The 55661-nt window shown below is 58.0% G+C and carries 56 protein-coding genes and 1 tRNA gene (2 of these 57 cut by a window edge); 41 read left to right on the top strand and 16 right to left on the bottom strand.

Annotation, left to right across the window (positions count from 1 at the left end; translation table 11 throughout):
* Nucleotides 1-880, top strand: partial view of a lytic murein transglycosylase B gene (gene mltB / locus SERAS12_RS17905; protein WP_013813961.1) — the 3' portion only. 209 nt of this gene lie to the left of the window's left edge; only the last 880 of its 1089 coding nucleotides appear in the window; its start codon lies off the left edge, out of view; its stop codon occupies nucleotides 878-880.
* A gap of 56 nt (nucleotides 881-936) precedes the next feature.
* Here the strand turns inward: mltB and SERAS12_RS17900 are convergent, their stop codons facing one another.
* Nucleotides 937-2088: a porin gene (locus tag SERAS12_RS17900; protein ID WP_013813960.1), complete on the bottom strand. Its 1152-nt coding sequence runs from the start codon at nucleotides 2086-2088 to the stop codon at nucleotides 937-939.
* Between the two features lie 424 nt (nucleotides 2089-2512).
* Between SERAS12_RS17900 and SERAS12_RS17895 the strand changes: the two genes are divergently transcribed.
* The 3 genes from SERAS12_RS17895 to SERAS12_RS25775 all read left to right on the top strand — a co-directional run bounded on the left by SERAS12_RS17895 (nucleotide 2513) and on the right by SERAS12_RS25775 (nucleotide 4128).
* Nucleotides 2513-2803 (top strand): hypothetical protein, encoded by a 291-nt coding sequence (locus SERAS12_RS17895; RefSeq protein ID WP_013813959.1) that lies wholly within the window; start codon nucleotides 2513-2515, stop codon nucleotides 2801-2803.
* Between the two features lie 95 nt (nucleotides 2804-2898).
* Nucleotides 2899-3822: a DMT family transporter gene (locus SERAS12_RS17890; RefSeq protein ID WP_013813958.1), complete on the top strand. Its 924-nt coding sequence runs from the start codon at nucleotides 2899-2901 to the stop codon at nucleotides 3820-3822.
* Between the two features lie 3 nt (nucleotides 3823-3825).
* The gene (locus tag SERAS12_RS25775; protein WP_071880461.1) at nucleotides 3826-4128 is read left to right on the top strand and encodes a hypothetical protein; all 303 of its coding nucleotides are present in this window, start codon (nucleotides 3826-3828) and stop codon (nucleotides 4126-4128) included.
* A 31-nt stretch (nucleotides 4129-4159) separates the two neighbouring features.
* Here SERAS12_RS25775 and dsdC read toward each other — a convergent pair whose 3' ends face one another.
* The 3 genes from dsdC to SERAS12_RS17875 form a co-directional block, all read right to left on the bottom strand.
* Nucleotides 4160-5089, bottom strand: coding sequence for a DNA-binding transcriptional regulator DsdC (dsdC, locus tag SERAS12_RS17885; protein WP_013813957.1), 930 nt, complete (start codon nucleotides 5087-5089; stop codon nucleotides 4160-4162).
* A 224-nt stretch (nucleotides 5090-5313) separates the two neighbouring features.
* Nucleotides 5314-5388, bottom strand: a tRNA-Arg gene (locus SERAS12_RS17880).
* Between the two features lie 129 nt (nucleotides 5389-5517).
* Nucleotides 5518-6447 (bottom strand): formate/nitrite transporter family protein, encoded by a 930-nt coding sequence (locus tag SERAS12_RS17875; protein ID WP_013813956.1) that lies wholly within the window; start codon nucleotides 6445-6447, stop codon nucleotides 5518-5520.
* A 253-nt stretch (nucleotides 6448-6700) separates the two neighbouring features.
* Here SERAS12_RS17875 and ccmA point away from each other — a divergent pair, with 253 nt between their 5' ends.
* The 10 genes from ccmA to mlaA all read left to right on the top strand — a co-directional run bounded on the left by ccmA (nucleotide 6701) and on the right by mlaA (nucleotide 14547).
* Entirely contained in the window at nucleotides 6701-7321 is a 621-nt protein-coding gene (gene ccmA / locus SERAS12_RS17870) for a cytochrome c biogenesis heme-transporting ATPase CcmA (protein WP_013813955.1), read from the top strand.
* A complete protein-coding gene (ccmB, locus tag SERAS12_RS17865; protein WP_004947525.1) occupies nucleotides 7321-7980 on the top strand; it encodes a heme exporter protein CcmB in 660 nt (219 codons plus the stop codon). Before ccmA ends, ccmB begins: the two co-directional genes overlap by 1 nt.
* A 118-nt stretch (nucleotides 7981-8098) precedes the next feature.
* The gene (locus SERAS12_RS17860) at nucleotides 8099-8836 is read left to right on the top strand and encodes a heme ABC transporter permease (RefSeq protein WP_013813954.1); all 738 of its coding nucleotides are present in this window, start codon (nucleotides 8099-8101) and stop codon (nucleotides 8834-8836) included.
* On the top strand, nucleotides 8833-9069 hold the full coding sequence (gene ccmD, locus SERAS12_RS17855; RefSeq protein ID WP_013813953.1) for a heme exporter protein CcmD: 237 nt from the start codon (nucleotides 8833-8835) through the stop codon (nucleotides 9067-9069). The genes SERAS12_RS17860 and ccmD overlap by 4 nt, the downstream gene beginning before the upstream one ends.
* Nucleotides 9066-9560, top strand: coding sequence for a cytochrome c maturation protein CcmE (gene ccmE / locus SERAS12_RS17850; protein WP_004947520.1), 495 nt, complete (start codon nucleotides 9066-9068; stop codon nucleotides 9558-9560). Before ccmD ends, ccmE begins: the two co-directional genes overlap by 4 nt.
* A complete protein-coding gene (locus tag SERAS12_RS17845; protein ID WP_013813952.1) occupies nucleotides 9557-11527 on the top strand; it encodes a heme lyase CcmF/NrfE family subunit in 1971 nt (656 codons plus the stop codon). The genes ccmE and SERAS12_RS17845 overlap by 4 nt, the downstream gene beginning before the upstream one ends.
* On the top strand, nucleotides 11524-12075 hold the full coding sequence (locus SERAS12_RS17840) for a DsbE family thiol:disulfide interchange protein (protein WP_013813951.1): 552 nt from the start codon (nucleotides 11524-11526) through the stop codon (nucleotides 12073-12075). The genes SERAS12_RS17845 and SERAS12_RS17840 overlap by 4 nt, the downstream gene beginning before the upstream one ends.
* Entirely contained in the window at nucleotides 12072-12539 is a 468-nt protein-coding gene (locus SERAS12_RS17835; protein WP_013813950.1) for a cytochrome c-type biogenesis protein, read from the top strand. Before SERAS12_RS17840 ends, SERAS12_RS17835 begins: the two co-directional genes overlap by 4 nt.
* Nucleotides 12539-13750, top strand: coding sequence for a c-type cytochrome biogenesis protein CcmI (ccmI, locus tag SERAS12_RS17830; protein WP_013813949.1), 1212 nt, complete (start codon nucleotides 12539-12541; stop codon nucleotides 13748-13750). Before SERAS12_RS17835 ends, ccmI begins: the two co-directional genes overlap by 1 nt.
* Before the next feature lie 35 nt (nucleotides 13751-13785).
* On the top strand, nucleotides 13786-14547 hold the full coding sequence (mlaA, locus tag SERAS12_RS17825) for a phospholipid-binding lipoprotein MlaA (protein WP_013813948.1): 762 nt from the start codon (nucleotides 13786-13788) through the stop codon (nucleotides 14545-14547).
* A gap of 106 nt (nucleotides 14548-14653) precedes the next feature.
* Here the strand turns inward: mlaA and fadL are convergent, their stop codons facing one another.
* Nucleotides 14654-15931: a long-chain fatty acid transporter FadL gene (gene fadL / locus SERAS12_RS17820; protein ID WP_004947504.1), complete on the bottom strand. Its 1278-nt coding sequence runs from the start codon at nucleotides 15929-15931 to the stop codon at nucleotides 14654-14656.
* Nucleotides 15932-16336: 405 nt separating this feature from the next.
* On the opposite strand from fadL, the gene SERAS12_RS17815 reads away from it, so the two are divergent.
* The 4 genes from SERAS12_RS17815 (at nucleotide 16337) to sixA (ending at nucleotide 21190) form a co-directional block, all read left to right on the top strand.
* Nucleotides 16337-16633: a YfcZ/YiiS family protein gene (locus SERAS12_RS17815; protein ID WP_013813947.1), complete on the top strand. Its 297-nt coding sequence runs from the start codon at nucleotides 16337-16339 to the stop codon at nucleotides 16631-16633.
* A gap of 190 nt (nucleotides 16634-16823) precedes the next feature.
* Nucleotides 16824-18134 (top strand): acetyl-CoA C-acyltransferase FadI, encoded by a 1311-nt coding sequence (gene fadI / locus SERAS12_RS17810; protein ID WP_013813946.1) that lies wholly within the window; start codon nucleotides 16824-16826, stop codon nucleotides 18132-18134.
* The gene (gene fadJ / locus SERAS12_RS17805) at nucleotides 18134-20299 is read left to right on the top strand and encodes a fatty acid oxidation complex subunit alpha FadJ (protein WP_013813945.1); all 2166 of its coding nucleotides are present in this window, start codon (nucleotides 18134-18136) and stop codon (nucleotides 20297-20299) included. The genes fadI and fadJ overlap by 1 nt, the downstream gene beginning before the upstream one ends.
* Before the next feature lie 408 nt (nucleotides 20300-20707).
* The gene (sixA, locus tag SERAS12_RS17800) at nucleotides 20708-21190 is read left to right on the top strand and encodes a phosphohistidine phosphatase SixA (protein WP_013813944.1); all 483 of its coding nucleotides are present in this window, start codon (nucleotides 20708-20710) and stop codon (nucleotides 21188-21190) included.
* A gap of 67 nt (nucleotides 21191-21257) precedes the next feature.
* On the opposite strand, the gene smrB is transcribed toward sixA, so the two are convergent.
* A complete protein-coding gene (gene smrB / locus SERAS12_RS17795) occupies nucleotides 21258-21788 on the bottom strand; it encodes an endonuclease SmrB (protein WP_013813943.1) in 531 nt (176 codons plus the stop codon).
* A gap of 183 nt (nucleotides 21789-21971) precedes the next feature.
* Between smrB and prmB the strand changes: the two genes are divergently transcribed.
* From prmB to SERAS12_RS17765, 6 genes are all read left to right on the top strand, one after another.
* Nucleotides 21972-22904: a 50S ribosomal protein L3 N(5)-glutamine methyltransferase gene (gene prmB, locus SERAS12_RS17790; protein WP_006326964.1), complete on the top strand. Its 933-nt coding sequence runs from the start codon at nucleotides 21972-21974 to the stop codon at nucleotides 22902-22904.
* Nucleotides 22905-22965: 61 nt separating this feature from the next.
* Nucleotides 22966-24051, top strand: coding sequence for a chorismate synthase (gene aroC, locus SERAS12_RS17785; protein WP_013813941.1), 1086 nt, complete (start codon nucleotides 22966-22968; stop codon nucleotides 24049-24051).
* Between the two features lie 5 nt (nucleotides 24052-24056).
* Entirely contained in the window at nucleotides 24057-24884 is an 828-nt protein-coding gene (mepA, locus tag SERAS12_RS17780) for a penicillin-insensitive murein endopeptidase (protein WP_013813940.1), read from the top strand.
* Nucleotides 24885-24887: 3 nt separating this feature from the next.
* Nucleotides 24888-25688 (top strand): sulfite exporter TauE/SafE family protein, encoded by an 801-nt coding sequence (locus tag SERAS12_RS17775; RefSeq protein ID WP_013813939.1) that lies wholly within the window; start codon nucleotides 24888-24890, stop codon nucleotides 25686-25688.
* Nucleotides 25689-25754: 66 nt separating this feature from the next.
* Nucleotides 25755-26312 (top strand): elongation factor P hydroxylase, encoded by a 558-nt coding sequence (locus SERAS12_RS17770; protein ID WP_013813938.1) that lies wholly within the window; start codon nucleotides 25755-25757, stop codon nucleotides 26310-26312.
* Nucleotides 26313-26344: 32 nt separating this feature from the next.
* Nucleotides 26345-26626, top strand: coding sequence for a YfcL family protein (locus tag SERAS12_RS17765; protein ID WP_013813937.1), 282 nt, complete (start codon nucleotides 26345-26347; stop codon nucleotides 26624-26626).
* Between the two features lie 43 nt (nucleotides 26627-26669).
* Here the strand turns inward: SERAS12_RS17765 and mnmC are convergent, their stop codons facing one another.
* A complete protein-coding gene (gene mnmC, locus SERAS12_RS17760; RefSeq protein WP_013813936.1) occupies nucleotides 26670-28691 on the bottom strand; it encodes a bifunctional tRNA (5-methylaminomethyl-2-thiouridine)(34)-methyltransferase MnmD/FAD-dependent 5-carboxymethylaminomethyl-2-thiouridine(34) oxidoreductase MnmC in 2022 nt (673 codons plus the stop codon).
* A 170-nt stretch (nucleotides 28692-28861) separates the two neighbouring features.
* Here mnmC and fabB point away from each other — a divergent pair, with 170 nt between their 5' ends.
* Together fabB and SERAS12_RS17750 are read left to right on the top strand one after the other, a co-directional pair.
* Nucleotides 28862-30076, top strand: a complete 1215-nt coding sequence (gene fabB, locus SERAS12_RS17755) for a beta-ketoacyl-ACP synthase I (RefSeq protein ID WP_013813935.1) — start codon at nucleotides 28862-28864, stop codon at nucleotides 30074-30076.
* Nucleotides 30077-30281: 205 nt separating this feature from the next.
* A complete protein-coding gene (locus SERAS12_RS17750; RefSeq protein ID WP_004947462.1) occupies nucleotides 30282-30503 on the top strand; it encodes a hypothetical protein in 222 nt (73 codons plus the stop codon).
* Nucleotides 30504-30566: 63 nt separating this feature from the next.
* Here SERAS12_RS17750 and apbE read toward each other — a convergent pair whose 3' ends face one another.
* Nucleotides 30567-31598, bottom strand: a complete 1032-nt coding sequence (gene apbE / locus SERAS12_RS17745) for an FAD:protein FMN transferase ApbE (RefSeq protein WP_013813934.1) — start codon at nucleotides 31596-31598, stop codon at nucleotides 30567-30569.
* A 155-nt stretch (nucleotides 31599-31753) separates the two neighbouring features.
* Between apbE and SERAS12_RS17740 the strand changes: the two genes are divergently transcribed.
* Nucleotides 31754-32866 carry an SLC13 family permease gene (locus SERAS12_RS17740; RefSeq protein WP_013813933.1) on the top strand — a complete coding sequence of 371 codons (1113 nt, stop codon included), beginning with the start codon at nucleotides 31754-31756 and terminating at the stop codon, nucleotides 32864-32866.
* A 35-nt stretch (nucleotides 32867-32901) separates the two neighbouring features.
* On the opposite strand, the gene pepT is transcribed toward SERAS12_RS17740, so the two are convergent.
* Nucleotides 32902-34134 carry a peptidase T gene (pepT, locus tag SERAS12_RS17735; RefSeq protein WP_013813932.1) on the bottom strand — a complete coding sequence of 411 codons (1233 nt, stop codon included), beginning with the start codon at nucleotides 34132-34134 and terminating at the stop codon, nucleotides 32902-32904.
* 216 nt (nucleotides 34135-34350) lie between these two features.
* Here pepT and SERAS12_RS17730 point away from each other — a divergent pair, with 216 nt between their 5' ends.
* Complete coding sequence (locus SERAS12_RS17730) at nucleotides 34351-35247, top strand: endonuclease/exonuclease/phosphatase family protein (protein WP_013813931.1); 897 nt, start codon at nucleotides 34351-34353, stop codon at nucleotides 35245-35247.
* Nucleotides 35248-35446: 199 nt separating this feature from the next.
* Nucleotides 35447-36634, top strand: a complete 1188-nt coding sequence (locus tag SERAS12_RS17725) for an MFS transporter (protein ID WP_013813930.1) — start codon at nucleotides 35447-35449, stop codon at nucleotides 36632-36634.
* On the opposite strand, the gene SERAS12_RS17720 is transcribed toward SERAS12_RS17725, so the two are convergent.
* Entirely contained in the window at nucleotides 36621-38054 is a 1434-nt protein-coding gene (locus tag SERAS12_RS17720; protein WP_371105470.1) for a PLP-dependent aminotransferase family protein, read from the bottom strand. The two genes, SERAS12_RS17725 and SERAS12_RS17720, sit on opposite strands and share 14 nt — an antisense overlap.
* 92 nt (nucleotides 38055-38146) lie before the next feature.
* Here SERAS12_RS17720 and SERAS12_RS17715 point away from each other — a divergent pair, with 92 nt between their 5' ends.
* The gene (locus SERAS12_RS17715; RefSeq protein WP_013813928.1) at nucleotides 38147-38602 is read left to right on the top strand and encodes a rhodanese-like domain-containing protein; all 456 of its coding nucleotides are present in this window, start codon (nucleotides 38147-38149) and stop codon (nucleotides 38600-38602) included.
* 4 nt (nucleotides 38603-38606) lie between these two features.
* Here the strand turns inward: SERAS12_RS17715 and flk are convergent, their stop codons facing one another.
* Complete coding sequence (gene flk, locus SERAS12_RS17710; RefSeq protein ID WP_013813927.1) at nucleotides 38607-39638, bottom strand: flagella biosynthesis regulator Flk; 1032 nt, start codon at nucleotides 39636-39638, stop codon at nucleotides 38607-38609.
* A 182-nt stretch (nucleotides 39639-39820) separates the two neighbouring features.
* Between flk and SERAS12_RS17705 the strand changes: the two genes are divergently transcribed.
* Genes SERAS12_RS17705 through SERAS12_RS17690 form a run of 4 tightly spaced genes read left to right on the top strand, consistent with a single transcriptional unit; the run spans nucleotide 39821 to nucleotide 43478 of the window.
* Complete coding sequence (locus tag SERAS12_RS17705) at nucleotides 39821-40186, top strand: hypothetical protein (protein WP_013813926.1); 366 nt, start codon at nucleotides 39821-39823, stop codon at nucleotides 40184-40186.
* A gap of 49 nt (nucleotides 40187-40235) precedes the next feature.
* Nucleotides 40236-42272 (top strand): protein-disulfide reductase DsbD, encoded by a 2037-nt coding sequence (locus SERAS12_RS17700; protein ID WP_013813925.1) that lies wholly within the window; start codon nucleotides 40236-40238, stop codon nucleotides 42270-42272.
* On the top strand, nucleotides 42269-42985 hold the full coding sequence (locus tag SERAS12_RS17695) for a DsbA family protein (protein WP_013813924.1): 717 nt from the start codon (nucleotides 42269-42271) through the stop codon (nucleotides 42983-42985). Before SERAS12_RS17700 ends, SERAS12_RS17695 begins: the two co-directional genes overlap by 4 nt.
* The gene (locus SERAS12_RS17690; protein ID WP_004947398.1) at nucleotides 42978-43478 is read left to right on the top strand and encodes a protein disulfide oxidoreductase; all 501 of its coding nucleotides are present in this window, start codon (nucleotides 42978-42980) and stop codon (nucleotides 43476-43478) included. Before SERAS12_RS17695 ends, SERAS12_RS17690 begins: the two co-directional genes overlap by 8 nt.
* Before the next feature lie 8 nt (nucleotides 43479-43486).
* Here SERAS12_RS17690 and SERAS12_RS17685 read toward each other — a convergent pair whose 3' ends face one another.
* The gene (locus SERAS12_RS17685; RefSeq protein WP_013813923.1) at nucleotides 43487-44944 is read right to left on the bottom strand and encodes a PLP-dependent aminotransferase family protein; all 1458 of its coding nucleotides are present in this window, start codon (nucleotides 44942-44944) and stop codon (nucleotides 43487-43489) included.
* 169 nt (nucleotides 44945-45113) lie between these two features.
* On the opposite strand from SERAS12_RS17685, the gene SERAS12_RS17680 reads away from it, so the two are divergent.
* The gene (locus tag SERAS12_RS17680) at nucleotides 45114-46109 is read left to right on the top strand and encodes a DMT family transporter (protein ID WP_013813922.1); all 996 of its coding nucleotides are present in this window, start codon (nucleotides 45114-45116) and stop codon (nucleotides 46107-46109) included.
* Between the two features lie 156 nt (nucleotides 46110-46265).
* Nucleotides 46266-46895: a CatB-related O-acetyltransferase gene (locus SERAS12_RS17675; RefSeq protein WP_013813921.1), complete on the top strand. Its 630-nt coding sequence runs from the start codon at nucleotides 46266-46268 to the stop codon at nucleotides 46893-46895.
* Between the two features lie 38 nt (nucleotides 46896-46933).
* Here SERAS12_RS17675 and SERAS12_RS17670 read toward each other — a convergent pair whose 3' ends face one another.
* Genes SERAS12_RS17670 through SERAS12_RS17660 form a run of 3 tightly spaced genes read right to left on the bottom strand, consistent with a single transcriptional unit; the run spans nucleotide 46934 to nucleotide 49889 of the window.
* On the bottom strand, nucleotides 46934-48451 hold the full coding sequence (locus SERAS12_RS17670) for a tripartite tricarboxylate transporter permease (RefSeq protein WP_041416268.1): 1518 nt from the start codon (nucleotides 48449-48451) through the stop codon (nucleotides 46934-46936).
* Between the two features lie 11 nt (nucleotides 48452-48462).
* A complete protein-coding gene (locus SERAS12_RS17665) occupies nucleotides 48463-48894 on the bottom strand; it encodes a tripartite tricarboxylate transporter TctB family protein (protein WP_004947383.1) in 432 nt (143 codons plus the stop codon).
* 14 nt (nucleotides 48895-48908) lie between these two features.
* Nucleotides 48909-49889 carry a tripartite tricarboxylate transporter substrate binding protein gene (locus SERAS12_RS17660; protein ID WP_013813919.1) on the bottom strand — a complete coding sequence of 327 codons (981 nt, stop codon included), beginning with the start codon at nucleotides 49887-49889 and terminating at the stop codon, nucleotides 48909-48911.
* Nucleotides 49890-50165: 276 nt separating this feature from the next.
* Here SERAS12_RS17660 and SERAS12_RS17655 point away from each other — a divergent pair, with 276 nt between their 5' ends.
* The 3 genes from SERAS12_RS17655 (at nucleotide 50166) to SERAS12_RS17645 (ending at nucleotide 52775) form a co-directional block, all read left to right on the top strand.
* The gene (locus tag SERAS12_RS17655) at nucleotides 50166-50492 is read left to right on the top strand and encodes a hypothetical protein (RefSeq protein ID WP_013813918.1); all 327 of its coding nucleotides are present in this window, start codon (nucleotides 50166-50168) and stop codon (nucleotides 50490-50492) included.
* A 203-nt stretch (nucleotides 50493-50695) separates the two neighbouring features.
* Complete coding sequence (tctD, locus tag SERAS12_RS17650) at nucleotides 50696-51370, top strand: transcriptional regulator TctD (RefSeq protein ID WP_013813917.1); 675 nt, start codon at nucleotides 50696-50698, stop codon at nucleotides 51368-51370.
* Nucleotides 51357-52775, top strand: coding sequence for a sensor histidine kinase (locus SERAS12_RS17645; protein ID WP_013813916.1), 1419 nt, complete (start codon nucleotides 51357-51359; stop codon nucleotides 52773-52775). Before tctD ends, SERAS12_RS17645 begins: the two co-directional genes overlap by 14 nt.
* On the opposite strand, the gene SERAS12_RS17640 is transcribed toward SERAS12_RS17645, so the two are convergent.
* Complete coding sequence (locus SERAS12_RS17640) at nucleotides 52772-53671, bottom strand: DMT family transporter (protein WP_013813915.1); 900 nt, start codon at nucleotides 53669-53671, stop codon at nucleotides 52772-52774. The two genes, SERAS12_RS17645 and SERAS12_RS17640, sit on opposite strands and share 4 nt — an antisense overlap.
* 123 nt (nucleotides 53672-53794) lie before the next feature.
* Here SERAS12_RS17640 and SERAS12_RS17635 point away from each other — a divergent pair, with 123 nt between their 5' ends.
* On the top strand, nucleotides 53795-54568 hold the full coding sequence (locus SERAS12_RS17635; RefSeq protein ID WP_013813914.1) for a helix-turn-helix domain-containing protein: 774 nt from the start codon (nucleotides 53795-53797) through the stop codon (nucleotides 54566-54568).
* A gap of 178 nt (nucleotides 54569-54746) precedes the next feature.
* Nucleotides 54747-55661, top strand: partial view of a 4-phosphoerythronate dehydrogenase PdxB gene (gene pdxB, locus SERAS12_RS17630; RefSeq protein ID WP_013813913.1) — the 5' portion only. Its footprint extends 207 nt past the window's final position; only the first 915 of its 1122 coding nucleotides appear in the window; the start codon lies at nucleotides 54747-54749; the stop codon falls past the right edge of the window.

The following is a 55661-nucleotide window of genomic DNA, read 5'->3' as shown; positions in this document are numbered from 1 at the left end:
ATTCGATCGTCAGCAATTGCATGACGTGCTGGCCCAGGCAAAACGGCTGGATTCGGTGCTGCGGTTGATGGATCGTCAGGCGCCGACCCCCACCACCACTCAGGCGCCGTCCGTGCCGAACGGATCCTGGTTGCGCTATCGCAACAAGTTCATTACGCCGGATAACGTGCAAAACGGCGTGCAGTTCTGGAATCAGTATCAGGAAGCCCTGCAGCGCGCCCAGCAGGTATACGGCGTGCCGCCGGAGATCATTGTCGGCATTATCGGCGTTGAGACCCGCTGGGGCCGCGTGATGGGGAAAACCCGCATTATCGATGCCTTGTCCACGCTGGCCTTCGACTATCCGCGCCGCGCCGATTACTTTGCCGGCGAGCTGGAAACCTTCCTGTTGATGTCGCGTGCCGAAGGGGATGACCCGCTGGATCTGCGCGGCTCCTTTGCCGGCGCCATGGGCTACGGCCAATTTATGCCTTCTTCGTTCAAGAGCTACGCGGTTGATTTCAACGGTGACGGCCACATCAACCTGTGGGATCCAGTGGATGCGATCGGCAGCGTCGCCAATTACTTTAAAGAACATGGCTGGATCAGTGGCGAGGCCGTGGCGGTACCGGCCAGCGGCCAGGCGCCGGGGTTGGATAACGGTTTTAAAACTCGCTACTCGCTTGACACTCTCGCGGCGGCCGGGCTGACCCCGCAAGGCTCGCTCGGCACTGAGCAGGAAGCCAGCTTGCTGCGGCTGGATATGGGGACCAGCTACCAATACTGGTACGGGTTGCCGAACTTCTACGCCATTACCCGTTACAACCACAGCACCCATTACGCCATGGCGGTGTGGCAGTTGGGCGAAGCGGTGGGGCGCTCGGCGCGCGGCGGGTTCTGATGCGCTGATAACAATGAAAAAGGCCGTGAAAACGGCCTTTTTTACGTCTATACCGATCAGAAATCGTAGCGCAGACGCACCAGCGTCATATCACCGAGATTATCGGTGCTTGAAGTCAGCACGTGTTCCACATCGACGCGGAAACCGTAATCAAACTGCACCGTAACGCCCAGGCCGTTATCGATATGCTGATAGTTGCGGCCGCTCACGTACTCCAGACGATCGCCCATAAAGTACGGCATCACGGATTTCACCGCATATTGGCCCACCGGTACGGTATAACCGGCCAGATACTCAATGCCCCAGGCGTCGCCGGCGAAGTAGTTGTCAACGTCGGCTTTTTTGGTGGTCAGGAAGTTGTTGTACCAGCCGCCGCCAAAGGTCAGGGTCCAGCTGTCCGGCTTCCAGCTCAGCGCGGTGCCCACAATGTTCTGATCATAGTCTTTCGAGCCGCTGGTGGAAGGGTTACGCATTTCGGCGCGGGTATAGTTCCACGCGGTGCCCCAGGTCAGATCCGGCGTCAGGTGGTAATCCACGCCCAGCGAGCCGCCGCCTTTGCGCTTGTAGCGCAGGCCGTTGCCCGGCAGATAGTCGTTATCGCTGAACAGGTAAGAGGCGTAAACGTCCGCATCGCCAAAGGTATTTTTGTACTTCAGCATTTTGCGCGAACGGTAAGAGCCGTCGTAGTCGCCGTTGATGCCGTTGCCCGGTGCCTGGGCCAGCATGTCGTAATCCCAGATATCGGTTTTTGCGCCCACGACGTCGTAATACACGCTGTTTTGCTGGCCAAAGGTCAGTTGCCCCCAGGTTTTGCTTTTCAGGCCAGTGTACAGCATGCGGCGGCTGGTGTTATTGGCGCCGTCGGCATAGTGGTGATCCCAGTCGAACAGCGCAGGGATATTCACCCCCAGCTCGTAGTAGCTGATCCAACTGATGTCGTCGAACAGGTAGTAGTCCGCGGCAAAGCGGAAACGGGTGCCACCGTCGAAGCCGTTGCGTTTATAGGAGCCTTTATCGCCATCGCCGGTCATGTTGTTGAACTGCGGGCGGATGCTGCCGCCGACGGTAAAATTGAGACGGCTCAGCGGATCGCCCGCCTGAGGATCCTGCTTGAGAAGGGTGATTTCAGCCTGGGCAGCGAAAGAGGCGGTGCCCATCACCAGCCCCAAAGCGACCGCCTGAGTCAATGCGCGCAATGTGAAAGTCATGTGTTTTTATCCCTGTTATTGATTGCCAACATCACCGACGCACCGGGATCGGTGATTTGCTCAGGTTTTTTCTGAGCGTTTTCATTGTTTTTTGGCGTGGTTGAAGCGAAGCGCATATGTAACACGATGTGCATCACAAAAAGTTACTTTTCTTGCTAATTATTTGATTGAATATTAATCATTGACGGGAAAGAGGGCGGCGGGGCCTGACGCGGGGTCATGCTCAGCGTAGTGGCTAAGCCATGACGACAATACTCGGATGAACTCAGCTAACGCATAGCCTTATATTTTTCACTTGTCAGTGAATGGCAGATGCCGTGTAATTTAATCGACATGAGGGCATTAAATAAGCCGACGGCTAGCGTAATTAATTTTGCCGATATCGGTTAGATGGATTGGATTAATAAGGGGTCTGGAGATGACTATGAAAGCTTTGTTAGCGTTATTTATTGGTTTGTTTTCATTGCCGCTGATGGCGGCGGAGTCGCACGTGTGTCAGTCTCAAGCTTATGATTATGCTAGTATTGGTAAGCTCAGGTTGAGTGATGATACGGTATTTACCTGCCGTGATGTTGGCCGCGTCACTATTCCTGATTTGGCGAGGCGGGGTTGGAAGGTTATTCATGTGGCGCAACAAACCGAATATACCGGCGACACAGATAGCGATAATGAAGTAGTTAAGATGTACCAGGAAATAGTGGTTTATAAAGAGTAGCCTTTAGATATTCCTGTGATTTTATTCTCTATCACCGCTATTATTCGCGGCGAGGGAACATTGTATTTTGAGCAGAGCGGTTTGCGGGAGGCATGATGATTTCCAGAAACAGCATAGACAGCAAAGCGGCTACCGCCATGACGCTGATATGCGCCATATGGGGGCTGCAGCAGGTCGCGATCAAGGCGGCCGAGCCGGACATATCCGCCGTACTGCAAATCGCCGTCAGGTCAGGCGTGGCCGCTTTGGCGGTCTACCTTTTGGCGCGTTACAAAAGGGAAAGGTTCGTATTCGATCGCCCCACGTTGTTAGCCGGTTTGGGCGTTGGCTTATTGTTCGCGTTAGAGTTCTTTTTCGTCTCTGAAGGTTTAGGCTATACCAGCGCGTCGCATATGGCGGTCTTCTTGTACACCGCTCCCTTATTCTCCGCCATAGGGCTGCATTTTTTTATCAGGCACGAGCGCTTGTCGGTCGTGCAGTGGGCTGGCATCGCTCTGGCTTTTGGCGGCGTGGTGCTCGCCATCTCGGGGATGGGCGGCAGTTCCGGCGGTGAGGCGCAGCTCCGTGGCGATATTTATGGCCTGTTGGCGGGCATGTCCTGGGGCGGCTCGACGATAGTCATTCGCACCACGCGCCTGGCGAACTGTTCGTCCAAACAGACGCTGTTGTTCCAGCTTACAGGGGCCTGCCTGCTGTTATCTCTGCTGGCGATGACGATGGAGAACCTTCATTTCAACCTGAGTTCTGTGGCCTGGACCAGCCTGATATTCCAAACGATTATCGTCTCTTTCCTCAGCTATCTGATTTGGTTTTCTCTGCTGCGTAATTATCAGGCCTCTTCGTTGGGCATTCTGACCTTTATGACCCCCATTTTTGGCATTTTAGCCGGTGTGGTGATTTTGGGCGAACCGCTGCAAATTGAATTTGTATTGGGTTCTGTACTGATCGTCTTCGGGCTTATTGTCGTAAGCTGTTCTTATTTATTTTATGTCAATAGAGGAGTTGCACCAAAAATATAATCCATGGATGTTAATATTCATAACTATCAAATAAGCTGTGAAAGTCAATTCACCCTCACCGTACAAATATCCAGGTATGCCTGGGGGTATCCTTTGATAACGCTCTACGATAATGGTGATTTTTCCGTGGTGAAAAGCACCAAACGGATGCGATTATCCAACCAGATGCCGGTTGAAGTCATCACCTTTGCTAATAACTATGCTGTGGCCTGGGATAATAGCCGCAGGCATATTTATTATTCAAAGGCCGGAAAGTTATATAACTGCGCACTGGATTTCTCTTATCCCCCAAAGAAATGGCGCTGATTTCAAGAAAACCTGCCAATGCCTCCGGCCATCAGGCCAGAGGCGCTATCTTCATCATCCACTCTTTGAAAGCGATGATCTTCGGCCACTGACGTTCGGAGATGGTTGACATAAAATAGCAGTGTTCGCAAGGCAAGGTCATGTTACTGAACGGGATAATCAGTTCGCCGCTTTTGATCCAGTCTTGCACCAGATTAAGCCGCCCCATGGCGACGCCGAGGTGTTTGGTCGCCGCCAGCACGGCCAGATCCGAGCGATCGAACTCCATGCTTTTGCTTTCTGTATCCAGCGCTAAATCAAAATGTTGCGACCAGGTCAACCATTCGTCTTCGCCGGAGTTGTACCTGTCATGCAGCAGCGTGCAGCGTGCCAGGTTTTCCGGTGCGCCGTAGAGGTTATGTGCCTTGGCGTACTGCGGGGTACAGATCGGGACTATAGATTCCTGCATAAAAGCTTCGTCTATTTGTTTCCCGGATGGCAGCTTGCCAAAGTACATGGCTAAATCAACGCCCCGATTGGCCAGGCTGATGATCTCCTGCCCGGTGACTATGCTCAAATGAATGGTGGGGTGCTGGGCAATAAAATCGCCGATCCGCGGTATCAACAAGCACTGCACGATGGAAGGGTGCGAATAAATAGTCAGGTTGCCCGTCAACTCACGGTTTTTAATATCAAGAATTTCCTGATTCAGCGTATCGAAGGAGCGGCTTAATGCCCATTGCATGCGCTCGCCTTCCGGTGTCAGCGTAATTCTGCGATGGAATCGTTGAAATAAAAGAAAACCCAACTCTTTTTCCAGCAGATTAATTCTGTGGCTCACGGCGCTGGGTGTAATAGACAGTTCTTCCGCCGCCAGTGAAAAGGATAAATTACGGGCGACGCATTCAAAAGTATGCAGGCGTGAAAATTGATAGCTGGTCAGCGGGCTTGCGCGTTGAAAATATTTTTTGTCGGGGAACATGTCATGCCTCCATGCTTATAATTAAACAATTTTAGCATTTAATTTAACGGGGCTGAAACGCGATTTCTCTTATTTACAAATAACGGCTGAGATTAATGACGTTATCTGGCTGACCGAGCGGGTGATTAGGCTGGGGGTCAGGATTCGCTATTAAATATGGGCAAGGCGTCTTGCCGAGTACCGAGGAAGGGGGCGATGTCGTAAAGGTGTTTTTTGTGTGGTGATGGTGTCCCCGACTGGAATCGAACCAGTAACTAGCCCTTAGGAGGGGCTTGTTATATCCGTTTAACTACGGGGACCCTGCGGGCCGGCAACCTGAGCTGCCGGGGCAGTATACCTTTTTTTACCCGCAGAATAAGCGCTTAGCGGTGCGTTTGCTCATTCCCTCGCCAATATGCGGTGAATTTTGTATGTAGCCCCGGCTGCGATCACGGTTTTTTCGCCTTGGCGGCCCCTTTTTCCGCCTCCAGCTTCGCCGCCTTGTTTTTAACGCTCATATCGTTACGGATCTGCGCGTGGCTGATGAGCGCGAAGATAAAGGTGCCGCCGATAATGTTGCCCGCCAGCGTCGGAATGGCGAACGGATAGAAAAATTCCTGCCAGGGGAGAGCGCCGCTAAACACCAGATACAGGATCTCGACCGAGCCGACCACAATGTGGGTTAGGTCGCAAATTGCTACCAGATAGGTCATCAGCACAATGATCCAAATCTTGGCCGCACCGGCGGAGGGGAACATCCACACCATGGTGGCGATGATCCAGCCCGCCAGAATGCCGTTGGCGAACATTTCTGACGGCGAGTTTTTCATCACCTCTTCCGACAGGCTGACGAAGGCGCTGCGGGTATTGTCGTCGAAAATCGGCATATGGATAAACGCCAGCGATGCCAGCCCGGTGCCAATCAGGTTGCCGAGCAGTACCACGCCCCACAGGCGGAACAGGATCAGGAAGTTTCTTGGCGTCGGTTTGTGCATGATTGGCAGCACGGCGGTAACGGTGTTTTCGGTAAACAGCTGCTGGCGGGCCATAATCACAATGATAAAGCCGAAGGTGTAGCCAATATTCTCGATAAAGAAACGGCTGGGATCGTCCGGCAAGCGGGCGTGAAAAATGCCTTTCGCCACCAGTGAAGCGCCCATCGACAGCCCGGCGGCGACGGCGGACCACAGCAGCGCCACCCAGTCGCGTTCCAGCTCTTTTTCGCCTTCCATACGGATGAGCTCATGCACCGCCGCCGCGCGTGAGGGCAGGTTCTCTTCCTTTACCTCGATTTCTGATTTGCCCTGCTCGTGCTCTTTGCTCTCGACTTTTAGAGGGTCATCGGCATTCGCTGTTGTGCGGGGTTGTTCGTCGCTCATGATTAACTTTCTCCGTCAGAGGTCGCCAGGGCCATTTATCAAGCGTAGTTGGCGCACGGGCGGTGCGACAGAAGTGCGGCAAATGGCGGAAAAAAGTAACAAGAGTTTAACGCCGTCGGTTTTTCCTACGCATTATTGATCTGGGCCGTCATATTACCCCTATTGGAGTAGCCGAGCGGCCAGTGGCGGGCTGCGTGCCGCAGGCGCCTTATGCTATGATTCGCTATCCCAAAGAAAAATATGAGTTCTCCCGATGCTGGAAGCTAAAAGTCTGAGCTGCGTCCGTGATGAACGCATCCTGTTTAGCGAGTTAAGCTTTACGGTGAAGCCGGGCGAGATTATTCAGGTGGAAGGGCCGAACGGCGCGGGCAAGACCAGCCTGTTACGCATTCTGGCCGGGTTGGCGCAGCCGGAAAGCGGCGAAGTGTGCTGGCGTGGGCAAAATACGCTGCGTCACCGTGAGAATTATCATCAGGATCTGTTGTTCCTCGGCCATCAGCCGGGGATTAAAACCATGCTGACGCCCTTCGAGAACCTGCAATTTTACCAGGCGGTGCGCGCCGCGCACGATCGTCAGGCCATCTGGCAGGCGCTGGAGCAGGTGGGGTTGGTCGGTTATGAGGATTTGCCGGTGGCGCAGCTTTCCGCCGGCCAGCAGCGCCGGGTCGCGCTGGCGCGTTTATGGTTAAGTGAGTGCCCACTGTGGATCCTGGATGAACCGCTGACGGCAATAGATAAACAAGGCGTGGCTGAATTGATTAGCCTTTTTGAGCAACATGCGCAGCAAGGCGGCATGGTATTGTTGACCACGCACCAGGATCTGGCAGGCACGACGCAGGCGGTAGGTAAAATCAGCCTGGCGGAGAATCTCTGATGTTTTTGACGGTGTTGCGCCGCGAGCTGAAAATTGCCTTTCGCAAAGGGTCGGAAATCGTTAACCCGCTGTGGTTCTTCCTGATCGTTATCACGTTGTTTCCGTTGGGTATTGGGCCTGAACCGCAGTTGCTGGCGCGCATTGCGCCGGGGATTATCTGGGTGGCGGCGTTGCTGGCTTCGCTGTTGTCGCTGGAGCGTTTGTTTCGCGACGATTTTCTCGATGGCTCGCTGGAGCAACTGCTGCTGTTGCCGACGCCGCTGCCGATGACGGTGTTAGGCAAAGTGTGTGCTCACTGGGTCGTGACGGGGTTGCCGCTGTTAATCCTGTCGCCGTTGGTGGCGCTGCTGCTGTCGCTGGATATGCAGACCTGGCTGGCGGTGGCGTTTACGCTGCTGCTGGGCACCCCGACGCTGAGCCTGGTCGGTGCCATCGGCGTGGCGCTGACCGTCGGGTTACGCAAAGGCGGCGTGCTGCTCAGCCTGCTGGTGCTGCCGCTGTATATTCCGGTGCTGATATTTTCCACCGCCGCTATCGACGCCGCCTCCATGGGCATGCCGATAGCGGGGTATCTGGCGATTCTGGGCGCCATGCTGGCGGGCAGCATAACGCTGGCCCCCTTTGCCACCGCCGCCGCTCTGCGAGTGAGCGTGCATTAGCATCACTGATTAACATGCGGGTTAACGCCGTTAAGAGCGTGTTCCACCGCGAAAGCTATTTTCGTCGCCCCACGATAGGGGGGCCACCTTAAAACATTTACCGTGAGCAATGACGACAATGTGGAAATGGTTACATCAATTCGCCCAGCCTGAACGGCTGTATCGTGTCTGCGGCCGTTTTGTCCCGTGGCTGGGGCTGGCCGGCGCGCTCTGCCTGGCGATCGGCTGGGTATGGGGCTTTGGTTTTGCGCCGAAGGATTATCAACAGGGCGACAGCTTCCGCATCATGTATATCCACGTGCCGGCCGCCATGTGGTCAATGGGCATCTACGCTTCGATGGCGGTGGCGGCGTTTATCGGCCTGGTGTGGCAGATGAAAATGTCCGATTCCGTGGTGGCGGCGATGGCGCCGGTCGGCGCGGTATTTACCTTTATCGCGCTGGTCACGGGGGCCGCCTGGGGTAAACCTATGTGGGGTACCTGGTGGGTATGGGACGCGCGTCTGACCTCTGAGCTGGTGCTGCTGTTCCTTTATATGGGCATTATTGCGCTGTATAACGCCTTTGAAGACCGTCGCCTGGCCGGCCGCGCCGCCGGTATTCTGGTGCTGGTAGGGGTGGTGAACATCCCGATTATTCATTTCTCTGTCGAATGGTGGAACACGCTGCATCAGGGTTCCACCAATATGCAACAGAGCATCGCGCCAAGCATGCGCACCCCGCTGCGTTGGGCGATCCTCGGCTATCTGCTGTTCTTCATTACGCTGACCCTGATGCGGTTGCGCAATCTGATCCTGGCCCAGGAGCGTCAGCGCCCGTGGGTTGCCGGGCTGGTCAACAAGGAGCGCCAACCATGAATGCCGCATTTACCTCCTGGTCGGCGTTTTTCGCCATGGGCGGCTACGCCTTTTACGTTTGGCTGGCGGTGGCCGTCACGCTGTTATCCTTGCTGGGTCTGGTGGCCCACACCGGCTGGCAGCGCAGGCAACTGCTGAATGAGGTCAGCCGCCGTCAGGCGCGCGAACGACGCATCCGTCAGTCGCAGCAGTCGAAACAAAAATCCGCTGATCCGCGGGAGAAATCATTGTGAATCCACGTCGTAAAAGCCGCCTGTATCTGGCGATTGTCGTGCTGATCGGCGTGGCGCTGACCGCTACCCTGACGCTGTACGCGCTGCGCTCCAACATCGATCTGTTTTATACCCCGAGTGAAATTCTGCAAGGCAAGGGCGAGGATCACGAAAAACCGGAGGTGGGCCAACGCCTGCGCATTGGCGGCATGGTGATGCCCGGTTCGGTGAAGCGCGATCAGAAAACGCTGCAGGTCAACTTCAAGATTTATGATGCACGCGGCGTGATTGATGTCACCTATACCGGCATTCTGCCGGATCTGTTCCGTGAAGGGCAGGGCGTGGTGGCGCAAGGTGTGCTGGGCGAAGGCAACGTGGTTAACGCGCGTGAAGTGCTGGCGAAACACGATGAAAAATACACCCCGCCGGAAGTGGCAGACGCAATGAAAGAAAACCATAAGGGGCCGGCTTCGGCCTACACCGCCCCGCAAAATGAAGGCGGCAAGTCATGATGCCGGAAACGGGAAGTTTTCTGCTGTGCCTGGCATTGGCGATTTCGCTGCTGCTGAGCATTTATCCACAGTGGGGCGCGGCGCGTCAGGATAGCCGCATGATGGCGGTGGCGCGCCCGCTGACCTACGGCATGTTCGCCGCCATTGCGCTGGCGTTCATCTGCCTGGTGCACGCCTTTGTCGTGAATGATTTTACCGTGGCCTATGTGGCCGCCAACTCCAACAGCCAACTGCCGGTGTATTACCGCATCGCCGCCACCTGGGGCGCGCATGAGGGATCGCTGCTGCTGTGGGTGCTGTTGCTCAGTTGCTGGTCATTGGCGGTGGCGCTGTGCAGCCGTTCAATGCCGCAGGATGCGGTGGCGCGCGTGTTGTCGGTGATGGGCATGATCACCGCAGGTTTCCTGCTGTTTATCATCATGACCTCCAACCCGTTTACCCGTACGCTGCCGAACTTTCCGATCGACGGCAGTGACCTCAATCCGCTGCTGCAGGATATCGGCCTGATCTTCCATCCGCCGCTGTTGTACATGGGTTATGTCGGCTTCTCGGTGGCGTTTGCCTTCGCCATCGCCTCACTGATGGCCGGCCGGCTGGATACCGCCTGGGCGCGCTGGTCGCGGCCCTGGACCACGGCGGCCTGGGTGTTCCTCACCCTGGGGATCGTGCTGGGTTCCGCCTGGGCCTATTACGAACTGGGTTGGGGCGGCTGGTGGTTCTGGGATCCGGTGGAAAACGCGTCCTTCATGCCTTGGCTGGCCGGTACGGCGCTGATGCACTCGCTGGCGGTGACCGAAAAACGCGGCACCTTCAAGGCCTGGACGGTGCTGCTGGCCATTACCGCCTTCTCGCTGTGCCTGCTGGGTACCTTCCTGGTGCGTTCCGGCGTGCTGGTTTCGGTGCACTCTTTTGCCTCCGACCCGGCGCGCGGCATGTTTATCCTCGCCTATCTGGTGATCGTGATCGGTGGTTCTCTGCTGCTTTACGCGGTCAAGGGCGGGCAGGTACGCAGCCGGGTGCAGCATGAAACCTTCTCGCGCGAAACCTTCCTGCTGGGCAATAACGTGCTGTTGATTGCCGCCATGCTGGTTGTGCTGCTGGGCACGTTGCTGCCGCTGGTGCACAAACAGCTGGGCCTGGGCAGCATTTCTATCGGTGAACCCTTCTTCAATACCATGTTCACCTGGCTGATGGCGCCGATGGCGCTGCTGATGGGCATCGGCCCGCTGGTGCGCTGGCGTCGCGATGAACCGACCAAGCTGTGGCGCCGCTTGAGCGTGGCGCTGGCGATCACGCTGGTGCTGTCGATCCTGCTGCCGTGGCTGTTACAAGACAGCATCGCCGGCATGACGGTGGTCGGGCTGATCATGGCGGTGTGGGTGATTATTCTGACGCTGATGGAATTGCATGAGCGCGCTACCCATCGCCACGGTTTCTGGCGCGGCCTGAGCCACCTTTCCCGCAGCCACTGGGGCATGGTGCTGGGCCACCTCGGGGTCGCGGTGACGGTGATCGGCATTGCGTTCAGCCAGAACTACAGCGTGGAGCGCGATGTGCGCATGAAGGCCGGCGACAGCGTGGACATTCACAGCTACCACTTTGTGTTCCGCGACGTGCACGACATTCGCGGGCCGAACTACAGCGGCGGCGTCGGCATTATCGACGTCACGCGCAACGGCAAGCCGGAAGCCACGCTGCACGCGGAAAAACGCTACTACAGCGTGGCGCGCAGCATGATGACCGAAGCGGCTATCGACGGCGGTTTCAGCCGCGACTTGTATGCGGCGCTGGGGGAAGAACTGGACGACGGCTCCTGGGCGGTGCGGCTGTATTACAAACCCTTCGTGCGCTGGATCTGGTTCGGCGGGGTATTTATGGCGATTGGCGGCATCTTGTGCATTCTCGATCCGCGCTATCGGATGAGCAAAAAACTCAAGCGTGAAGGTAAGCTGGAGGAGCAGGCATGAACCGTAAGCTGCTGTTTATCCCGTTAATCCTGTTCCTGTTGCTGGTGGCGGCCTTTATGGTGCAGTTGACGCGCAATGCTGGTGGCGAGGATCCGACTATGCTGGAGTCTGCGCTGATCGGCAAACCGGTGCCCACTTTTAAGCTGGAGTCGCTCGACCAGCCCGGAAAAACGTTCGATCAGGCGGTGTTGCGTACCGGCAAGCCGATGTTGTTGAACGTTTGGGCGACCTGGTGCCCAACCTGCCGTGCCGAGCATCAATACCTCAATACCCTGGCGGCGCGTGGCATTCGCGTGGTGGGGCTGAACTATAAGGACGACCGCAGCAAAGCGGTCACCTGGCTGAATTCATTGGGCAATCCCTATGCGCTCAGCCTGTATGACGGCGATGGCATGCTGGGATTGGATCTTGGCGTGTATGGCGCGCCGGAAACTTTCCTGATCGACGGGCAGGGCATTATTCGCTACCGTCATGCCGGGGATATGAACGAGCGCGTCTGGCAGCAGGAAGTGTTGCCGCTGTACAAAAAGTACGGGGGTGAAGCATGAGGCTGATTGCCCTGATGTTTGCCGCATTGCTGAGCTGGAGCGCGGCGGCGGCGATTGATACCTATAAATTCAACTCGGTTGAGCAGGAACAGCAATACCGTGAGCTGACGGAACAGCTGCGCTGCCCGAAATGCCAGAACAACAGCATCGCAGATTCCAACGCCATCATCGCCGCGGACATGCGCACCAAGGTGTACGAGCTGATGATGCAGGGGCGGAACAAACAGCAGATCATTGATTATATGGTGGCGCGCTACGGCAATTTCGTCACCTATGAACCGCCGGTGACCCCGGCGACGCTGATCCTGTGGGTTGGCCCGTTGCTGTTTGTGCTGATTGGCGGTGCGGTGGTGATATTGCGCACTCGCCGCCGCCGCGCCGGCGCTGCTAACGATGAATTCTCCGAGCAGGAGCAACAGCGCTTGGCGGCGCTGCTGAAAGAGACTGACAGGAAGAAACCCTAATGGCATTTTGGCTGATTATTATTGTGCTGTTGGCCGGCGCTGCGGCGCTGCTGGTGGTGCCTGCGATGCGCCAAAGCAAGCAGGGCGCGGCCACCAGCCGCGACGCATTGAATAAGGCGCTTTATCGGGATCGTCTGCACGAATTGGAGCAGGATGAAGCGCAGGGCGTGGTTGCCGAGCGCCCGGAGTTGGTAAAAGAACTGCAACAGAACCTGCTGAACGACATTCCCGGCCAACAGGACGTGCAGACGAAACCGATCACCCGTTGGGCACTGGTGCCTGGCGTGTTGCTGCTGGTGGTGGTTACCCTGGGGTTCTATCTGAAAACCGGAGGGTTGGCGCAGGTGATGGACTGGCAGCAGGTGCAAGACCAAATGCCGGAGTTGCGTGCGCGCGTCGCCAATGAGCGTGCTCAGCCGCTGAGCATGGAAGAGATTGCTCGCCTCGGGCTGGGGCTGCGCACCGCACTCCAACAAGACGATCGCAACATCAACGACTGGATGATGTTGGGCCGCGTCGGCATGGCGCTGAATAACGCCACAACGGCGACGCAGGCATTTGCTCATGCTTATCAATTGGATCCGAATAATCTGGAAGTGCGTCTCGGCTATGCGGAAGTGTTGACGCGATCCAACGATCCGGAGGATAACAAGCAAGCTACGCAGATGCTGCGCAAGATGATTGCCGATGATCATACCAATCTGCGCGTATTGAGCTTGCTGGCGTTCAATGCCTTCGAACAGGGTGATTTCAAACAGGCGATCGGCGCCTGGCAGGTGATGTTGAAACTGTTGCCGGCCAACGATCAGCGCACCGAGGTGTTAAAGCGCAGTATTGCACAAGCAAAATCACAGGCGGGCGAAGAAACTGTTAAACTGAATGTAAACGTGACGTTATCGCCCGAGGCGACTAACGCTTTACCGCAGCAGGGGACGCTGGTCATTTCGGTGACCGATGGTGCCAACCCGGTGCCGGTTGCGGTAAAACAACTGCCCTTAAGCCGTTTCCCACTGTCATTCTCTCTGGATGACAGCAACGCCATGATGCCCGAACGTCTGCTTTCGGCGCTGCATCAGGTGAAGGTGCGGGTACGGATTTCTCATGACGGTCTGGCCACGCCGCAGGCGGGCGACTGGTTTGGTGAGAGTGAGCTGCAGAATTTCAGCGGTAAAGAGCAGGTTAGCGTTCAGATTAACAAGCAGGTTCCCTGAATAAAAAGACCGAACGTGTTTTCATGGAGAAAAATATGAACTTTCGCCTGACTGGGCTGGCTTTCGCAACTGTGTTATTGGTGGGCTGTGCCAGCGCGCCGCAAGATGAACCACAAGGGCGATCCGATCCTCTGGAAGGATTTAACCGGACGATGTTCGACTTTAACTATAACGTCCTGGATCCGTATGTATTGCGCCCGGTGGCCGTGGCCTGGCGCGACTATGTACCCATGCCGGCGCGTAACGGTTTAAGTAACTTCACGTCGAACCTGGAAGAGCCGGCCAGCATGGTCAACGCCTTCCTGAAGGGCGATCCGTATCGCGGGATGATTCACTTCAACCGCTTCTTCCTTAACACCCTGCTGGGGATGGGCGGTCTGATCGACGTGGCGGGGATGGCGAACCCGAAACTGGCGCGCGAAGAACCGAATCGTTTCGGTAGCACGTTGGGGCATTACGATGTCGGTTACGGCCCTTATGTGATGTTACCTGCCTATGGCAGCTTCACCCTGCGTGAAGACGGCGGCGACTGGGCGGATACGGTCTATCCGGTACTGAGCTACCTGACCTTCTGGATGTCGGCGGGTAAATGGGTGGTTGAGGGGATTGAAACCCGCGCCCAACTGCTGGATTCCGACGGCCTGCTGCATAACTCTTCCGATCCTTACGTGATGGTGCGTGAAGCCTACTTCCAGCGTCATGACTTCCTGGCGCGCGGCGGTTCACTGAAGGCGGAAGAAAACCCGAACGCCAAGGCGATCCAGGGCGATCTGGACGAAATCGATTCAGCGAAATAATTTCTCGCCAAGAGAATATGAGAACCCGCCGCCAGGCGGGTTTTTTGTTATAAAACGGCAATAAAAAAGCGCCCCGCAGGGCGCTTAAGCGTTTTGAACGACCGCTTTAGAAGCGGTAGTTGAAGTTGGCGCCGTACAACCAGGCCTTGCCCACCGAATTGAAGGTGTATGGACCTTCTTTGATGGTGACTTTTTGGCCGTGCATGTAGGAAACACCGACGTCGACCGACGCGTCTTTGTTGAACGCGTAGCTGGTACCGGCGCTGATCCACATACGGTCTTGATCCGGGATCGAGATAGAGCGGTTCTGGGCAGGCACCGGGCTGTCATCGAATGCGACACCGGTACGGAAGGTCCAGTTATCATCGTAGAAGTAAGTGGTACCCAGCGCGATGCGGTAGGCGTCTCTGAAGCCTTCATGCTTCTCGAACAGCGTCTGGCCGTTGTTGCCGGTGGCTTTCAGCTGCTGGAACTGGCTCCAACTGGTATAAGCCAGGCTGTAGTGGACCGCCCACTGCGGCGCCACCTTGTTGTAACCGGACAGTTCCCACATTTCCGGCAGATTTAGGGTTAGAGAGCCTGGAATGGTGTTGCCATCAGTACCCCATGGCAGACCGGTTCTGCCCTGCAATGGGTTCAGACGAGATGAGATGCTACTTTTGTAGTCGCCGTCGAAGTCGATTTTCACTTCGGAACGGTAGGTGAAACCGTAGCGGTTGTTTTCATCCACTTCATACAGGATGCCGGCGTTCCAGCCGTAGCCCCATTTATCACCCTTCAGGTGGGAGATTTGAGTATCAGCGGGCATGCCGAGGGCTGCGCCGCTTTCGCCTGCATAACGCTCAAGTTTGGCTTTAGCGTAAACCGCGTCAAAACCCAGGCCGAAGCTGAAGTGCTGGTTCAGGCGATAAGCGCCGCTCAGGTTCAGGTTCAGGGTTTCGAGGTCGGTTTTGCCGCCATAAGCGCCCGCGGTGTAACCGTCATTGAATTCGGTGGCCAGACCATAGTTGCTGGTGACCGAGCCGCCCACGGCGAATTGATCGTTAATCGGGTGAACATAGTGCAGGTTCGGCACCCAGGCGGTTGGCGCGATATTTTTGGAATCCAGGCTGGCACCCGACGGGGACTTGCCGGTAATGTCCACATCCGGATCGATAAATACGGCGCCGATCGAGAATTCTGGTCGGGTGTACATCATCAAAAGGGCCGGGTTGCGGCTGGCGGATGCTGCAGTATCCGCGATGGCGCCTTCACCAGAATACGAACGTCCTAAACCCGCTGATGAGAACTCATTCAGCTGGAATCCTGCGGCAGACACGTTTGAAGAAATAATTGCCACTGCAGCTGCGAGAGCTGATTTAGTAAATAGGTTTTTCTGGCTCATGACCAAAACCTCATTATGTGTTTATTATTTAAACTATGTTACACAAGGTAACAAGGAGCGCGGGATTGTAGGGTCCGTTATCATTCAGACAAATCAGACCAGTGGCTGAATTATAGGTCCGACCTGTTGGAATGTTGCAACTTTGTTTTTGAGATATTTCAATATTGGTATCAAAAAAGAGATCTGCTTAACAAAAAACCAGCAGTGAATAACAAATCTCTTACCATTCCTTAGCAGACGACGATTTTTATTTGTGATTTCCATCACTTAAAACACCTATAAAAAGTAAGTGCTAGCGATGGGTTTCGCTGCGGGGTAAAATAAACGCAGAATCTTGCGTCTTTGCGCCAGAAAGTTAATGGCAGTTTGGACTCGCGTAATGGCGGTCCCTGAGGAGAATTAAACATGTCTGATGCAATGAATAAATGCAGTGCCCAGGAAACCGCAGCTTGTTGCTGTGTCGATGTCGGTACCGTGATGGACAACACCGATTGCACTGCATCCTACAGCCAGGTGTTTGCCAATCAACAAGATGCCGAGAAAACGCTGGCTGCGCTGACGGAAAAAGCCCGCGGCGTGGAGTCTGACCCTTGTGACATCAGCAGTAGCATTAAACCGGTTGACGGTGGTGTGCAACTTGCGGTGGACTTCACCTTTGCCTGCCAGGCGGAAACTCTGATTTTCCAGCTCGGCCTGCGTTAATTCCCGCCCAAAACGGTGCGGGGTAAACCCGCGCCGCCGCCTCTCCGTTTTCCCCCAATAGAAAGTTGCTCCTGCTCTCAGTTTTCACTTCTGACGGTTTGCCAAATGTAAACATTTGGTTAACAATGACCTCATCAGGTCAGACCTCTTTTTGCCCGTCGCGCTGACGTTATTTTTTTCAGGAGCGTTTATGAGTAAGGCACTGCCGTTGGTGACCCGTCACGGTGACCGTATCGCGATTGTAAATGGACTGCGCACCCCCTTTGCCAAACAGGCAAGCGCTTATCACGGCATTCCGGCGGTGGATCTGGGGAAAATGGCGGTGAGCGAACTCTTGGCCCGCAGCGGGATTGAACCGGTGCTCATCGAACAGCTGGTGTTCGGCCAGGTAGTGCAAATGCCCGAAGCGCCGAATATCGCGCGTGAAATTGTCCTCGGCACTGGCATGAGCGTACATACCGATGCGTACAGCGTGTCGCGCGCCTGCGCCACCAGTTTCCAGGCGATTGCCAACGTAGCGGAAAGCATCATGGCGGGCAGCATCAGTATCGGCATTGCCGGCGGCGCAGACTCCTCCTCGGTGTTGCCGATCGGCGTCAGCAAAGCGCTGGCGCGTACGTTGGTGGACGTCAACAAGGCGCGTACCCTATCGCAACGCCTCAAACTGTTTAGCCGGTTGAAGTTCCGCGATCTGCTGCCGGTGCCGCCGGCGGTGGCGGAATACTCGACCGGTCTGCGCATGGGCGATACCGCCGAACAAATGGCGAAAAGCCACGGCATCACCCGCGAAGAGCAGGATGCGCTGGCGCACCGCTCTCACCAACTGGCGGCCAAAGCCTGGGAACAGGGGCTGCTGCGCGATGAAGTCATGACCGCCTACGTGCCGCCGTACCGCGCGCAAATCACCGAAGACAACAACGTTCGCAAAGACTCCAGCCTGGCGTCATACGCTAAACTGAAACCGGCATTTGACCGCAAACATGGCAGCGTCACTGCGGCCAACAGTACGCCACTGACCGACGGCGCGGCGGCGGTGCTGATGATGAGCGAATCGCGGGCGAAAGAATTGGGGCTGCAACCGCTGGGCTACCTGCGCAGTTTTGCTTTTTCCGCCATCGACGTGTGGGAAGACATGCTGCTGGGGCCATCCTACGCCACGCCGTTGGCGCTGGATCGCGCCGGCATTGGCCTGGCCGACCTGACTCTGATTGACATGCACGAAGCTTTCGCCGTACAGACGCTGGCAAACCTGAAGATGTTCGCCAGCGATGAATTCGCCCAACAAAAGCTGGGGCGCAGCAGGGCGATCGGCACAGTGGATATGGATAAATTTAACGTCTTGGGTGGCTCGATCGCCTATGGCCACCCGTTTGCCGCTACCGGCGCGCGCATGATCACCCAAACGTTGCACGAGCTGAAACGCCGTGGCGGCGGATTGGGGCTGACCACCGCCTGTGCGGCCGGAGGGTTAGGGGCCGCAATGATTGTAGAGGTGGAATAATGAGCTTTGAAAACGCATTGCATGAACAGCGGGCCAAACCCTCGGCTTTTCAACTGACGCTGCGCCCGGACAACATCGGCGTGATTACCATCGACGTTCCGGGTGACAAGGTCAATACGCTGAAAGCCGAGTTCGTCGAGCAGGTGAATGACGTCCTGATCCGCGCGCAACAGCATACTGCGCTGGAAGGGCTGGTGATTATTTCCGGCAAGCCCGATTCGTTTATTGCCGGGGCGGACATCACCATGATTGCCGCCTGCACCAGTGCCAAAGAGGCCGAAACGCTGGCGAAGAAAGGGCAAAGCACGCTGGCGCAGATTGCTGCTTTCCCGGTGCCGGTGGTGGCGGCTATTCACGGCGCTTGCCTGGGGGGCGGGCTGGAGCTGGCTCTGGCCTGCCATGGTCGCATCTGTTCGCTGGATGACAAAACCGCTCTCGGCCTGCCGGAAGTTCAGCTTGGTCTGCTGCCAGGCTCCGGCGGTACTCAGCGATTGCCGCGCTTGATCGGCGCCAGCAAGGCGCTGGACATGATGCTGACCGGCAAGCATATCCGTGCGCGTCAGGCGCTGCGGATGGGATTGGTGGACGATGCGGTGCCGCAGGCGATTTTGTTGCAGACCGCCATTGAGCGGGTCAAGCAGGGCTGGCAGAGCCGACGTGAACTGCCGTGGCAGGAACGCTTGCTCAACGGTCCTCTGGGGAAAAGCCTGTTGTTCAGCATTGTGCGCAAAAAAACGCTGGAGAAAACCCACGGCAACTATCCGGCAGCGGAAAAAATCATTCAGGTGGTGCGTACCGGCCTGGACAGCGGCAGTACCAGCGGTTATGAAGCCGAAGCGCGGGCCTTCGGCGAACTGGCCATGACGCCGCAGTCGGCGGCGTTGCGCAGCCTGTTCTTTGCCTCTACCGCCTTGAAGAAAGAGCGCGGCGGCAATGCGCAACCCCATGCGCTGCACCGCGTCGGCATTCTGGGCGGTGGCCTGATGGGCGGCGGAATTGCCTGCGTGACCGCCACGCGCGGTGGCCTGCCGGTGCGAATTAAAGATGTTAATGAAACCGGCATCAACCATGCGCTGAAATACAGCTGGGATGTGCTTGGCAAGCGGGTACGCAGCAAACGTATGCGTCCGGCGGAACGGCAAAAACAGATGATGCTGATCTCCGGCTCGACCGATTACACCGGCTTTGAGCGGGTGGATATCGTGGTGGAAGCGGTGTTTGAGGATCTGGCCCTGAAGCAGAACATGGTGGCCGAGATTGAACGGCACGCCGCGCCGCATACCATTTTCGCCTCCAATACCTCGTCGTTGCCGATTGGCCAGATTGCCGCCAAAGCGCAGCGGCCGCAGCAGGTGATCGGCCTGCATTATTTCAGCCCGGTCGACAAAATGCCGCTGGTAGAGGTGATCCCCCATGCCACCACCAGTGAGGAAACCATTGCCACCACCGTGGCGCTGGCGCACAAACAGGGCAAGACGGCCATTGTGGTGGCCGATCGCGCCGGTTTCTACGTCAACCGCATTCTGGCTCCTTATATAAATGAAGCGGCGCGTTGTTTGCTGGAAGGCGAACCGATCGAATCGCTGGACAAGGCGCTGGTGAATTTCGGCTTCCCGGTGGGGCCGATTACCTTGCTTGATGAAGTGGGCATTGATGTGGGCACCAAGATTATCCCGGTGTTGGTGGAACAGCTTGGTCCGCGTTTCGCCGCGCCGGCCGCCTTCGATGCGGTACTGAAAGACGGGCGCAAAGGGCGTAAAAATGCCCGGGGTTTCTACCTGTATCCGAGCGAAGGCCAGCAACGTCAGCGGGGCAAGCGCGCCGATACCTCGGTATATCTTCTGCTGGGCATCACACCGAAGTCGCATTTGCAGCCGGCGGTCATCGCCCAGCGCTGCGTGATGATGATGTTGAATGAAGCGGCTCGTTGTCTGGACGAAGGCGTGATTCGCAGCGCTCGTGATGGGGATATCGGCGCGGTATTCGGTATCGGTTTTCCGCCGTTCCTCGGGGGGCCGTTCCGTTATATGGACGAGCTCGGTGCTGAGAAGGTGGTTAAAACGCTGCAATACCTGCAGCAGCAATACGGCGAAAACTTTGCCCCCTGCGAACGCTTGCAGCGCATGGCGCAGCAGGGCGAACGCTTTTATCCGCAAGGGGAGTGAGCGGCGCGGCGGCCTGATTTGTACTAGAGTTGGATCAGGGCCGCAGTGTGATCGCTATCACTCCTTGAAATACCTGCAATCCCGGATGCTATACAGGGAGATAGCGACGGCGTAACGTAACCGGATAGCGCCGAAAGACTGATCGCCATCAATAAGTTTCATGATGGAAAGGTTAAAATTTAACCCGTTGAATTGGTTGTTATGTGAGCGCCATATTCATGTCAGGACGACGTTGATGTAAAAAACAGCATTTTCTTTACGTGAACTTTCAGGCAAAATGCCCGGCCGCCATAAAAAGAGACGGCGCGTTATCGTTTCAAAGCCTTTGCTTTGGGGTTGTAAAACTCGGCGATACAGCACGCTCGGCGTTTCTGTATAGCGTTATTTTGTCAACAACAGCGGTGCAATATGCAAGTTTTGATTATGCGTCACGGAGAGGCGGCACTTGATGCGGCCAGCGATTCGGTAAGACCTCTTACCGTTTGTGGCCGTGATGAGTCACGTCAGATGGCGGCCTGGTTAAACACCAAGTCTGTGGATATTGAACGAGTACTGGTCAGCCCGTACCTGCGGGCCGAACAGACGCTGGAAACGGTGCGCGAAGCCTTGGCGCTGCCGGAAAGCGAAGAAGTGCTGCCTGAGCTGACACCGGGCGGTGATGCCGGTCTGGTGGGGAGTTATCTGCAGGTGCTGGCGCAGCAGGGGGTCAGCTCCGTGTTGATCGTCTCCCACTTGCCGCTGGTGGGGTATCTGGTCGCCGAACTGTGTCCGGGCGAATGCCCGCCGATGTTTGCGACCTCCGCGATCGCCAATGTCGATCTGGCGGCCGACGGCAGCAACGGCAAGTTTGAATGGCAGGTCAGCCCGTCGCAGGTGATGGCTAAAGTGTAGGACGCCGTGTCTTGGGTCCCACCAGAAAAGGGCGATGTTTAACATCGCCCTTTGTCATTCTTGCCGTTTACTCGGCCAGTTCGACCAGCAACAAAATTGCCGCGTTGCCGCCCCATTCCTTGGGAGCCTGGTGGAACGCCAGTACGTCAGGGTGCTGCGCCAGCCACAGCGGCGTCTGCTGTTTGAGAATGTGCTTGCCGTGGCCGTGCATGACGCAGGCGCAGTGCACATGCTCACGCTTGCAGGCGGCAATCAGTGCGCCCAGCTCCTGCTTGGCCTGCAATTGGGTCAGGCCGTGCAGATCGAGAAACAGGTCCGGTGAATAATCGCCGCGCCGCAGTTTTTTTAGCTCAAACGCGCTGTAGCCGGGACGCACGTAGCGTGTCGGTCCTTCCTCTTCCAACTGCGGTTGGTATTCATCCGAGAAATAATAGCTGGCATCCACCTGCTCCTGCAGCAGGCGCTGCGGCGCCATTTGCCGGGTTTTTGGCCTGGGCTTAGGGTGGACAACGGTATCCTGACGCAGTTTTTTTGCGCTTGCTATCGACTCTCTGAAGAGCTGCAATTCATCTTTGCTCAGAGGGTGCTTGTTCTTCATTTTTTATTCACCGGAAATCATTTATCACGACAGTTTACCGTGTCGCGGGTATCTGTCGACGCAAAACTCCCGTCCGAATGAAAATGAGAATGTCTTAACGCGACTATTGCTGCTGATTTGTCGCGGGCTTCATGGCAAACTATGCGGCTAAATCATGAATCACAGTGCCTGCCGGAGGGCAAATTGGACAAAATTTTCGTCGACGAAGCAGTGAATGAACTGCACACCATTCAGGATATGCTGCGCTGGGCGGTGAGCCGCTTCAATGCCGCCAATATCTACTATGGTCACGGAACTGATAATCCGTGGGACGAAGCGGTGCAATTGGTGCTGCCAACCCTGTTCCTGCCTCTGGACATTCCAGAGGACATGCACACCGCACGTTTGACCTCCAGCGAGCGCCATCGCATCGTTGAACGCGTGATTCGCCGCGTCAACGAGCGCATCCCGGTAGCTTACCTGACCAACAAAGCCTGGTTCTGCGGCATGGAGTTCTATGTCGATGAACGTGTGCTGGTACCGCGTTCGCCGATTGGCGAACTGATCAACGATCACTTCAGCGCGCTGATCCCGCACCCACCGCGTCACATTCTGGACATGTGCACCGGCAGCGGCTGCATCGCCATCGCCTGCGGTTACGCTTTCCCGGAAGCGGAAGTGGACGCGGTGGATATCTCCAGCGACGTGCTGGCGGTGACCGAGCGCAATATTCAGGCGCATGGCGTCGAGCATCAGGTTATCCCGATCCGCTCTGATCTGTTCCGCGACGTTCCCGCTATCCAGTACGATCTGATCGTCACCAACCCACCGTATGTGGATGCGGAAGACATGTCCGATCTGCCGCAGGAGTTCCGCTTTGAGCCGGAACTGGGCCTGGCGGCGGGCAGCGACGGCCTGAAGCTGGTGCGCCGCATTCTGGCCTGCGCGCCGGATTACCTGAGCGACGACGGCGTGCTGATTTGTGAAGTGGGCAACAGCATGGTACATCTGATGGAACAATATCCGGATATTCCGTTCACCTGGCTGGAGTTTGATAACGGCGGTGACGGCGTATTCATGCTGACCAAACAGCAACTGGTCGATTGCAAAGAACACTTCAGCATCTACCGCAGCTAAGACTTCTTCGGGCCTGCTCTGGCGGGCCCACAAAGATAATCATTAACGGTAAGGAGCCGTGATGGCAGGAAACAGTATTGGGCAGATTTTCCGCGTCACCACATTTGGTGAATCTCACGGTGTGGCGCTGGGATGTATCGTAGACGGAGTGCCGCCGGGTATCCCGCTTACCGAAGCCGATTTGCAGCACGATCTGGACCGCCGCCGTCCGGGGACTTCGCGCTATACCACTCAACGCCGCGAACCGGATCAGGTGCGCATTCTTTCCGGCGTGTTCGAAGGCGTGACGACCGGCACCAGCATCGGGCTGATGATCGAAAACACCGACCAGCGTTCGCAGGACTACGGCGCCATCAAAGACGTATTCCGTCCGGGCCATGCAGATTACACCTACGAGCAGAAATACGGCGTACGCGATTACCGTGGCGGCGGCCGTTCTTCGGCGCGTGAAACCGCGATGCGCGTAGCGGCCGGGGCGATAGCCAAGAAATACCTGCAGCAGAAATTCGGCGTACAGGTGCGCGGCTATCTGGCGCAGATCGGCGACGTGGTCTGCGAACTGAAAGATTGGGATCAGGTCGAACAGAACCCGTTCTTCTGCCCGGATCCGGACAAGCTGGAAGCGCTGGACGAACTGATGCGCGCGCTGAAAAAAGAGGGCGACTCGATCGGCGCCAAGGTCAGCGTGATTGCCGAAAATGTGCCGGTGGGCCTTGGTGAGCCGGTGTTTGACCGCCTGGATGCCGATCTGGCGCATGCGTTAATGAGCATCAACGCGGTAAAAGGCGTGGAAATCGGCGACGGTTTTGCCGTGGTGACCAAGCGCGGCAGCGAAAACCGCGACGAAATCACGCCTGAAGGTTTCCAGAGCAACCATGCGGGCGGCATTCTCGGCGGTATCAGCAGCGGCCAACCGGTGGTCGCTCATCTGGCGTTGAAACCGACCTCCAGCATCATGGTGCCGGGCCGTACCATCAATCGTCAGGGCGAAGCGGTAGAAATGGTGACCCGTGGCCGTCACGATCCCTGTGTAGGCATTCGCGCGGTTCCGATCGCCGAAGCGATGATGGCGATTGTGCTGATGGATCACCTGCTGCGCCAGCGTGCGCAAAACGGTGATGTGGTTTCTAACGTTCCGCGCTGGTAATTGCGATGAAAAACTGGATGTTAGGCATCGTTGCTCTGATAGCATCAGGTTCTGCCATGGCGTTGACGCCGTGGCAGAAAATCGGGAACCCGGTGGCCGGTGCGGCGCAGGCGATTGGCGGTTTTGCCAATGGCTGCATCGTCGGCGCTCAGCCGCTGCCGCTGAATTCACCGGATTATCAGGTGATGCGCCCCGATCAGCGCCGCTATTTCGGCCACCCCGATCTGCTGGCGTTTATTCAGCGCCTGAGCGGTAAGGCCACCCAAAAGAACCTGGGCACGGTGCTGATCGGCGATATGGCGATGCCGGCCGGTGGGCGCTTTAGCAGCGGCCACGCCAGCCATCAGTCCGGGTTGGATGTCGACATCTGGTTACAGCTGCCGCGCCAGCGCTGGAGCGCGCAGCAACTGCTCAAACCGCAGCCGATCGATCTGGTTTCCGGCGACGGTAAACAGGTAGTGGCGCGTCAGTGGCAACCACAGATTGAATCTCTGATCAAAATGGCGGCGCAGGATGCGGAAGTGACGCGCATCTTCGTCAACCCGGCGATCAAACAACGCCTGTGTCTGGATGCCGGCGCCGACCGCGACTGGTTGCACAAGGTGCGGCCGTGGTTCGGCCACCGCGCGCACATGCACGTGCGTCTGCGTTGTCCGGCAGGCAGCCTGGAGTGTCAAGAACAAGATACCCCGCCGCCGGGCGATGGCTGTGGGGCGGAGCTGGCGAGCTGGTTCGTGCCGCATCAACCCAGCGCCAAACCGGGCAAGCCGGTCCCACCGCCATTGCCGCCTTCCTGTCAGGCTTTGTTAGATAACCATTTCGCTGCGGAATAATAAATGGATTGGTTCGTCGTTGGCCCCGAGATGCTCGGGGTTTTGTTTGTGGTGGCGTTGCTGGCGGGTTTTATCGATTCCATTGCCGGAGGCGGCGGCCTGCTGACCGTGCCGGCGCTGCTGGCGGTGGGGGTTTCCCCGGCGCAGGCGCTGGCAACCAACAAACTGCAATCGGTGGGCGGTTCATTTTCCGCAAGCCTTTACTTTATCCGTCGGCGGGCGGTGGATCTTAACGATCAGAAACTGACGATCCTGCTGGCGCTGATCGGCTCCATCGCCGGGGCGATTCTGGTGCAGCATATGCGCGCCGATCTGCTGCGACAAATGCTGCCGCTGCTGGTGATTGGCATCGGCCTGTACTTTTTGCTGACCCCGCGTCTGGGGGAAAGCGATCGTCAGCGCCGCCTGAGCGCGTTGCCGTTCGGGCTGGTGGCCGGTGGCTGTGTCGGTTTTTACGACGGTTTCTTTGGCCCCGGCGCCGGTTCGTTCTATGCGCTGGCCTACGTGACGTTGTGCGGTTTCAATCTGGCCAAATCCACCGCGCATGCCAAGGTGCTGAACTTCACCTCCAACGTTGGCGGCCTGACGTTTTTTATCATCGGTGGCAAAGTGGTGTGGGGCATTGGCCTGGTGATGCTGATAGGGCAGGTGCTCGGCGCACGCCTGGGCGCACATATGGTGATGACCCGCGGGCAGAAGCTGATTCGGCCCATGATCGTCATCGTCTCGCTGGTGATGAGTTGCAAACTGTTGTACGACAACCACGGCGCGGAAATTCAGCAGTGGCTGGCGCTGCATATTTAGCATGCCAGGAGAGCACTAAAGTGGAATAATTGCCACTTTATTTTTGTGGTTATAGAGTTTTTATTTATGTCAGACACACAGACTATCCATCAATACGCACAACTGATTGATATATTTAATCAATGCTTTAGCGAAGACTACAACACGCGCCTGGTCAAGGGCGATGATGAGCCGATCTACCTGCCGGCCGATGATGAGTTGCCGTACCACCGCATCGTTTTTGCCCACGGTTTTTATGCCAGCGGTCTGCATGAGATCTCGCACTGGTGCATTGCCGGTGAAGAACGCCGCAAATTGGTGGATTTCGGCTACTGGTATTGCCCGGATGGGCGCGATGCGCAAACGCAAAGCGAATTCGAAGCGGTAGAAATCAAACCGCAGGCGCTGGAGTGGATGTTCTGCATGGCCGCCGGTTTCCCGTTTAACGTCAGCTGCGACAACCTGAACGGCGACTGCGAGCCGGATCGTATCGCCTTCCAGCGCAAGGTGCGCGACCGGGTGCTGTCACTGCTGGAACAGGGAATACCCACAAGACCCGCGCGCTTTATTCAGGCGTTACAATCGTTCTACAATACGCCCCCGCTGGCCGCCGGGCATTTTCCTTATCCGGAAGATTTCTGTTAACGCCACAGCTTGCTATTTAAAGAGGAAATTTGATGATCGCAGAATTCGAAGCGCGCATTTTGGCGCTGATTGATGACATGGTAGAGCACGCCAGCGATGATGAACTGTTTGCCGGTGGCTACCTGCGCGGTCATCTGACGCTGGCGGTGGCAGAGGCGGAAGAGCACGGCGAGCACACCGCCGAAGCGCTGAAAGCGCGGGTGGAAAACAGCCTGCACAAAGCCATAACCGCCGGTGAGTTGTCGCCGCCGGACCAGATTTTGGTGCGCGGTATGTGGGAAAATCTGTACCAGACCGCACTGCCGACCGCCTGATGCCTATTACAGGGCGCTTTAAAAGCGCCCTGTAACTTCTGCATTAAACCGCACGCCCTTTTAGCAATTTTCTCACCCACATCCGGTTCGGATTCAATGCCGCCAGCATCCCCGCGTCGCCCGGCAAGGGTTCGCCAAACAGCTGCGCCGCCAGGATCTCTGCCGCCAGCGGTGCCGAACACAGCCCGCGTGAACCCAGTGCGCCAAGAACAAACAGGTTGGGATAAAGCGGGGCGTCCGCCACGGTCTCGCCAAGCTGACGGCGGCGTTGCAAATCCTGATATTGCGTCAGCGTAGCCTGATAGTCCGGCACTGCGCCAATCATCGGCAGGTGATCGCGGGTAGCGCTGCGCACGCCGCAGCGGGCATGGTGTGTGCTGACGTCCACCTCTCGTGGCCATGCCTGTTCCGGCAGGCAGCGCAACAGACGCGCTCGGTTATCCTGCTGCTCTTCCTCGCGGTATTCAGTGGCCGTCTCGCCGCGCTGGTAACTGGCACCGATACAGTGCTGTTGATTATGGGCATTGACCGGCGTCAGATAGCCGTCGTAACACAGTACCTGCTTCAATTCGCTCAACGCCGGGGTGGTGGGTATATGGGAAACCTGGCCGCGTACCGCGTATACCGGCAGCGCTTCACTTTGCGCCAGCTCGGAAAGGCGATGGCCATTGGCTAGGATCACCGTGGCATGCCGGCGGGTTTCGCCATTGCCGAAGCCGAGCTGCCAATTGCCGTCTGTGTGCGTGAGACTGTTTAGGTCGTACTCGTAATGGCAATGCATCCCCTGACGTTGCGCCAACGCAATGGCTCCCCGCGTCAGCTCAGCCGGGCATAGCCAACCGCCTTGCGGGTAGCTGACGCCGCCAAAACCGCTGTCTACGCCGCACAGCGCGCTGAGCGTGGCGCGATCGGCCGGTGCCGCCAGCGCCGAAGGCCATTCAACCGCCACTATATTGGCAATTTTCCCGGCACTCTTCTCATCAAAGGCCAACTGGCTGACGCCGCACCATTGATGATCGAATGCCACGTCCTGTTGCAACAGCGCATCGTACTGGCGGCGGGCAAACGGGAAGGCGGCGCTGAAAAAGGTTTCCAGCGCGTCACCGCGGCCGTTCAGCAACGGGTAGAGCGCACCCTGACGATTGCCTGACGCGCCTTCGGCCGCTTGCGGATCGGCGCAGTACAGCGTTACCTTCGCGCCACGGCGCAGCAGGGCGAGGGCGGTAAGCGCGCTGGCGACGCCGCCGCCGATGATAGCGATATCGTCAGTGTTTTCCGCCGCCGGGCGCAGGAACCAGGGTGCGGGGTGCGGGACCACAGGTGAATCAGCGGGCAACTCGCCGATCAGCATTTCACGTTTCTGACCGAAACCTTTGCTTTTCGTGACGTCAAAACCGGCTTGCTGCAATCCGCGCCGTACAAAACCTGCGGCGGTAAAAGTGGCTAAGGTGCCTCCCGGCCGGGCGAAACGCGCCATGGCGGCGAACAGCTGCTCAGTCCACATATCCGGGTTTTTCGCCGGCGCAAAGCCATCGAGGAACCAGGCGTCGACCTGGTGATTCATGCTGGGGTCAAAGTGCGGCAGCAGCGTGTTGACGTCGCCGAACCACAGATCCAGCGTAATGCGGCCCTGCGCCAGCAGCAGGCGGTGGCAGCCCGGCAACGGCAGCGGCCACTGAGCGCGGAGCTCATCGGCATAGGGGGCCAGTTCCGGCCAGCGTGCGTGCGCGGCCGCCAGATCGGCGTGCAACAGCGGGAATTTTTCAAAACTGATAAAATGCAGCCGTTGCAGTGGGGCATCTTGCATTGCAGCACGAAAACCGGCAAACGCCTGCCACAGGGTTAAAAAGTTGAGCCCGGTGCCAAAACCGGTTTCCGCGACGATAAACAGCGGGCGCGAGTGCTCGCTGAAACGCTGCGGCAGCCGGTTACCCCTGAGAAATACGTAACGGGTTTCTTCCAGCCCATCCTGATTAGAAAAGTAGACGTCATCAAACTGTTTCGAAACAGGTGTACCCTGTTCGTTCCAGGATAACGCTGCGGTTTGGATCGGGGCGTGGCTCACGGTTAGTTGCTCGTAACTCAAGGGGTGACGGGATTCTAACGGGGCTGGCGAAATGGCGCAAACTGGATAAGAATAAAGCTGAAAAACGCTGATCGGACTTGTTCGGCGTACATCTGTACGCTAAAGTGCGATGCAAAATCCCGAATGTAAAATTGTGGAAGAGGTACTGAATGAAACGTGCAGTGATTACTGGCCTGGGAATCGTCTCCAGCATTGGTAACAACCAGCAGGAGGTCCTGGCGAGCCTGCAGGAAGGACGTTCTGGGATCACTTTCTCCCAGGAGCTGAAAGATTCCGGCATGCGTAGTCACGTATGGGGCGATGTTAAACTGGACACTACCGGTCTGATCGACCGTAAAGTGATGCGCTTTATGAGCGACGCGTCCGTTTATGCCTATCTTTCCATGGAAGAGGCCATCAAGGATTCCGGTCTGGCTGCCGATCAGGTTTCCAACGATCGCACCGGTCTGGTGGTTGGCTCTGGTGGCGGCTCTCCGCGCAACCAGGTTGCCGGTTCCGACGGTATGCGCGCCAAAGGCCTGCGCGGCGTTGGTCCTTACATGGTGACCAAGGCCATGGCTTCAGGCGTTTCCGCTTGCCTGGCAACCCCGTTCAAAATTCGTGGCGTTAACTACTCCATCAGCTCTGCCTGCGCAACCTCTGCACATTGCATCGGTCACGCGGTGGAACTGATCCAACTGGGCAAGCAGGACGTGGTATTTGCCGGCGGCGGTGAAGAACTGTGTTGGGAAATGGCCTGTGAGTTCGATGCGATGGGCGCACTGTCCACCAGCTACAATGAAACCCCTGAAAAAGCTTCCCGTACTTATGACGCAGCGCGTGACGGTTTCGTCATCGCCGGCGGCGGCGGTATGGTGGTGGTTGAAGAGCTGGAACACGCTCTGGCGCGCGGTGCGCACATCTATGCTGAAATCATCGGTTACGGCGCGACCTCCGACGGTGCTGACATGGTAGCGCCTTCGGGCGAAGGCGCAGTGCGTTGCATGAAGATGGCGATGCAGGGCGTTGATACCCCAATCGATTACATGAACGTGCACGGGACCTCCACGCCGGTTGGCGACGTGAAAGAACTGGGCGCAATCCGTGAAGTGTTTGGCGACAACACTCCGGCCATCTCTTCCACCAAGGCCATGACCGGTCACTCTCTGGGCGCCGCCGGCGTGCAGGAAGCGATCTACAGCCTGTTGATGGTTGAGCACGGCTTTATTGCGCCGAGCATCAACATCGACAACCTGGATGAGAAAGCCGCAGGCATGAACATCGTGACTCAGCCGACTAAACGCGAGCTGACCACCGTGATGTCCAACAGCTTCGGTTTCGGCGGCACCAACGCCACGCTGGTCATGCGTAAGCTGCAAAAGTAATTTAGCCGTAATCCATGCCAGTTGAAAAAGCCCGCTTCGCAGCGGGCTTTTTACTGCCTGTCGCTGCCCGTTCAGAGTTATCCCAAATTACATCTTTTGACGGATCATTAACGCCCCGTTCAGCCTTTTACGCATACAATAGCCCGATAACGCGATTATCACTCGGCGTAGCGTTTTCAGAGTGATCGAACCTTGAGGCATGAGTATGAAAAAGTTAATTGCGGTTGGGTTGCTGTCAGTGTTTCTGGCGGGGTGCGCGACTGAGTCACCTTGTGTCCCGGTTTATGACGATCAGGGGCGTTTGGTGCACACCAACACCTGCATGAAGGGCACGACGCAGGATAACTGGGAAACCGCGGGCGCTATCGCCGGTGGTGCGGCTGCGGTTGCCGGCCTGACGCTGGGTATTATCGCACTGACGAAATAACCTTCGCGCCAAATCCGATAGTGATAGAAAAGCCCGGCATTTGCACTGCCGGGCTTTTTCACATCACTTCGCCAGAAATGCTTTGAACTGCGGCGTCATCACGGCGCTGAAACCTTCATCGGTTTTGCTGATCAGGTACACCGCCAGCCCTTTTTCTTCCGCCAGTTTCAGCGCTTTTTCCGTCCCCAGCACCATCAACCCGGTATCCCAGCCGTCCGCTTCCAGCGCGGTTGACGCTATCACCGTGGCGGAGACCAGCCGGTGGGTAATGGGCCGGCCGGTAACGGGATCGATAACGTGCGAATAGCGCTGGCCATTCTGTTCGAAGTAGTTGCGATAGCTGCCGGCGGTACTGATGCCGTAGCCTTGCAGATCGACCAGCGCCTGTACCGCATTTTCCCTGTCGGTCGGTTTCTGGATCGCCACCCGCCACGGGTTGCCCTGGCCGTTGACGCCGCGTGAGGACACCGCACCGCCGACCGACACCAGATAGTTGGTGATACCGTTGCGCGCCATCAGCTTAACAAGCTGGTCAACGCCGTAGCCTTCACCCAGGGTCGAAAGATCGACATACATGTTCGGCAGATCTTTTTGCAGCCACTCCCCACGGCTGTCGCTGAGCAATTTGAGATGCTGCAGGCCAGTATTTTTTTGCGCGGCTTCAATCTGCTGCTGCTCCGGCACCTTGACTGCGCGTTTGTCCGGGCCAAAACCCCACAGATTCACCAGTGGACCGACGGTAATATCCATTGCGCCCCGTGTATCGCGGCCGATGCGCTGGGCCATCAGGATAATATCCGCCATCCCGCGTGGGATGGGTTGCGGGTCTGTACTGTGCGATTGGTTGAATCGCGACAGCACCGAAGCGGGGCGGTAGGTGGAAATATCATCGTTGGCCTGTTCGAGCAAGGCGTCGACCTGCTGTTGCAGCAACGGCTTGCTGATCTTAACGTCACCGCTGATTTTGACGCTGTAGAAGGTGCCCATGGTTTTGCCTTCGAGGTCGATCTGCGTACGGGTTTCTTGATCGTTACAGGCGGCAAGCAGGCTGAGCGCGGTGCTCAGCAACAGCCCTTTGGCGATAGCGTTGACCATGAAAAATCCTTAGAAGCGTAGAAAGGCGCTACAAATAAAGTAAAGCGCGGTAAATGAAAAGCGCAGAAAGGTAAAATAGCATTTTGCTGGCATTGCCGCCGCGCTTCCGCTAACGTCTGGCTCCTGATTCCAGATTGATTTTTGAAGCGATAACCATGAGTTCAAACGCCGCTGCCCGGCTGCTCCAGCCGTTCCTGAAAGATCGTTTCCTGCATATCCTGCTGTTGGCCGGTGTGGTGATGGCCGCCCTAAACCCGCAGCAGTTGCCCGCGCTAGCCGGTTTTATCGACTGGCGCACCATTATTACCCTGCTGGGGCTGATGCTGTTGACCAAGGGCGTTGAGGTCAGCGGCTATTTTGATTTTGTTGGCCGTAAAATCATCAACACGTTGCACAGTGAACGGTGGCTGGCGCTGTTTTTGGTGTTTTCCGCCGCGCTGCTGTCTTCGTTCCTGACCAATGACGTGGCGCTGTTTATCGCCATTCCGTTGACCATTACGCTAAAAAAACTTTCCTCGCTGCCGATCAGTCGGCTGATTATCTTCCAGGCGCTGGCGGTCAACGCCGGTTCGCTGCTAACGCCGATCGGCAATCCGCAAAACATTCTGCTGTGGAGCAAGTCGTCGCTCTCTTTCCTGGGCTTTATCATTCAGATGGCGCCGTTTGGCGCGGCGATGATGGTCAGCCTGCTGGTCCTGACCTGGTTCAGCTTCCCGGCGCGGGATATCGTAAAGGCACCGCGTACTGAGGGCTATCCCTATCAGCGGCCGCTGTTGCTGAGCTGCGTGGCACTGTACGCGATTTTTCTGCTGTGTCTGGATATCGGCTTGCCGCTGTACGGCCTGTTGGCGGTGTTTGCCGGTTTCTTGCTATTGGCGCGCCGGGTGCTGTTGCAGATCGACTGGAGCCTGATTTTTGTCTTTATCGCCATGTTCATCGACGTCGGTCTGTTTACCCAATTGCAGGCGATTCAGCCCTGGTTCGCCGATATCGCCCGGCTTGATGACGGCGGCATTTACGCATTGGGGATTGGGCTGTCGCAGATCATCAGCAATGTGCCGGCGACCATTCTGCTGCTCAACTACGTGCCTTCCAGCCAACTGGTGGCCTATGCGGTGAACGCCGGAGGCTTTGGGCTGGCGATTGGCTCGCTGGCGAACCTGATTGCGCTGCGTATGGCAGGGGAGCGCAAGATCTGGCTGAAATTCCATTACTACTCGCTGCCATTGCTGGCCTGGGGGGCGCTGCTCGGCTGGCTATTGGCCTGACACCGGCCGCGCTTTGCTGCGCGGCCAACGCTTTTCTAACCACGCGCCGCCAGCAAACAAATGCTGCGGGTCACCTGATAAGATTTCACAAAGGAACTGACCGGCAGAAACTCAAAACGCGAATGGAAATTGTGTGCGCCAGTGAAGTAGTTCGGCGTCACTACGCCACGGCTGGACAGCGCTGCACCGTCGGTGCCGCCGCGCATCGGGATCACCTTCGGCGGAATGCCGTGTGCGGCGAGGGCGCCGAAAATCAGTTCGATGGCGCGCTTATCATCACCGATTGAATTGCTGATATTGCTGTAGATATCCGTAACGCTGCAACTCACCCTGGCGCGCGGGTAGTTCGCCGCCACCTGCCGCACCACCTCCTGAATATGTTCCTTACGCGCGTTAAACGCCGTCAGATCGAAATCGCGAATCGACACTTTCAGCGTGGCGAGATTGGCGTTGGCGGTGATGTCGTTGAACCAGAAATAACCTTCGCGCCCCTCGGTATGTTCCGGGGTATCCAGGGTATCGAACTGATTGATGATGTCGGTGGCGATGCGAATCGGGTTGATCAGCACGTTCTTCGCCGACATCGGGTGCGCAGTCACGCCCTCGATACGGATCTCCGCCGCCGCCGCATTGAAGTTTTCATAAACCACTTCACCCAGTTCACAGCAGTCGATGGTGTAGGCGAAATCTACGTCAAAGCGCGCCAAATCCAGCGCTTTGGCACCGCGCAGACCGATCTCTTCATCCGGCACAAAGGCCACCACAATATCGCCGTGGCGGTCTGTGGCGCTCAGGTTAGCCAGCAACGTCATCACGACAGTAACCGCCGCCTTGTTATCGGCGCCGAGCACGCTGGTACCGTCGCTGAAAATAATGTCTTCGTTCGGATAGGCCTGGATCTCCGGATGTTCGGCGGTGCGCAGCCAAATGTCATGCTCCGCGTTCAGGCAGAGATCCTGGCCGCTATAGTGCAGACGCTGAGGATGTATGTGCGCCGACAGGCCGACATCGACGGTATCGATATGGGTAATAAAACCGATACGCGGCGCACCAGGCTGATTGCCGGATTTGCGGGCGGTCACGGTGGCGTGTTCGTCGATTTGCACGTCCTTCAACCCCAGTTGGCGCAACTCGGCTGCCAGCAACTTTGCCATATCATGCTGGCCGGGCGTGCTTGGCAGGGCGTTGACGGCGGCATCGCTCTGGCTGGTGACCGCCAGATAACGAAAGAAACGTTCGGTAAGCTGTTCTGCAATGGCGCTGGTCATTCGGGTTCCTCTCGATAAGCTGTCTATCGGTTTTAATGCTAAATCAGCCGGTTGTCCATTGCTGCAATGCTTTCGCTGTCGGAATGCGAGACGCCGCGCAGAATAAAAAAATAGCGGCGCAACTAGGAAATAGTCGCAGGTATCTGCGGCAGAATCGTTGTTAGCTGTGGGGGAAAGGCTGCCCCAACAAAAAATCTTATCGTTAAAGGAGAACCGATGCGCTCACGTAATGCTTTGCTTATTACTCTGTTATCCCTGGGAATGTCTCATGCCGCCTGGTCATCCACCGCTGCCGGCAATGCCAACAGCAACGTCAACAGCCGCGAAGTGGCCAGCGCACTCGGCGGCCTGAAGAACAAAACCTATAATCTGGAGCAGGCGCCGAAGATCCGCATCGCCAGCTTCAATATTGCCGCCGGCAAGGTCAGCGACATGACCGCCATCGCCAAGGCGATCAAGGCGATGAACGTCGACGTGGTGGCGCTGCAGGAAGTGGATAAGCTCACTGGCCGCAGCGGGAAACTCGATCAGGCGGCGGAGTTGGCCAAGCTGACCGGCATGCACGTAGCCTTTGGTCGGGCGATAGACTTTGACGGCGGCGAATATGGCCTGGCGTTTCTGTCAAAATACCCATTGCATGACAGCAAGATTTATCCGTTGCCCTCCGGCCAGCGTGAACAGCGCATTGCCTTTAGCGCCCAGACCGACGTGCCCGAGTTTCCGGCGCCGATCACTCTGATCAATACCCATCTGGACACCAAGGAAGACCCGGCCATGCGCCTGGATCAGGTACGTGAATTAAACGATCGCACCATTGAAATACGCGGCATCAAGCTGTTGTTCGGCGATATGAACGACGTGCCGGGCAGCGTCACCTGGACCGAACTGAGCCGTTACTGGAACGACATCATGCCCGCGACGCAAGATGGCCGCAGCTGGCCGGCGGAAAATGCGGAAATCAAAGTCGATTATATCTTTAGCGGCAATGCCCAACGCTGGCATCTCGACAGCCTGACGGTGCCTAACGCCAGCGGCGACTGGAATGGCATTCACTGGCCTGCGGTCAGCGATCACCTGCCGGTGATTGCCGAGTTGCGACTGACCGAGCAGTAAAGGGCCTGAGTAAACGCGGGGTGGGGATTGACAGCCGCAGAGCCCGCTGCTTACTATCTGGCGATACAACCCAGGGTTCTGGGTTGCGTAGGCGTTCACGTAATCCAACGCGCTCGTTCTTGTTGCCTTTGGCAACGAGAGAAGAGAGCGTTGGAGCCATCTGGCTCTCTCTGTATTTCCCCTTTTGAGTGAGCAATCTATGTCATCTACGATTTCACATGCGGAGCCTTCCGCTAACAAAGCGCTGCTTTCGCTGACCTGCGCGATCTTTCTCACCTATCTGACCGTAGCCTTGCCGTTGCCGGTGATCCCGCTGTACGTGCATTTTGAACTGGGCATGAGCAACCTGATGGTAGGGGTCGCGGTGGGTATTCAGTTTCTGGCGACGGTACTGACCCGGGGTTACGCCGGTCGGCTCGCTGACCGCTTTGGCGGCAAACGCTCGGCGCGACAGGGGATGATTGCCTGTGCGCTGGCCGGCGTCACCTATCTGGCGTCAGCGCTGCTGCCGGCGGCGCCAGAGATCAAATTCGTCCTGCTGATCCTCGGACGCCTGATTTTAGGCTACGGCGAAAGCCTGCTGCTGACCGGCACCCTGACCTGGGGTTTTGGTCTGGTGGGGGCCGCCCGCTCCGGCAAGGTCATGTCCTGGACCGGCATGGCGATCTATGGCTCGCTGGCGGCAGGCGCACCTATCGGCTTGATGTTGCATCAGCACTGGGGCTTTGTGGCGTTAGGCGTGTCTACCTTGCTGCTGCCGCTGATCGCCATGCTGCTAAATATGCGTGTCGCGGCGGTGGCGCCAACGCACGGTGAACGCCCTTCGCTGTGGAAAATGGTGGGCAGCATTTGGCAACCGGGCGTAGCTCTGGCATTGCAGGGCGTGGGTTTTGCGGTGATTGGCACCTTTGTGTCGCTGTATTTTACCGCGAATGGCTGGGGGCATGCCGGCCTGGCGCTGACGATGTTCGGCGTGGCATTTGTGGTGATGCGTCTGCTGTTTGGCCATTATCCCGACAAGTTCGGCGGTATCCGCGTGGCGCTGGTTTCATTGGTGATTGAGGCCTTTGGCCTGCTGCTGCTGTTCTCGGCCGCCACGCCGCTGATGGCGTTGGTTGGGGCGGCCTTCACCGGTTTAGGTTGCTCATTGATCTTCCCCGCACTGGGCGTGGAGGTGGTGAAACGCGTGCCGCCGCAGGTGCGCGGCACGGCCGTCGGCGGTTACTCGGCGTTTCAGGATGTCTCTTACGCCATTACCGGCCCATTGACCGGGCTGTTGGCCACGTCGCTGGGCTATTCCTCGGTATTTATGGCCGGGGTGGTGTGCGCGTTGACCGGCGTGGCTTTCACGCTGTTGTTTGCGCGCAGCAACGCTAAGCGGGAATAATCCGAGCCAGCCGTTCGACGGCGGCGCGGATTTCCCCCGGCGTCAGGGCGGCGAAACCCAACAGCCAGCCGTCGCGCCGCGCCCGCGCCGTTTGATACTGAGCCGCCAGCCCAGGCGTGACCACACCCAGCTGCTGCGCCTGGCGGGTGAGGGCCGTTTCCTGGCCCGGCGGCAGCCAGACGCTGAGTTGCAATCCGCCACCTGCCTGCTGTGGGGTGGCGTAATGCCCAAGTTTTTCCTGCACTTCCTGCAGCAAGAGGTCACGACGGCTGCGGTACAGCTGGCGCATGTAGCGGATATGAGCGGCAAAATGCCCTTGATGGATGAATTCGGCGGTGACCGCCTGCATCAGTTGGGCGCTGTGGCCGTCGTAAACCGTACGTGCGGTGGTAAAAGGTTCCACCAGCGCGGGCGGCACCACCAGATAGGCCAGCCGCAGAGAAGGGAAAAGCGCTTTGGAAAAGGTCCCTAAATACAGCACGTTGCCCTGACGATCCAGCCCCTGCATCGCCGGCATCGGTTGACCATCATAGTGAAATTCACTGTCGTAATCGTCTTCAATAATCCACGCTCGCTGCTGCTGGGCCAACGCCAACAGTTGGAGTCGCCGCGCCAGGCTCAGTGCCACGCCGGTGGGATAGTGGTGCGAGGGCGTCAGGTAAATCAACTGCGGCCTGGGTAACTGCTCGTGTGGCTGCATACCGGCTTCGTCCACGCGGACCGGTACCAGCTCTGCACCTGCGCTGGTAAAGGCGTTTCTGGCGCCGGCATAACCGGGCTCTTCCATCCATACCTTGTCGCCGCTGTCCAAGAGCAGGGCGGCGATCAACTGTAGCGCCTGTTGCGAACTGGTCAGGACCACGACCTGTTGCGCGTCGCAGTTGACCCCGCGCGCCTGGCTAACGTAACCGGCAATGGCCTCACGCAGCGGCAGGTAACCCTGAGGGTCGCCATAGCGCATCAGGGTTTCTCCCCGCAGGCGCAATTGCTGAGCGGTGAGCTGCTTCCACAGTTTTAGCGGGAAGGCGCGCAGATCCGGTGAGCCGGCGGCAAACGGCAGCGGTTGCTGTGGATCACGGCAGCCACCGGTGTGCACGATCTGCCGGCCACGTGATGACAAGCGAGGCTCACCCGTAATTTTGCTGGCAGAAGGGGACTTAACGACGTCTATCGCCACAAAGGTGCCCTGGCCGACCCGCCTCTGCAGATATCCCTCAGCCTCCAGCTGGCTGTACGCCGCTTCTGCGGTCACCCGGGAGACGCCTAAATCCCCCGCCAGAACCCGTGATGAGGGTAACCGCTGCCCACGGCTCAGCGTTCCGTTATGAATAGCGCGGCGCAGCGTGCCGCAAACGCGTTCACGCAAGGTGCCTGCGTCCTGTTCCGGCCGTTGGAAAAGCGAGATTAGCGCACGGGTCATAATGGGTCTTTTCTTGTGGCAATAATGGGTATCAATCATAAGACCAAAATCAGGCAATATTGTCATCAGTCTCATCCACAGGAGTGAATTTTATGGCGGCATCTTCATTGGTTTTGGCATTTCCCCCTGGGCCGGCGGCGCAAAGCCTGGATTATCTTGCGGCGAAATTGAGTTATTACGCGGACGCATGGGACGTGGCGGAAGATCTGCGCAACGGCGTCAGCGAGATCCTGGTGATAGATACCCGAGCGCAAGCCTTGTATGCGGCGGGGCATATTCCCGGCGCTATCAGTTTGCCGCATCGGCTGATGGACGAGGCCGGCACGGCGCATCTGGCGCACGATAAAGTCTATGTCACCTATTGCGACGGCATCGGCTGCAACGGCTCAACCAAGGGGGCGTATAAGCTGGCGCAACTGGGATTCAGAGTGAAGGAGCTGATTGGCGGGCTGGATTTCTGGAAACGCGATGGCCATCCATTGGCCACCGGTGAGCAGCCGGGTTCGCTGCGGGGCACTGCAGCAGGGGAAGACTGCGGCTGTGCCTGATGGGTTAAAACACCAGAGCCAATATCACCGCCAGCACCAGAATCAGCAGGATAAACGCTACTGCCGGCTTGTTCAGCGCCTTTTGCAGCGGTTGGGGCAGCGCGGCGATCAACGGATTGAGCAACGGCTGCGGTTCGGCAGGGCCGCCGGTTATCGGCTGAGTGGGGCCGGTTTTTTCAAGGCGGCGGGCAAACAGCTGGTTGATGGCATCGCTCATCTGCGGGTGGGTCAGCGGTGCGCTGGCGTTGCAGTCGAAACGCGACTGGCAGTAGTCATTCAACTGTTGTTGTTCCTGCGGGTCGGCCGGTTGTTTAAGTACCGCCAGCAGGCTGTTCAGCGTCGGTGCGGACTGCGGACTAAGCGCCACTTTGACCTGCAAAAACTGGTTTAGCAGTTGGAAATGGCGAGCCGGTAGCGGGTCGTTGGTTTTTACCCCGGCCAGGTCAAACAGCGTCTGCCAGATCTTGATCGGCGACTCGCCGGTAGCGGCGCTGAGTTTGGTCACCTGTTGTTGCAGGCTTTGGTGTTCGGCTGGCAGTAACGGGCGATCGCTGGTGGCAGTCTGCTGCGGATGAGGAATGGCCAGGCTGCCGGTCTGCAGCAGGTTCAACACCTGTTGCAATTGCGGGTGGCTCAATTGGCTCAGTACCGTGTGGCCAAACTGCTGGCGAATAAAATCGCTGACGGCCTGGCGATTATTGCCCTGCGGCAACAGTTCGGTGAGCTGCTGAAGCAACTGGCGGCTGGCATGGCTTTGCTGCACCTGGTTCAGGCGGTTTTGCAACAGTTGCTCGGCCGGCTGGAAATGGCGAGCCTGCAGTTCGCTGCTATTATGGTCTGCCCCGAGATCGTGACGCAGCGTGGCCCAGATTTCTGCGGACTTGGCTGGGCTGAGCGCCATGATCTTAACGATCAACTTCTCCAGCGTAGTGCGCTGCGCCGGAGAGAGTGGGCTGTCGTCGGTGGTTGTGGTTTTGCCCGGGTTCGGAGGGCGATCGCTGGCGATCGGGGTGCCCGGTCCACTCAAAGGTTGCATATCACCAGTCCTTCGCTGTGTATCGAAAAATCGTCGTACCCGGCGAAAAGCGCAGGTGTGCCTCCATGATACCTGTAAATGGCCGCTATCAATACCGCCCTCAGACATTTCTTTACAGGCAAAATGATTGCTAATCACGTCTGCGCCGCTAAGATAAGCCCAGACTTGGCATTGAGGGCAGCATGGTTAAACAGCAGCGGATTGCGAAATGGTTTTTATGCCTGGCTTGCCTGGTGGTGCTGACCTGCATGACTCAACGCATGGCGGGCCTGCATGCGTTGCAGCAGGCGATGGGCCTGCCCGTTGCCAGCGCCGCAACCTTCGTCACCGATGACGACGCCGCACTTCAGCCCAAGCCCTGCGAACTGAGCGCCAAATCCCTGTTGGCCGCGCCGCCGGTGATGTTCGAAACCCTGCTGTTCGGTCTCGGCCTGCTGTTGGTGCTGCTGGCACCCACCGTGGCCGCGCGTCTGCGTATTCCCCCTCCCAGAGTGATTTCTCCCACGACTCTCAGGGTCCACCTCCGATTATGCGTATTCCGTGAATGAGTTAATCGCCCGTCCTTTTTGGTGATTGACTCATTTATGGAGAAAAAACATGTTGAATATCATCAGGTCGGCGCTTGCCTGCCTGTTAATGCTGTGGCTGCCCGCTTTGCAGGCGGCAGACAGCGGCTGGCTGCAAAGCCCGGCCAACGATCACGCCAAAGTGCGGCTGCGCGCCGACACGTCGCACCGCGGGGAAACCCGGCTGCTGCTGGCAATAGAGTTGCAACAAGGCTGGAAAACCTACTGGCGTTCACCCGGCGAAGGCGGTATTGCGCCGGCGATAAGCTGGCAAGGCAATCCGCCGCCGGCCACCTGGTTTTGGCCGACGCCGCAGCGTTTTGACGTAGCCGGCATTTCCACTCAGGGTTATCACGATCGAGTTGAACTGCCGATGGTGATAAAGGGCGCTGCGCCGCCTCAACTGGCGGGCACCCTGACGCTGTCTACCTGCAGTAACGTCTGCATTTTGACCGACTATCCGTTCAGTCTCGATCTCGGCGCGCCGCAAGACGCGCAGTTTAACCACGACTTTGCTCAGGCGATGGGGCAGGTGCCGATTGCCGATGGCCTGGTTGACGGCATTAAAGCCGGTTATCAGCGCGGGGAACTGCAGATCAGCGCCGAACGCACCGCCGGTTGGCGGCAGCCCGAGTTGTTCTTCGATACGCTGAAGGATGCCGATCTCGGCAAACCGCAGATCAGCGCCGACGGCAGCCGGATGTTGGCGCGGGTACCGGTCAGCGATGGCTGGGGGGATACCGCACCGGACTTGCGCGGCAAGACACTGACGTTGGTCATCAGTGACGGCGGCATCGCGCAGCAGGTTCAATTGCCGATTGGCGGGCCGCTGGTTTCCCCGGCTGCGGCGGCTTTCCCGCTGTGGCAGGCGGTGCTGATGGCGCTGGCCGGTGGTCTGATCCTCAACCTGATGCCCTGCGTGCTGCCGGTGCTCGGCATCAAACTGGGCGCGATTTTGCAGGTAGAACTGCGAGATCGGCGCAGCATCCGGCTGCAGTTTCTGGCTTCGTCGTTGGGCATCGTAGCGTCGTTTATGGCGTTGGCGTTGCTGATGACGGCGCTGCGGTTGAGCAATCAGGCGCTCGGTTGGGGCATTCAGTTTCAAAACCCGTGGTTTATCGGCTTTATGGTGCTGGTAACGCTGTTGTTCAGCGCCAACCTGTTCGGCCTGTTCCACGTGCAGCTTTCCTCTTCGCTGAATACTAAACTGGCGACCCATAACGGGCACGGCCTGAGCGGGCATTTCTGGCAGGGCGCTTTTGCCACCTTGCTGGCGACGCCCTGTTCTGCACCGTTTCTTGGCACCGCCGTGGCTTTTGCCCTGGCCGCGCCGCTGCCGGTGCTGTGGGGCATGTTTGTCGCGTTGGGCATCGGTATGAGCCTGCCGTGGCTGCTGATCGCCGCCTGGCCGGCGCTGGCGCTGCGTTTGCCGCGACCGGGGCGTTGGATGAACGCGTTACGGTGGGCAATGGGGTTGCTGATGCTGGCCTCTTCGCTGTGGCTGCTGAGCCTGATGGTGAATCATATTGGTGCAACCCCGACGTTGGGCGTGGGCGGCATAGCGCTGCTGGCTCTGCTGTTGGCGGTATGGCGACGGCATGGCGTGCGCCTTGCTGCCGGATGGGTTGCCGTCACGCTGGTGCTGTTCGGTGTGGCGTTGTTGGCCGGTTCGCTCACCGCCGGGTTGTGGCGTCAGCCGTTGCAGGACAAGGTACGCTGGCAGCCGCTGAGCGAGCAGGCGATCACCCAGGCGTTGGCCGATCGAAAACGGGTGTTTATCGACGTCACCGCCGATTGGTGCGTCACCTGTAAAGCCAATAAATTCAACGTACTGTTGCGTGGCGATGTGCAGAAAGCGCTGAATGCCGAAGACGTGGTCGCTCTGCGGGGAGACTGGAGCCGTCCTTCTGCCGAGATTAGCGCTTTCCTGCAACGGCGCGGCAGCGTTGCCGTGCCTTTTAACCAGATTTATGGCCCCGGCAGCCCTGACGGTGTGGTGCTGTCCCCGCTGTTAACCCGCGATGCCGTGCTGCAAACCCTGTCCGCCGCCAAAGGAAATTCACAATGAAAAAGTTACTGATGTTATTGATGCTGATTGCCGTTCCCGTCTGGGCCGCAACCCCCTTTACCCCAGAGCAGGAGGTACGCATTAAGGAACTGATCCGCGAAACCCTGGTGTCGAACCCGGATATTCTGGCGCAGGCGGTCGATGCCTGGCAGCAGCAGACCACCGGCCAGCAGATCGATCAGGCGATTAAGCAAAACGCCAAAGCTTTGTATGAGGACCCTGCCAGCCCACGCCTGGGGGCCGGCAACGCCAGACTGACGCTGGTGGTGTTCACGGATTACAACTGTCCGTACTGTAAGCGTTTTGATCCGATGCTGGAAAAAATCGTCAAACAAAATCCGGAGGTAGCGCTGGTGGTGAAACTGCTGCCGTTCAAGGGCGAAAGCTCGGTCAGCTCGGCGCGTGTCGCTTTAACTGCCTGGCAGCAACATCCGGACCAGTTTTGGGCGTTGCACCAGCGGCTGATGGCGAAAAAGGGCTTCCACGACAGCGCCAGCATCGCCGCCGCTCAGCAGAAAACCGGAGTGAAAGCGGGGGCGCCGAGCGAGCTGAGCATGACCACGCTGCGCACCAATATGGAACTGGCGGAAAAACTGGGGGTGCAGGGAACGCCTGCGACGTTGATTGGCGACCAGATGCTGCCGGGTGCGGTGTCTTACGAGGAGTTGGAGGCGATAGTGAAACAGCAATTGGCGAAGGCCAAAAATGGCTAAGCTGCGGCGCTGGGGGCGCGAACTCTTGATCCTGCTGCTGATTGTGCTGGCGGTGGTGATGGCGATGGACTGGCTGCGCGCACCGCAGGCGCCGGCGGCTTTCGATGCACAGGCGTTGACCACATTGAGCGGCGAGCGGGTTTCACTCGCGCAGCTCAGCCGGGACAAGCCGCTGCTGGTCTATTTCTGGGCCAGTTGGTGCGGCGTGTGCCGCTTTACCACGCCGTATGTTGCCAGGCTGGCGGAGGAGGGCGGCAATGTGCTGACCGTGGCGCTGCGTTCCGGTGACGATCTGCAGGTTGAACAGTGGCTGGCGCGCAAGCGGCTGACGCTGCCGGTGGTTAACGATCCGCGTGGCGAGCTGTCGGCACAGTGGCAGGTTGGCGTCACCCCGACGCTGGTGGTCATTTCCCAGGGCAAGGTGGTGCAGAGCACCACCGGCTGGACCAGCTACTGGGGAATGAAACTGCGTCTTTGGTGGGCCGGACGGTAAGCACCGGTCTATTTGGCGGTGATTACCTCATTAATCGCCCGGCATAGTCGGGCGATACCTTCTTCAATCAGCGGCGGTGTGTTAGCGGCGAAATTCAATCGCAGGCCATGCGTACCACGTTGTTCCTGAGCATAAAAACACTCCCCGCGTGCAAAGGTGACGCCGTGGCGCCAGGCCACCGGCATCAGCGTTTCGTTGTTAACCGCAGCGGGCAGCGTCAACCAGATAAATAATCCGCCCTCAGGTGTTTCAAAGTGGCAGCCGTGCGGCAGATGCTGCTGCAATGCCGTTACCATAGCGTCGCGGTGCTGGCGGTAGATCCGCCCGGCACGCCGCAGCTGTTTATCGTAGCGGCCTATGGTGACAAAAGCGTCCAGCGCCCGCTGGATCAGGTTGGAGCTGGTAAAACTATCGACGTGTTTTAACCGTGCTACCCGCTGATATTGCTCACTGTCTGCGACCAGATAGCCGATGCGCATGCTGGGCAGCAGCATTTTGGAGAAGGTGCTGACATACATCACCGTGCCCGGCGCAGCCTGCGCCCGCAGTGACGGCAGCTGTTTGCCGTTGTAGCGCAGATCGCCGACAAAATCGTCCTCCAGGATCGGCACGCCGGCATGCTGAGCCAGTGCCAGCAGGCGTTGGCGGCGGGCTTCGCTCATGCAACGTCCGGTCGGGTTATGAAAATTGGGGATGGTGTAAATCAGTTTTGGCCGGTGCTTTTCCAGCAGCGCCGGCAGTTGTTCAACCCGCATGCCGTGTCGATCGCTGGGGATGGTGACGATATTGATCCTGTGCAGGCGTAGCAGCCCCAGCGCTTCGGCGTAGGTGGGTTCTTCGACGATCACGGTATCTCCCGGCTCAAGCAGGCTTTGCACAATCAGGCTGATGGCGTGCTGCGAGCCGTTGGTGATCAGCACCTGTTCCGCGTGAGTGGGGATGCCCTGGGCAGTGAGGATCCGTCCCAGCGTATCGCGCAGCGGGTAGTAGCCGCAGTATTCGCCATAGCCGAAAGCCTCTTCCGCATGGCGGCTGAGCACTGACAGCAATATCTTGCGGAATTCCTCCTGGGGAAAAACCTTCGGGCTGCCGACGCCGGCGGCAAAGTTGATGATGTTATCCGGCAGCGGTGTGTCGGGGTAGCCGTCCAGCCGCGAGGTCAGCGTGGTGAAACGCTCTGCCGGGAACGACGTATCGGACGTCGGCTGCGGTTGAGCGGGCAGTGCGCCCGGATGCAGAACATAGGCGCCGCTGCCGCGCCGCTGGCGCAGAAATCCTTTGGACGCCAGTTCGGCATAGGCATTGTCGACCGTCAGCCGGCTGACGCCCAGTTCGGAAGCCAATGTGCGGGTGGACGGCAGTTTGTCGCCATCGACAAAGACGCCGCTCAATATCGCCCGCCGCAATGCCTCTTCAATTTGCAGATACAACGGGACATCCTGCTGGCGGTCTAACGGGATATGCATGGAAATTGGCTCGGTCAGGGGCGATGATTTTTACTATACCTCATAGCCATCGGGCTTCAAGCGGATAAAAGTGGCCTGCATAACAATGGGGGAAAGTGGCTCTGGCGGCAAAATCTCGCCGCGTTAGAATTCCTGCCTGAGTCCGTTATCGCCGTTTTTTGAGGGTGTCATGTCATTACCGTCGGGTATTTCAGCGAGACCGGTTTTCCCCGGTGCGCGTATTTTGCAAGGCAGCAGCCAGGGGTATGTCATTGCCATCATCAGCGCCATGCTACTGGCCTTTACCGCCATTATCATCCGCGTGCTGACGGAGCATTATCACCTGCCCACCTTCGTGCTGGCCTTTTGGCGTGCAGCGTTGGTTGCCCTGGTGTTATTGCCTTTGCTGTTGCTGATCAAACCCGAATGGGCGCGCTTGCAGCCTGCGCAGGTGCTTTTTTATGCCTGTTATGGTCTGCTGCTGGCGGTGTTCAACAGCCTGTGGACGCTGTCGGTAGCCTTAAATGGCGCGTCGGTGGCGACCATTCTTACTTACTGCTCGGTAGGTTTTACCGTATTTCTTGGCTGGGTGATGTACAGCGAACGGCTAAGTCTGCGCCAACTGCTGGTGATTGTGGTCAGTCTGGGCGGTTGCTTCCTGGTCAGTAACGGCGACAGTCTGGGCAACGCCCATTTCAACCTGCTGGGGCTGTTGATCGGCATGCTGTCCGGTATCGGCTATACCCTCTACACCCTGGGAGGGCGCGTAGCCACGGAACGACGTTACCCGGTGTGGAATACCATTTTGTATGTGTTTGGTTTTTCGGCGGTTTACCAATGGCTGTTCAACACCGCGCTGACGCTGTTTCCCCTGCCGGCATTTCAGGGGATGACCGGCTCTTTGTGGTTCCTGTCCCAGGGGGCGCAGGGCATTGAGTGGAGCGGCTGGCTGTTGCTGGTGATCCTGGCCGCCGGGCCGACGCTGCTGGGGTTTGGCCTGTACAATATCAGCCTGAAGACGTTGCCGCTGGCGGTTGCAAACCTGATTTTGTCGCTGGAGTTGGTGTTCACGGCGGTCATTGCCTATTTCCTGCTGGGGGAAAACATGAACCAGTTGCAACTGCTGGGCAGCGCGCTGGTGATGGGTGGGGTGTTGATGCTGAAGACGAAGACGGCTCAGGCCTGATTTGTTACCCTTAATGCCTCGCTGGAGGGGCAATCATGACTGACAATCCAAGATTAAAAAAGGCGATCATCGCTTAAACAGGCCGTGTTGGGTGAACGAAAACACGGCCACAGATCTCGTTCCGTGGCTCTTGCAACCAGCAAAAGAGAAAGCGCCATGTCTGAAAAACACTGGTCCAAAACAGAACTGCTGCACCAAGCGGTGACCAATCCCAATATTATCGTCAAGGGAACCCACAGCTATTACAGCGACTGCTGGGATAGCGGCTTCGAACGCTCCGTCGTGCGTTATTTACACGGCGACGCGGTCAGCCAACAGTGGCAGCCGTTGGGGCCGATAGACAAATTGCTGATCGGTGATTATGTCTGCATAGCCGCCGAGGCGGTGATCCTGATGGGCGGCAATCATACGCACCGTATCGATTGGCTGAGCCTGTACCCGTTTATGGAGAGCATCCAGGCAGCTTATCAACCGAAGGGCGATACCCGGTTGGGCGACGGCTGCTGGATAGGCATGCGGGCGATGCTGATGCCGGGCGTCACTATTGGCGAAGGGGCGGTGGTGGCTGCAGGCAGCATAGTGACTGCGGATGTCGAACCTTACGCCATCGTGGGCGGCAACCCGGCGCGGCCGATCAAGCTGCGATTTGCTCCGGAGACGATCGCACGGCTGCTCGCGTTGCGCATTTATGACTTGTCGGCGGAGGATTTTGCCCGCGTGCAACCTTGGCTGGCCGATAATGATATTGCCGCCCTGGAACGGGCGATAAACGACATTAAGCGTTAAAACTGAAAAGGGCGGGGTAATATCCCCGCCCATTTTATTTACTCGGCCTTCGCCGTTTCTTCCACCGTGCGGCGTTTTCGCACTATACGCAGCAACAGCGGCAACACCAGCACCGCTACCGCCAATACCAGCAGCGTTTGCGCGATACCGCTGCTCCACAGAATGCCAAAATCCCCGTTGCTGATAGACAGCGCGCGGCGCAGGTTCTGTTCCAGCATTTCCCCCAGCACGAAACCCAGGATCAGCGGCGACATCGGGAAGTGCATTTTCCGCAAGATATAACCGAACACCCCCAACCCGACCATCAACAGCAGGTCAAAGGTGGTGCTGTGCACCGCATAAACGCCCACCGCAGACACGGCGGCAATCGCCGGTACCAGGAACCACAGCGGGATGGTTAACATGCGGGTAAACAGGCCGACCAGCGGCAGGTTCATGATCAGCAGGATCACGTTGGCAATCAGCAATGCGGCGATCAGGCCCCAGACAATGTCCGGCTGCTCGGTGAACATCGCCGGGCCTGGCGTGATGTTGTACAGCGTCAGTGCGCCCATCATCACCGCCGTGGTGCCCGAACCCGGCACGCCCAGCGTCAGCATCGGAATGAACGAGCCGCAGGCCGAAGCATTGTTGGCGGCTTCCGGCGCCGCGACGCCGCGAATATCCCCCTTGCCGAAGGTCTCGCTGTTGCCGCTGATTTTCTTTTCGGTCATATAGGTGAGGGCACTGGCGATGGTGGCACCGGCACCGGGCAGAATACCGACGAAGAAGCCGATCACCGAAGAGCGCAGCGTCGGGCCAACGCACTCGGCGGCCTCTTTGCGGTTAAACAACAGGCGACCGGTTTTACGCACCAGCTTTTGTCCGCCGCTGGTGCTTTCCAGCATCAGCAGGATTTCACTGACCGAGAACAACCCGATCACCACCACGATAAACTGCACGCCGTCGGAGAGATGCACGCTGTCGAAGGTGAAGCGGTAAACGCCGGTATTGGCGTCTACGCCTACCGTCGCCAACCCCAGGCCAATCAGTGCTGCCAGTAGCGACTTCAGCGGGTTTTGGCTCATCATGCTGCCCAGACAGGCGATGGCGAACACCATCAGGGCAAAGTACTCCGCCGGGCCGAACGCCAGTGACCAGCGCGCCAACAACGGGGCGAACAGGATAATGCCGCCGATGGCGATCATGGAACCGACGAAAGAGCTGACCGCCGAGATCGACAACGCCACGCCGGCGCGGCCCTGTTGCGCCATCGGGTAGCCGTCCAGTGCGGTCATGATCGCCGCCGCATCGCCGGGTACGTTAAGCAGGATGGACGAGATGCGGCCGCCGTATTCGCAGCCGATATAGACCGTCGCCAGCAGGATCAGCGCGGACTCGGCCGGCAGCTTGAGAGCAAACGCCAGCGGCAGCAGGATAGCCACTCCGTTGATTGGCCCCAGCCCCGGCAGCAGGCCGACAATGGTGCCGACGAAGCAACCAATCAGCGCGATAATCAGGTTCTGCGGCACCAGCGCCACCTCGAACCCTTGGGTTAAATACATCCAGGTTTCCATCATTGCCCCCGTTAGCTCAGCCAAACGCCGAGTGGCAGTGTTACGTCGAGTAATTGGTCAAAGGCGTAATACAGCGCAACGCCCATCACCACGCCGGAGACCGCTGCCGCAAGCAGGCTGGCCTGGAACAGCAGGCCAATGCTGAAGGTCAGCAGGGCGGTGGCCAGCGGAAAGCCCAGCCATTCGAAGCCCCAGGCGTACAGCACCAGCGTGATCACCAGCACCAACAGGCGTTGCATCACTTTGTTGTGCGGCCATTCGACGGCCTGCGGTTTGTTCAGCAGCAGCAGTGCCGCGCACAACGACATCAGGCTGAGGATGGCTAGCGGGAAGGGGCGCGGCCCCAAGGGTTCATAGCTGTATTCGCTCTGAATGCCCCAGCCGATAAACAGGCCGCCGATGCACAGCAGCAACCAGAAACCGGCAAAAATGCGATCGCTCATGGTAATTCCCCCGGTTATTTAGCCAGGCCAAAGACTTTGGCCTGCTCGCGGTACTGATTGACCTGGTTTTTCACGTAGGCATCCAGTTCCTTACCAGCCAGGGTGAATTCAAACAGGCCACGCAGGTCGCGCTGCTTTTTGAATTCGTCGGTTGCCATCATTTTCTTGAAGGTGTCGAGCCACCACTGGTACTCCTCTTCGCTGACCTTCGGGCCAACATAGAAACCGCGGATGATCGGCCAGATCAGATTGAACCCCTGTTCTTTGGCGGTCGGCACGTCGGCTAACTGGCCAGGCAGACGCTGTTCGGAGTACACCGCCAGCACGCGAATTTTGTCACCCTGCAGGTAGGGCACCATTTCACTCAAATCGCCGGACACCGCCTGAATATGGTTGCCGAGCAGCGCGGTGACCGGTTCGCCACCGCCTTCGAACGCGACGTAGCGCATCTTGTGAGGATCGACCCCGACCTCGCGCGCCAGCAGGGCGGTTTTCATCCAGTCTTGGCTACCGATCGAAGCACCCGCGCCGAACACCACGCTGTTGGGATCTTTCTGGAAGGCGTTCATCAGGTCTTTGAGGGTTTTGTACGGCGAGTCGGCGCGCACGGCGATCATGCCGTAGTCGGTACCGACGGCGGCCAGCCATTTCACGTCATCGACGTTGTACCGACCGAACTTCCCTTGCGAAAGGTTGAGCAGGGAGCCACCGGAGAAGGCGACCACGGTGCCGAATTCCGCAGGGCGCTGGGCGACGATGGCGTTATAGGCCACCGCGCCGACGCCGCCGGGCATATAGGTAACGCGCATCGGTTTGTCGATGGCTTGGGTTTCCTGCAGCGACACCTGAATCAGTTTGCAGGTCAGGTCAAAACCGCCGCCGGGCTTGGCGGGGGCGATGCATTCGGTGCGTTTCGGCGCTTCCACGGCAAAGGCCTGATTGGCCGCCAGCAGCAGGGCGGTTGCGGTCAGAGTACGGGTGATTATTTTTTTCATTGCTTTCCCCAAGGTATTTTCTGTCGGTGTGAATCCCCGCCGATACGGGTTGCTGAATTGTTAAATCAACAACCTTTCATTTACCTTTCAGTCGAAGGGAAAGTTTACAAGATGTGATACGCGTCTCCTGTCTGGGGGCCAACCGCCCGTGCGCTAGCACATGCGGCGTGGCAAGAACAGCCCGTAAACCGGGCTTAAAACATGTGTAATGTCAGTTTTGTTGTGTTGGTCTTGGGGTAAAATAATAAAAAATAAAATTATTACGGACGCATTATTATGTTTTTACTCGGGAAATTATTCGGTGGCAGGGACAGTACCAAGGTGAGCGCTATCAAGATGTTACCGGCGGCCTATGCTGAAATGATTGGGGAGGCGGGGCATTGTCGGCTAAAACGCCTGCGCCCGGAGATCGGCGTTTTTGAACTGCATTTTTCTGCGGCCAACGGCGAGAAACATGCCTGCCAAATGACCGCCTGCATCACCGGCGTGGATATCGTTTTTGCCGCCAACAATCGCTCTGTGCTGGTTTCTCCGCCGTTCAGCCCGGCCAAAGTGCGGCCGGTGCTTGATATCGCCTTGGCCGACAGTGGGCTTCCATGTTGAAATAAACCGGGTGCCGGTGGCACCCGTTGTTCTATACCGTAATTGTGTACCAGCTCTCAAAACGGGCTCTGCGCCACCCTTCTATCACGCCGCCTTCCATGCCATCCTGCTGTTATAAACGTGTTAATAAGCGATACGTCGTCTCTTGACGATATGGCGCTGTATTCATCCTGCTTGTACAGATAAATCAATGGAATGGAAAAATGCGGCTGTTATTGGTAGAGGACCATCCCGAGTTATCCCACTGGTTGCAAAAAGCGCTGACCGGCGCCGGTTTTGCCGTGGACATCGCGCCGGACGGGTTGGCGGCCGACCATCTGTTGCTAAACGAACGCTATGCGCTGGTGGTGCTGGACGTAGCGCTGCCGCGTCTGAATGGCCTGGATCTGCTGGCCCGCCTGCGTAAGCGCGGCCAGGACCTGCCGGTGTTGCTGTTGACCGCCAGAACTGACGTTGCCGATCGGGTCAAAGGGCTGAATCTGGGGGCCGATGACTATCTCACCAAACCCTTTGAACTCGATGAGTTGGAAGCGCGCATTCGGGCGCTGCTGCGCCGCAGCGTCGGCGTTACCCAGCAGGCGCTGCAATATGGCGCGCTGACCTATCACGATGAAGGCTATTTTCAACTGGACGATAAACCGCTGTCGCTAACGCCGCGTGAGTTGGCGGTGCTGACCGCCCTGATCCACCGGCGCGGCCGGCCGGTCGCCAAACAGCAGCTGTTTGAACAGGTGTTTACCCTGTCCGACGAGGCCAATCCGGAGAGTATTGAGCTGTACGTGCACCGGCTGCGGAAAAAGCTGCAGGGCAGCAACGTGGCGATCGTCACCCTGCGCGGTCTGGGCTACAGCCTGGAGCTCTGCAATGAGGTGGTTTAACGCACCGCGCTCCCTGTTTTATCAACTGCTGCTGTTTTTCGGTTTACCCTTGCTGGCGCTGGGCGGTATCTCCATTTACACCCATTACTTCAGCGCCATGAATGCCGCCACGCTGGCTTACGATCGCACGCTGCTGGCATCGGCGCGCACCGTGGCGGAGCGGCTGGTGGTGCGCAACGGCCGCCTGGAAGTGGATGTGCCTTACGTGGTGCTCGACAGCTTTGAGCGCAACATGAACGATCAGCTCTATTACGAAGTGATCTCTCCGCAGGGCAAAAGCATCTCCGGTTATGACGATCTGCCGCCGATGCCGCCGCATATCCTGCGCTCCAGCCTGTATCCGGCGCTGGTGCATTTCTATGACGCCGAATACAGCGGCCGGCCGATCCGCGTGGCTGCGCTGTACCAGCCGGTCAATGAATCGGGCGTCATGGGCATGGCGACGATCCTGGTGGCGGAAACGCTGGAGTCGCGCCGTTACCTGGCACGGCAGATGATGCTTTCCGCCTTGCTCAGCCAAGGGACCGTAGTGGTGCTGACGATGATCCTGGCCTTCGCCTTGCTCAAGCGAGTGCTAAAGCCGATGCGCAAGCTTTCCGGCATCATGCTGCGGCGCGATCCGGGCGAACTGACGCCGTTACCGATGGTGTTGCCCTGGTCGGAAATGCAGCCTCTGCTGCTGGCGTTCAACCGCTATATCGAACGGCTGCGGGTAATGGTGGCGCGTCAGGAGCGTTTTAGCGCCGACGCCTCTCATCAACTGCGCACGCCGCTGACGGTGCTGAAAACTCAGGTGGGGGTGGCGCTGGCCAGCGATAAGCCGGAGCAGTGGCGGGAAAGCCTGGCGGCGATGAGCGTCACGCTGGATAACACCGTGGCGCTGACCGATCGCCTACTCTATCTCTCACGGCTTAAAGCCCATGAACATCATGCCGATCGCAAGCTGCAACCGGTGAATCTGGCGCAGGTGCTGCGCGATGCCTGTTTTTCGCGCCTGCCGCAGGCGCGCAGCAAGCGCATTGATTTAGGCTATGAAGGGGAGTCGGTATGCTGGGTCGGCGGTGAGACGCTGTTGCTCACCGAGCTGTGCGCCAATCTGCTGGATAACGCGCTGAAGTACGTGCCGAATCAGGGCGTGGTCACCGCGCGTCTGACGCTCGATAAACCGGCCGGGGAGTGCGTGCTGGAAATAGAAGATAACGGCCCAGGCATTGCTCAGCAGGATACTGCGCAGGCGCTGCAACCCTTTCATCGGCTGGATAACGTGGGCGATCAGCCCGGTGCCGGGCTGGGGCTGGCGCTGGTCAGCGACATTACCCGCTATCACGGCACCCGCCCGGAGCTGTTGACCTCGGCCGCGCTGGGCGGCCTGCTGGTGCGGGTGCGTTTTCAGCTGTTGCCTTAGGACTTTACTTCGGCCGCTGGGCTTTTTGCCTTGCGCCCTAACGGCGTGCGCAGGCGCTGCGACAAAATTACGCCCAGCAGCGTGACGCCGCCGCCGATCAAATGGTAACTGTGCAGCTGTTCATGCAGGAACAGCACGGCAATGACGGCGGTAAAGACCGGCGACAGGTTCATAAATATCGACGCGGTATTGGCCCCGAGACGCATCACGCCCTGGATCCACAAGAAAGGCGCGATGATCGAAGCCGGGATGCCGGCAAACAGCACCAGCGGGATATTCTGGCTGTTCAGCCCGACATCCTGCGCCATCAGAAAGTTGGGCAGCAACAGCACGACACCGAACAGGATTTGCACATACAGCGCCTGCCAATTAGGCAGAGCAATCATCCAGCGTTTGGTCAGCACGCCGTACAGCGCATAGGAAGCGGCGGCGGCGAACATCATCAGTTCGCCCTTGCCGATGCCATGTTGCAGCAACTGGCCTGGATGACCGGCGCTGACCAGCCAGATCAATCCGCCGAAGGACAACACGCTGCCGATTGCCACGCCGACGGTCGGTGCAATGCGCAGCAGTACGATGCTGATCAGGATGGTCAGCAGCGGGATCAGCGACACAATGATACCCATAAACAGCGCGCTGACGCTGTGCGCCGCATAGTAGGCCAGGCTTTGGTACAGCACCATGCCGAGCAGGCCGAGGATCAGCAATTTCCACCCGTTGGCGCGCACCTCCCGCCAATTGCGGATCACGCCGGGTAAGACGAACGGGGTCAGGACGATCAGCGCCAGCAGCCAACGGTAAAACGAGATGGCGGCCGGATCGATTGCGGTGGCGGAGAGTTTGCTGACGACGGCGTTGACCGACCAGATCAGCACCGCCAGCAGCGGGAAGAGCATATTCACGATGATTATTCTCAATAACGACGGACATGCTGGCTAGTCTACTCGTGTCCGGTTTATTATATATAGCGATATCCAGACAATATTTTGTGTCAACAAGACAAATCACGGTGTGCAACCATGTCCGAAATCCGTCACTTTCCTGAAGCCTTGATCCCGGCACCGCGCCCGGTGCAGTTTCGTTGCGAGGAGTTTAATGCCCGCACGGAATTCCAGCCCCACAGCCACCGTTGGGGGCAACTGATGTGGGTGAAAGCCGGGGTGATGGTGATGAAGGTCGGCAATCAACGTTTTCTGGCGCCGCCGGAATTTGTGCTGTGGGCGCCGGCGGGGATCGAGCACTCCTGCTACAACCAGCGGCTGGCGCAGTGCCGCATGGTGGATATCATGCAGTCGCTGTGCGTCGGGCTGCCGGCCGACCCCTGCCTGGTGAGCGTGACGCCGGTTTTCCGCGCCATCGCCGAAGATTTTTACGCACGCAAGCAATATATCCCGCAAGGCAAGCAGGATTTGCGTCTGTGCCGGGCGCTGATCGATCAACTGCATCTGTCGCCGGTCCAGCAAACTTATTTGCCGTCGTCCGACGATAAATTCCTGGCGCCGGTGCTGGAAGCGCTGGAGCATTGTCCGTCGGACAACACCTCGCTCGCCGTCTGGGCCGCCCGGGTCTATACCACTGAACGCACCCTGTCACGCCGTTGCCAGCAAGAGCTGGGCATGTCATTCAGTGAATGGCGCCAGCGGTTGCGTTTCCTGCATGCCGTTTCGCTGCTTGAACAGGGCAAAACCGTGCAGAACGTTGCGCTGGAAGTGGGATACAGCTCGGCCTCGGCGTTTATCGTCATGTTTCAGCAAATCGCCGGCAGCACCCCCGAACGCTTTCGCCGGGCCTGATTCGGTGGCACACTCTTTCCCAGATAACCTCTTCATACTTGACGCCGCCTCTGTGTTGGCTGCGAGCACTCGCCCCAGTCACTTACTTGAGTAAGCTCCTGGGGACTCCTGCTCTTGCCGCCTTGATGCAACGCCAATTATTTTGGGGATAAATAGTCGTAAACCGTCGGAGCAACAAGTGAAAATCCTGGTTGATGAAAATATGCCGTACGCGGCTGAATTGTTCAGTCGTTTGGGGGACGTGCAGGCGGTGCCTGGCCGCCCGATCCCGCGTGATGCGCTGGTGGATGCCGATGCGCTGATGGTGCGCTCGGTGACTAAAGTGAATGAAGATTTGCTGGCCGGTACTCGCATCGGTTTTGTCGGCACCGCCACCGCCGGTACTGACCATGTGGATGATGCCTGGCTGAAACAGCAGGGCATCGGGTTTTCCGCAGCGCCAGGCTGTAACGCCATTGCGGTGGTGGAATATGTGTTCTCTGCGCTGATGCTGCTGGCCGAACGCGACGGTTTTCAGTTGCGCGACAAAACCGTCGGCATTATTGGTGTGGGCAACGTAGGTTCGCGCCTGGATGCCCGCCTTAAAGCCTTGGGTATACGTACGCTGCTGTGCGATCCGCCGCGCGCAGAGCGTGGTGACGTCGGTGAGTTCTGGCCGCTGGAAAAACTGGTGGCGGAAGCCGACGTGCTGACGTTCCATACGCCGCTGAATAAATCCGGTCCCTATCACTCGCTGCACTTGGTTGACGCCGAGTTGCTGGCGGCGCTGCCCGACAACCGTATCCTGATCAATGCCTGCCGTGGCGAGGTGGTGGATAACGCCGCATTGCTGCAGGCGCTGGAAAAAGGCAAAAAGCTGAGCACGGTGCTGGACGTTTGGGAACCGGAACCGGAGCTTTCATTACCACTGCTGGCACGGGTGGATATTGGCACCGCGCATATCGCCGGTTACACGCTGGAAGGCAAGGCGCGGGGCACCACTCAAGTGTTCGAGGCCTTCAGCCGCCACGTGGGGCAGCCACAGCAGATTGAGCTGGCCTCGCTGCTGCCGGTGCCGGAGTTCAGCCAGATCCAGTTGAACGGGCCGCTGGAT

The sequence above is a fragment of the Serratia sp. AS12 genome (assembly GCF_000214195.1).
In the GTDB taxonomy this organism is placed as follows: Bacteria; Pseudomonadota; Gammaproteobacteria; order Enterobacterales; family Enterobacteriaceae; genus Serratia; species Serratia plymuthica.
This window is presented reverse-complemented; position numbering and strand designations above follow the sequence as displayed.

Coding starts and splice junctions, on each gene's coding strand:
- SERAS12_RS17860 (WP_013813954.1), top strand. CDS start 8,099: ATGTGGAAATGGTTACATCAATTCGCCCAGCCTGAACGGCTGTATCGT.
- SERAS12_RS17660 (WP_013813919.1), bottom strand. CDS start 49,889: ATGAAAAAAATAATCACCCGTACTCTGACCGCAACCGCCCTGCTGCTG.
- mepA (WP_013813940.1), top strand. CDS start 24,057: ATGAAAAACTGGATGTTAGGCATCGTTGCTCTGATAGCATCAGGTTCT.
- dsdC (WP_013813957.1), bottom strand. CDS start 5,089: ATGTTCCCCGACAAAAAATATTTTCAACGCGCAAGCCCGCTGACCAGC.
- SERAS12_RS17900 (WP_013813960.1), bottom strand. CDS start 2,088: ATGACTTTCACATTGCGCGCATTGACTCAGGCGGTCGCTTTGGGGCTG.
- SERAS12_RS17700 (WP_013813925.1), top strand. CDS start 40,236: ATGTTGAATATCATCAGGTCGGCGCTTGCCTGCCTGTTAATGCTGTGG.
- mlaA (WP_013813948.1), top strand. CDS start 13,786: ATGAACTTTCGCCTGACTGGGCTGGCTTTCGCAACTGTGTTATTGGTG.
- SERAS12_RS17770 (WP_013813938.1), top strand. CDS start 25,755: ATGTCAGACACACAGACTATCCATCAATACGCACAACTGATTGATATA.
- SERAS12_RS17815 (WP_013813947.1), top strand. CDS start 16,337: ATGTCTGATGCAATGAATAAATGCAGTGCCCAGGAAACCGCAGCTTGT.
- pepT (WP_013813932.1), bottom strand. CDS start 34,134: ATGACCAGCGCCATTGCAGAACAGCTTACCGAACGTTTCTTTCGTTAT.
- SERAS12_RS17685 (WP_013813923.1), bottom strand. CDS start 44,944: ATGCATATCCCGTTAGACCGCCAGCAGGATGTCCCGTTGTATCTGCAA.
- ccmA (WP_013813955.1), top strand. CDS start 6,701: ATGCTGGAAGCTAAAAGTCTGAGCTGCGTCCGTGATGAACGCATCCTG.
- tctD (WP_013813917.1), top strand. CDS start 50,696: ATGCGGCTGTTATTGGTAGAGGACCATCCCGAGTTATCCCACTGGTTG.
- SERAS12_RS17645 (WP_013813916.1), top strand. CDS start 51,357: ATGAGGTGGTTTAACGCACCGCGCTCCCTGTTTTATCAACTGCTGCTG.
- SERAS12_RS17640 (WP_013813915.1), bottom strand. CDS start 53,671: ATGCTCTTCCCGCTGCTGGCGGTGCTGATCTGGTCGGTCAACGCCGTC.
- SERAS12_RS17875 (WP_013813956.1), bottom strand. CDS start 6,447: ATGAGCGACGAACAACCCCGCACAACAGCGAATGCCGATGACCCTCTA.
- SERAS12_RS17750 (WP_004947462.1), top strand. CDS start 30,282: ATGAAAAAGTTAATTGCGGTTGGGTTGCTGTCAGTGTTTCTGGCGGGG.
- SERAS12_RS17895 (WP_013813959.1), top strand. CDS start 2,513: ATGAAAGCTTTGTTAGCGTTATTTATTGGTTTGTTTTCATTGCCGCTG.
- SERAS12_RS25775 (WP_071880461.1), top strand. CDS start 3,826: ATGGATGTTAATATTCATAACTATCAAATAAGCTGTGAAAGTCAATTC.
- ccmI (WP_013813949.1), top strand. CDS start 12,539: ATGGCATTTTGGCTGATTATTATTGTGCTGTTGGCCGGCGCTGCGGCG.
- SERAS12_RS17655 (WP_013813918.1), top strand. CDS start 50,166: ATGTTTTTACTCGGGAAATTATTCGGTGGCAGGGACAGTACCAAGGTG.
- SERAS12_RS17680 (WP_013813922.1), top strand. CDS start 45,114: ATGTCATTACCGTCGGGTATTTCAGCGAGACCGGTTTTCCCCGGTGCG.
- SERAS12_RS17715 (WP_013813928.1), top strand. CDS start 38,147: ATGGCGGCATCTTCATTGGTTTTGGCATTTCCCCCTGGGCCGGCGGCG.
- SERAS12_RS17845 (WP_013813952.1), top strand. CDS start 9,557: ATGATGCCGGAAACGGGAAGTTTTCTGCTGTGCCTGGCATTGGCGATT.
- fadJ (WP_013813945.1), top strand. CDS start 18,134: ATGAGCTTTGAAAACGCATTGCATGAACAGCGGGCCAAACCCTCGGCT.
- fadI (WP_013813946.1), top strand. CDS start 16,824: ATGAGTAAGGCACTGCCGTTGGTGACCCGTCACGGTGACCGTATCGCG.
- SERAS12_RS17890 (WP_013813958.1), top strand. CDS start 2,899: ATGATTTCCAGAAACAGCATAGACAGCAAAGCGGCTACCGCCATGACG.
- fadL (WP_004947504.1), bottom strand. CDS start 15,931: ATGAGCCAGAAAAACCTATTTACTAAATCAGCTCTCGCAGCTGCAGTG.
- apbE (WP_013813934.1), bottom strand. CDS start 31,598: ATGGTCAACGCTATCGCCAAAGGGCTGTTGCTGAGCACCGCGCTCAGC.
- SERAS12_RS17675 (WP_013813921.1), top strand. CDS start 46,266: ATGTCTGAAAAACACTGGTCCAAAACAGAACTGCTGCACCAAGCGGTG.
- fabB (WP_013813935.1), top strand. CDS start 28,862: ATGAAACGTGCAGTGATTACTGGCCTGGGAATCGTCTCCAGCATTGGT.
- SERAS12_RS17740 (WP_013813933.1), top strand. CDS start 31,754: ATGAGTTCAAACGCCGCTGCCCGGCTGCTCCAGCCGTTCCTGAAAGAT.
- SERAS12_RS17635 (WP_013813914.1), top strand. CDS start 53,795: ATGTCCGAAATCCGTCACTTTCCTGAAGCCTTGATCCCGGCACCGCGC.
- SERAS12_RS17840 (WP_013813951.1), top strand. CDS start 11,524: ATGAACCGTAAGCTGCTGTTTATCCCGTTAATCCTGTTCCTGTTGCTG.
- SERAS12_RS17720 (WP_371105470.1), bottom strand. CDS start 38,054: ATGACCCGTGCGCTAATCTCGCTTTTCCAACGGCCGGAACAGGACGCA.
- SERAS12_RS17695 (WP_013813924.1), top strand. CDS start 42,269: ATGAAAAAGTTACTGATGTTATTGATGCTGATTGCCGTTCCCGTCTGG.
- ccmB (WP_004947525.1), top strand. CDS start 7,321: ATGTTTTTGACGGTGTTGCGCCGCGAGCTGAAAATTGCCTTTCGCAAA.
- SERAS12_RS17835 (WP_013813950.1), top strand. CDS start 12,072: ATGAGGCTGATTGCCCTGATGTTTGCCGCATTGCTGAGCTGGAGCGCG.
- ccmD (WP_013813953.1), top strand. CDS start 8,833: ATGAATGCCGCATTTACCTCCTGGTCGGCGTTTTTCGCCATGGGCGGC.
- SERAS12_RS17775 (WP_013813939.1), top strand. CDS start 24,888: ATGGATTGGTTCGTCGTTGGCCCCGAGATGCTCGGGGTTTTGTTTGTG.
- SERAS12_RS17765 (WP_013813937.1), top strand. CDS start 26,345: ATGATCGCAGAATTCGAAGCGCGCATTTTGGCGCTGATTGATGACATG.
- SERAS12_RS17670 (WP_041416268.1), bottom strand. CDS start 48,451: ATGGAAACCTGGATGTATTTAACCCAAGGGTTCGAGGTGGCGCTGGTG.
- smrB (WP_013813943.1), bottom strand. CDS start 21,788: ATGAAGAACAAGCACCCTCTGAGCAAAGATGAATTGCAGCTCTTCAGA.
- SERAS12_RS17705 (WP_013813926.1), top strand. CDS start 39,821: ATGGTTAAACAGCAGCGGATTGCGAAATGGTTTTTATGCCTGGCTTGC.
- SERAS12_RS17725 (WP_013813930.1), top strand. CDS start 35,447: ATGTCATCTACGATTTCACATGCGGAGCCTTCCGCTAACAAAGCGCTG.
- flk (WP_013813927.1), bottom strand. CDS start 39,638: ATGCAACCTTTGAGTGGACCGGGCACCCCGATCGCCAGCGATCGCCCT.
- aroC (WP_013813941.1), top strand. CDS start 22,966: ATGGCAGGAAACAGTATTGGGCAGATTTTCCGCGTCACCACATTTGGT.
- sixA (WP_013813944.1), top strand. CDS start 20,708: ATGCAAGTTTTGATTATGCGTCACGGAGAGGCGGCACTTGATGCGGCC.
- SERAS12_RS17690 (WP_004947398.1), top strand. CDS start 42,978: ATGGCTAAGCTGCGGCGCTGGGGGCGCGAACTCTTGATCCTGCTGCTG.
- SERAS12_RS17730 (WP_013813931.1), top strand. CDS start 34,351: ATGCGCTCACGTAATGCTTTGCTTATTACTCTGTTATCCCTGGGAATG.
- SERAS12_RS17665 (WP_004947383.1), bottom strand. CDS start 48,894: ATGAGCGATCGCATTTTTGCCGGTTTCTGGTTGCTGCTGTGCATCGGC.